This window comes from Planotetraspora silvatica (assembly GCF_016863315.1).
Taxonomy (GTDB): Bacteria; Actinomycetota; Actinomycetes; order Streptosporangiales; family Streptosporangiaceae; genus Planotetraspora; species Planotetraspora silvatica.
This window is the reverse complement of sequence record NZ_BOOQ01000010.1, coordinates 57672-114191: the sequence shown is the minus strand read 5'-3', so window position 1 is coordinate 114191 and position 56520 is coordinate 57672. Positions and strand designations below refer to the sequence as shown.

Genomic DNA, 56520 nt, shown 5'->3' with positions numbered 1-56520 from the left:
ACAGCGACTCGGCCAACGACCTGCCCATGTTGTCGCTCGTCGGCCACGCCTACGCGATCAACCCCGACAGCGAGTTGCGCGAGTACGCCAGGGACCAGAATTGGCAGATCCGCGATTTCCGTACCGGGCGGAAGGCCACGATGATCGGCCTGCCGATCGCGGCGACGGCGGGCGCCATCGCCGGCGGCGTCGCCGCGGGCATCGCGCTGCGCCGGCACTACCGCTCGAGCTAGCGAGACCCGGTCAGAAGAACGGCGGGAAGGCGGGGCCACGCCGCAGGCGCAGCGCGTCGAGTTGCTGCTGGATCGCCTCACGGACCTGGTCGGTCAGGTTGAAGACCAGCATGGGGTCGTCGGCGTCCTCAGGGTCGAACTGGTCGGTGCGGATGGGCTCACCGAACTCGATCAGCCACTTGGACGGCAGCGGGATCAGGCCCAGCGGGCCCAGCCAGGGGAAGAACGGCGTGATCGGCAGGTACGGCAGGCCGAGCAATCTGGCCAGCGTGGAGAAGTCGCCGATCTTGGGGTAGATCTCCTCGGCGCCGACGATGGCACAGGGAACGATCGGCGTGCCGGCGCGGACGGCCGAGGTCACGAAGCCGCCGCGGCCGAACCGCTGAAGCTTGTAGCGCTCCGAGAAGGGCTTGCCCACGCCCTTGAAGCCCTCGGGGAAGACCCCGACGAGCTCGCCCTTGCGCAGCAGCCTGTCGGCGTCCTCACGGGAGGCCAGGGTGTGTCCCGTCTTGCGGGACAGGTGGCCGAGGACCGGCAGTTGGTAGACCAGGTCGGCGCCGAGCAGCCGGACCGCCCGGTGCGCCTCATCGTGCAGCGCCACCTGCATCATCAGTGCGTCCATGGGAAGCGTGCCCGAATGGTTGGCCACCACCAGGGCGCCGGTCTCGGCGGGGACGTTGTCCACGCCGAGCGTCTCCACCCGGAACCAGTGCCGGTAGAGCGGCCGGATCAGCTCGAGCAGGACCTTGTCGTTGAGCTCGGGATCGAAGCCGAACTCGTCGACCTCGTAGTCCCCGGCGATCCTGCGCCGGAGGAGGGCGAGCAGTTCGGCGAGCCGTTCGTCCACCGATCCCGCAGGGCCTGTGGCGTCCGACGGGCCGGGTGGGGGCGTCCCACGGACCGCGGAAATGGGGATGATCCGTGCGCCCTCCTCGGAGGACGTCTCGGAAGCAGGAATCTCGCTCACCGCCTCGTCGCCAGGCCGGACAGCCAGTCGACCAGGGCGGCCGTCCTGTCCGCACCCGTGCCGCGCGACTGTAAGAAGTCGTCGAACGCGGCAGCCGTAGTGAACTTGGGCCTCCAGGCGAGCGTGGCGGCCAGCCGGGTGGTGTCGACGACCCGGCCGTGGCTCATCAGCGCGAGTTGCTCCGGAGAGAAGTCGACCAGGCCGGTGGTCCGCGCCAGCATCCCGAGGACGCCGAAGGCGGGGGACGGGACCGGCAGTCCCGTCCGGCCGGACCGCCGGACGCACTGGGACAGCAGCAGAACCCCGTCGCCGGACACATTGAAGACGCCGGGACGGTCCTCGACCGCCATCCGGCACATCACCTCGACCACGTCGTCCTCGTGCACGAACTGCAGCCGGGGATCGAAGCCGAAGACGGTCGGCAACACCGGCTGCGAGAAGTACCTGGTGAGGGGCGAGTCGACGCGCGGTCCCATGAGGTTGGCGAACCTCAGAGTCGAGGTCACCACGTCGGACCGCCGTCGGGCGAACCCGCGGACGTAGCCTTCGATCTCTATGGCGTCCTTGGCGTAGCCGCTGTGCGGCACGTCGACGGGCTCGGTGTCCTCGGTGAACACGGCCGGGGCATGCGGCGAGGAGCCGTACACCGCCGTGGTCGAACGGACCACCACCCGGCGCACCATCGCGGATCGCTGGCAGGCGGCCAGCAACTGCATGGTGCCGATGACGTTGTGCTCCATCATGGCCGAGCGGCTCTTGGCGGGCTCGCTGACCAGGCTCATGTGCACGACGGTGTCGACGTCCTCCGCCGAGATGACCTGGGCGATGTCGGGGGTCCGCAGGTCGATCCGGACGAATTCGGTACGGCCGAGCAATGCTCCGCCGTCACGTGTGAGAGAGGACGGCGGCACCGTGTCCACACCGATGACCCGCCCGATCCCCGGATCCGCCGCGAGAGCACTGGCCACTCGGGCGCCGATATGACGAGAGACCCCGGTGACGAGCACGGTGTGGGTCAACGTCGCCTCGCAGTATGGGGCATTTCAACGGTGGCCCGGTCCCTCGGGACCGGTGCGCGCTCCGTCTCGACTACTTCTTGTTACGCCGCTGAATGCGAGTCTTCTTGAGCAGCTTGCGGTGCTTCTTCTTGGCCATGCGCTTACGGCGCTTCTTGATCACAGAGCCCACGGGACCCCCAGGTGAAGGTGGTGTCAGACCGGCGCGCGAACGCACACCGGCTCAACAGCCTACCGGCGATCCATGGTAGATCGCCCCTCAAGGGGGTCCCGCGTGGCCTGCGTCGAACCGTGCGCTCCTCGGAGCGACGGTCTCGGCCGCCGGGCGCCTCATCCAGCCTCGATGAACGCGTCCCTCAAGTAGTCGTGGACGGCCTGCTCAGGCACTCGGAAAGATCGGCCGACCCTGATGGCCGGCAACTCGCCCGAGTGCACGAGCCGATACACCGTCATCTTGGACACCCGCATGACGGTGGCAACTTCTGCGACCGTCAGAAACTTCACCTCGCTGAGAGGTCTTTCGCCTGCACCCATCGGACGCCTCTTCCGCACGTGTTTCCGGGTTATCCCCACTGGTGCCTTCGCTCACGCACGTGTACTGCTGTCAGCGTAAGTCCGGACTCCATGTAGGCAAACCCCCCATTTCATCAGCCACCGGAGTCTTATGCCGTCAAAACCGAGAAATCGCTGGCAGCAGCCGGGTCGTGCCCTTCGCCTCAACCTTGGAACGGACCAACTTCCCTCACATTAGAGTCGCCCAGGATCACAAAAAAGTTGGCAAACGGTGGACACTCTGGTGGAAAAGCGGGCGCGAAATGCCCGAATGGGATGTCCGGATTGGGGTCACAACCCCTGAGTGATCCGTTCCAGAAGGTAGGCCGTGAGCGGACTGTAATAGCGCGGCAACACGTTGTCGTCGAGCGGCACGGCCACCGCGATCTTGTCCTCGGCCTCTCCGACGAAGAGGGCGGGGTCGTTGCAGTCGGCGAATCCGACCGTCTCGATGCCGGCCTCTCCCGCCGCGCCCGCCCAGCCGTGGTCGGCGATCACGAAGTCGGGGCGCTCCTCCGCCAGCATCGCGCGCATGGGGTGCGGATCGTGCGTGTGGACCAGGTTGCCCCGGTCGTCGAGCATGGCCACGCCGTCGAGATAACGGATCCTCCTGCGCCTGCCGAGCCCGCCGTACGTGTAGCTCCACCCCTCGGCGGGAACCAGCAGCGTCGCTCCGTGGGCGACGACGAACCGGGCCAGGGCCAGATGGACGGTCAGCAGGCCGGTCGGGTGCCCGGTGGCGACGATGACCCGGGCTCCGCCGCGGCGGAGCACCGCCGCGATGCGATCGCCCATCTCCTCCACGGCGTCGATCGTCCGTTCCGGATCGATGGTGTCCTGACCCTCGCGATGACGGGGGTCGGCGACCACGCCCGTCTTCTTGGCCATGAGCTCGAGGATGTCGGCGAACGTCCATTCACCGGACAGCGTGAGCCCGAACATGTAGTGCGGGTCACGCAGCGCCAGCGAGCGGTAATGATCGAGGTTGTTCTCGCGGCTGGTCGCGACCTCGCCCGCGATGCGCGTCCGGACCAGATGATCGCTGAGCTCGGCGCGGGTGGGAGGAGGAGGGGAGGCGGGCTGACGGGTCACAATCGGTACAGCACTCCTGGTGTCGTCATGATTCCGGCGGGGTCTCGGATCCGGCCGTCGAGCTACGGCATCGGATCGAGTCCGTGGAGGGGGAACACGGCGTTCCTGCACGCGAGGATCGCCCTGTCGATGGCATCAGCTGGATCGTATCCCCGCGCGATGTCCTGGTATTCGGGGTGGCGGCCGTCCGTCATGGTCAGCGGCGCCGTCTCCCCGGTCCGCTCCTTCACCATGTCCCGCCAGCCCTGCGGTGTGGGGGTCCCGGGATCGACGGGTGAACCCGCCGCCTCGGCGATGAGGTGGGTCCAGGCCCGCGGCACCACCTGCACCAGCTCGTAGCCTCCGCCCCCGGTGGCGATCCAGCGCCCTCCGGCGGTCTCGTGCGCCAGCCGGTGCAGCTCCGCGTAGGCCGTGCGCTGCCCGTCGAGGCTCAGCATGAGATGGGCGAGAGGGTCGAGCGCGTGACTGTCGCAGCCCTGCTGGGTCACCAGGACCTCAGGAGCGAATTCGCGCAGAAGCGGAGGGACGACGGCGTGGAAGGCGCGCAACCAGCCCGCGTCGCCGCACCCGGCGGGCAGGGCGACGTTGACGGAGGTGCCGTCCGCGCCCGTCTCCCGGGGGAAGCCCGTCCCCGGGAAGAGCGTGGTGGGACTCTCGTGGAGGCTGATCGTCAACACGCGCGGATCGTCGTAGAAGACCGCCTGGACGCCGTCGCCGTGATGGACGTCCACGTCGACGTACGCGACCCTCGTGGCGCCCTGGGAGAGCAGCCACGCGATGGCGATCGCCGGGTCGTTGTAGACGCAGAAGCCGCTCGCGGTGAAGGGCATCGCATGGTGGAGCCCTCCTGCCACGTTGAGGGCGTGCTCGGCCCCGCCGGTCCAGACGGCTCTGGCGGCCTCCAGGGTGGCTCCGGCGACCAGGGCCGAGGCCTCGTGCACCCCGGCGAACGCCGGGTTGTCCGGGGTCCCGAGACCCCAGCGGAGGTTCGGGCGACCGGTGCCGGAGACCCCCTTGACCCCGTCGATGTAGTCGCGATGGTGAACGAGCGCGAGCTCGTCGTCGGTCGCGGGGGCGCAGCCGGTGATCTCGACGCCGTCGAGCACTCCGAGGCTGCGGGCGAGCGCCATCGTCAGCTCGACCCGTACGGGCGCAAGAGGATGACCTGGCCCGAAGTCATAGGAAATCAGAGCGTCGTCCCAGACGACCCGCACCGCCTGACTCATGCCCGCGACGCTACCGCACGAAGGTCCGCCGGACCTCATGCGGATCACTCGGAGCGGAGGGCGACCACGGGGTCCAGCCGGCCTGCCCGCCGGGCGGGGGCGACCCCGAAGAACACCCCGACACCGACGGAGACGCCGAAAGCGAGGGCGATCGACCACCAGGTGATCGCGGCGGGAACCGGTGAGAGCGCCTGGATCAGCAGGGCGCCGCCGACGCCGAGAAGGATGCCGATCAACCCGCCGATCGTCGTGAGCAGCACGGCCTCGATCAGGAACTGCCACAGAACGTCACGCTGGCGGGCGCCCAGAGCCTTGCGCAGGCCGATCTCCTTGGTCCGCTCCCGCACGCTGACGAGCATGATGTTGGAGACTCCCACTCCTCCGACCAGCAGCGAGATCCCGGCGATGGCGGCCAGGACCCCGGTCAGCATGCTGAGGACCGTGCCGATGGTCCCCAGAAGCTGCGTCTGGGTCACGGCGGAGAACTTCTCGTCCGGATAACGGGCGTCCAGGGCCGCCACGACCTTGTGCTGGAGCGACTCGATCTCGTCGGGACCGGACGCGCCGACCGCGATGCCGTTGATCCGCGGCAGTCCGATGAGCCGCTGGGCGGTGGTGACCGGGACGTGCACCTCCTGGTCCCGCGCGACGCCGAAGGTGGAGCCGACGGACTCGTAGACCCCGATCACCCGGAACCGGACGCCCGCGATCGTCGCCTGACGCCCGATGGGGTCGACGTCACCGAACAGCTTCCCCGCGACCTCCGAACCCAGAACGGTCACCCGGCGGCGGGTGTCGACGTCGGTCGCGGTCATGTAGCGGCCACGGCGCAAGGGCCGGTCGAAGATGTTCTGCATGTTCTCGTCGGTCCCGGTGAGCGTGGCGAACACCTCGTTACGCCCCACCCGTACCGACTCGCCCGAGTTGACGGCCACCGTGACCTTCGACGGGTCTCCGACGACGCGCCGGACGTAGGCCACGTCCGTCAGGTCGAGACGGCTCTGCGTCGGGGCGGCTCCCAGGCCGACCTGTCCGGGGACGACGAGAATGATGTTGCTGCCGAGCCCGGCGATCTCCTTCTCGACCGCGTTCTTGGCTCCGGTTCCGATGGCGACGAGGATCACGACCGCCAGGACGCCGATGATCACACCGAGCATGGTCAGCGTGCTGCGCAGCCGGTTGACCCGCAGGGCCTCCAGCGCCATCCGCAGCGCCTCCGCCGTCCTCATCCCGCCCCCCCCTCGGTCGTCTCGCCGGCCGGTGCCGTACGGGATCGCGAGTCCAGTTCGATGAGACCGTCGCGGACATGGATCTGCCGGCGGGCGCGGGCCGCGACGTCCGGCTCGTGCGTGACCAGGACGACGGCCACTCCGCTGTCGGCGTTGAGGCGTTCGAGGAGGTTCATCACCTCTTCGCCGTTGCGCGTGTCGAGGTTGCCGGTCGGCTCGTCGGCCAGGACGACCTGAGGATCGCCCACCAGGGCACGGGCGATGGCGACCCTCTGCTGCTCGCCGCCGGACATCTGGGAGGGCCGGTGGCCCATCCGGTGCCCGAGCCCCACGGCCTTCAGCGCCGCCTCGGCCCGGGCGCGCCGCTCCGATCTCGTGACGCCCCGGTAGACGAGAGGCAGTGCCACGTTGTCGAGCGCAGGAGTCCGGGCGAGCAGATGGAAGGACTGGAAGACGAAGCCGATGGTCTGGTTGCGCAACTCGGCCAGGCGGGTGTCGTCGAGGGTCGCGACGTCGACCCCGCCTACCCGCAGGATGCCCGACGTCGGCCGGTCGAGGCAGCCCAGCAGGTGCATGAGCGTGGACTTGCCTGAGCCGGACGGCCCGAGGAGAGCCACGAACTCGCCCTGCTCGATGCGCAGGTCCACGCCGCGCAAGGCGTCCACGGACACGCCTTCGAGATCGTAGGACCTGGTCAGCCCGATCGCCTCGAACGCCGTGGGCGACGTCATGGGGGGTTGCGTCGTCATGGGAGGGTCTGCGCCTGCCTGACGGTGTCCGCGCCTTTGACGACCACCTGTTCGCCGGGCGCCACCCCGCTGACGACCTGAACGGTGGCGTCGCCCTGGGCCCCCAGCTTGACGACCCGGCGCTCGGCCTTGCCGCCGCGCACCGCCCAGACGATCGACTCCCTGCCGCTCGTCACGATCGCCGAGGCCGGTACGGCTATCGCGTCGGGAGCCTGCCGTACGGTCAGACGCACCACCGCGCTCATCCCGGGCTTGGGCGCCGGAGCGGGGCTCTGGTCGTCGTAGACGCCGTCGCCGAGTCGCAGGCGCACGGGGTAGCTGACCCCGCCTGTGGTCCCCTCCTTCGGAGTGACCCCGACACCCGTCACCGTGGCGGTGTAGGTGCCGCCGGTCACCGCGTCGAATTCGGCCTCCGCGGGCGTCCCCTTCTGGACCAGCAGGACGTCGGTCTCATCCACGTCGGCGGACAGGACGAGCGCCGAGACGTCGGTGACCGTCACGATCGTGTCCCCCGCCGCCACCGGGACGCCGGTCGCGACGACCCCGCCTGAGCGTCCGCTCGAGGCGGGGGCGGCCGCGCCCGCCTGGCCGGCCAGACCGGCGGGAAGTTGCCCGAGGAGGCCGCTCAGGTCCCCCGCGCCGCCTCCCGAGGAGGCGCCGCCCAGCGTGATCACTCCGCCGAAGGGCGCCTTGATGACCAGCCCGTCGACGGTTCGCCTGGCCGCCTTCACCGCCGCCTTGGTCTGCGACCGCGAGGCCGCCTGAAGGGACGACATGGACGCCGTGAGGCCGCTGAGCCCCGCGCCGAGCTGGCCGCTCACCTGCGCGACCGCCTGGCCGACCGACCGGTTGAGGCCGCTGACCACCTGGTCGAGCGCCTGCCGCTGGGCCTTGTGCTGGGTCTGCGCCGCGTCGATGGCGGCCAGGAGTTGCGCTCTGATCGCCCGGTCCTCGACCTTCGCCGCCGCCTTCCTGGCTCTGGCGAAGTCGCGCGCGACCCGGGCGTCGAGGCTTCCCGGCACCTTCAGCGGCGGGAGCCGTACCGACGTGGACACGCCTCGCGCCGAGACGGGCCGGGAGGCCTGCTTGTCGGCCTTTCGTGCCTGGTCGAGCTGGTCCTTCGCCTGCGGCGAGCTGATCCTCGCGAGGATCTGACCCTTCTTGACGGTGTCGCCGTCCTGCACGTAGAGCTTGGAGATCGTGCCGGACGCGGGGGTGGTCAGCGCCGCCGTCGCGCGCGCGCCGACCGTCGCGGGGGCCTCGACGACCTCGCTGACCGGCGCGCGGGTGACCTGTGCGACCTGAACCGCGGGGGTGTCCGGGGACGAGCACCCGGAGATCAGGAGAACGGCGAGAAGCGGAGGAATTCCGCGACGTGGCGTCACTCGATCAATCGTAAACGGATGGTCAACAACCCCCCCTTTTTACCACCCGCGTGATCATGCACACCTTCGTGATCAGGCCGTCCGACCAGCGCAAACCCCGCCCGTGATCATGCACACTTTCGGAATCTTGCCGTCCCGCCAGGGAAAACACCGGTCGTGATCATGCGCAAATTCTGTTTCACCCAGCGCGACCAGCGCGAACGCTTGACGTGATCGTGCGCAAATTCTGCTTCACGCACTACGAACAGCGTGAACACCTCGCGTGATCACGCAATCGGTTCGCCACGCGAACGGCCGCCGCGTGATCACCACTCAGGGAAAACCCTTTGATTAGGAAACTTTCCAATCTGGCATGATGTCCGCGGCGGATCGGACATCAGGGGGCGAAGTGGCGCAGGCCGTACAGGCTGTCGAGAAAGAACAGCGGCCCCCCTTGTGGACGAGGGACTTCGCGCTCTACTTCGTCGGCCGGGCCATCTCCATCCTCGGCGACGCGATGTTGCCCGTGGCCGTCTCGCTGGGCGTGCTGGGAGCCGGATACGGGCCCACCGGTGTCGGATTCGTCCTCGCCGCGTGGATGGCGCCCATGGGCACCCTCATCCTGTTCGGCGGAGTCTTCGCCGACCGGTTCACCGCCCGGCGCATGATGATCGGCGCCGACCTGGTGCGAGTCGTCACGCAGTCCGTCATCGCGATCAGCTTCCTGACCGGCAGGCCCTCACTCGTCCTGCTCATCGTGCTCTCGGCGCTGAGCGGCGCCGCCGCCGCGATGTTCCAGCCGGGCGTGGCCAGCATGGTGCCGCAGATCTCCCGAGATGTGCAGCGGGCGAACGCCACCCTGCGGGTCGCCGACGCCATCGCCCAACTGTTCGGACCCGCGCTTTCCGGAATTCTGGTGGTCTTCGGCGGCGCCGGCGTCGTCTACGGCGTCAACGCCGGCACCTTCGCGGTGAGCGCCGTCTGCATCCTGTCGCTGAACGTCCGCCCGGTGGCGTCGATCGCCGCGGGCTCGTCGATGCTCAGGAACCTGCGTGAGGGCTGGGACGAGTTCCGCTCCCGGACATGGATGTGGGCGGTCATCCTCGTCTGGGCCGTCTACGGCGTGGTGGTCTTCGGCCCGCTCGTGCCCCTCGGAGCGGCGCTGGTCACCGAAGATCTGGGCAGGTCGGCCTACGGCTGGATGATGTCGGCCGTCGGCGCGGGGACCATCCTCGGCGGCATGGTCGCGATGTACGTCAGACCGGCCCGGCCGCTTGCCACCGGAGCGGTCGTGATGATCGCGTTCTTCCTGGAGCCACTGGTCATCGCCACCCGGATGCCCGCCGGTGTGATGGCGGCCGGGTTCGCCCTCAGCGGGGCGGCATGGGCCTTCTGGTCGGTGATGTGGGCCACCAGCATCCAGACCAAGGTCGCCCCGGACGTCCTCAACCGGGTGACGGCCTACGAGGTCGGGGGCTCGGTCCTCAGCATGCCGATCGGCCAGGCGCTCTCCGGCCCCGTCTCCGAACGGGTCGGAGCCGATCACGTGCTCCTGTTCGGTTTCGGCGTGGGACTCGCCGGCGTCGTCGTCCTGCTGAGCGTGCCCGCGATCCGGAACCTTCGCAGGGCATGAGCGTCGGTAGGCTGCCAACCGGGTTCTAGCGGTGAGGACGATGCCATGATCGCGATTCTCGGAACAGGCAAGATGGGCGAGGCCCTCCTGTCCGGACTGGTGCGGGCCGGCCTCCGGCCGCACGAGATCACGGCGACCGCCCGGCGCCCGGAACGCGCCGAGGCCCTGCGCGAGCGGTACGGCGTGCGGGTGACCGACAACGCCGAGGCGGCCAAGAGCGCCGAAACCATCATCCTCGCGGTCAAACCGCAGGACATGGCGAGCCTGCTCGCAGAGATCGCTCCCCACCTCGCTGCAGGCAGCCTGATCATCTCGGTGGCGGCGGGCGTCACGACCGGCTTCGTCGAGGCGAGGCTCGGCGGCGAGGTGCCCGTCGTCAGGGTCATGTCCAACACGCCCGTTCTGGTCGACGAGGCCATGAGCGTCATCTCCGCCGGTGAACACGCGTCGGAGGCCCACCTCAAGCGAGCCGAGGACCTGCTCTCCCCGGTCGGCAAGGTGCTGCGGATTCCCGAGTCGCAGCAGGACGCCGCGACCGCGCTTTCCGGCAGCGGCCCCGCGTACTTCTTCTACCTGGTGGAGGCCATGGTCGACGCCGGCATCCTGCTGGGCATGCCCCGCGCGGCCGCGCTCGACATGGTCACCCAGTCGATCGTCGGCGCCGCGATCATGCTCCGCGACTCCGGCGAGCACCCGGTGATCCTCCGCGAGGCGGTGACCTCTCCCGGAGGCACGACGATCGCCGCCATCGCCGAGCTTGAGCGTCACAAGGTGCGCGCCGCGTTCCTCGACGCCATCGAGGCGGCTCGCGACCGCAGTCGCCAGCTCGCCTCCGGCTGAAATCTCGTACGGCTCTCGCGACCGACTGGGCCTCATGACCCCTCGTGCATGATCACGACCCGAGAATGCCCTTGTCGTACGGCATGGGCGCGAATCTGTGCATGATCACGCCGGGCGTTCGCGCAGGTCATGCGGTACGGCCACGAACCTGCGCATGATCACGGCCCAATTGGGGGGTCAGGGGGTTCGGCGGCGGAGAGTGGCGGCGCCGAGGACGAGGGCGAGCAGGGCCGAGCCCGCCACGACCGCCACGTCACGCCAGAACTCGCCACCCAGCTCACCGCCGATGACGACGTCCTTCATCCCCTCGATGGCGTACGACATCGGCAGGACGTTGGAGATCCACTCCAGGACGGTGGCCATTTGGTCGCGCGGGACCAGGATCCCGCCGAGCAGGAGCTGGGGGATCATGACCACCGGCATGAACTGCACGGCCTGGAACTCACTGCGGGCGAAGGCGCTGCAGAACAGCCCGAGCGCCGTGCCCAGCAGGGCGTTGAGCAGCGCGATCACGACCAGCGACCACAACGGCCCGGCCAGGTCGAACCCGAGCCACGTCAGCGAGACGGCCAGCGCGATGGCCACCTGGGCGCAGGCCATCAGGCCGAACGCGATGCCGTACCCGAGGAGCAGGTCGAGCTTGCCCAGCGGCGTGGCCATCAGCCGCTCCAGCGTGCCGGACGTCCGTTCCCTCAGGGTGGCGATGGAGGTGACCAGGAACATCACGAGGAAGGGGAAGACGCACAGCAGGATCGGCGCCCACGCGCCGAAGGAGCGCTGATCGTCGATCACGTAGTAGAGCAGGATGATCACGAGTGTGGGCACCAGCGCCATCAGCGCGACCGTGCGGTGATCGTGGCGCAGCTGGGTCAGGATCCGCCGCGCCGTGGCAAGGGTGATCGCGAGGTTCATGCCGCCGTCCTCTCCTCGATGAGCCGCAGGAACGCCTCTTCCAGATCCGTCGTGCGCGTGTGCTCGCGCAGCTCGTGTGGGGTGTCGTCGGCGAGGATCTCCCCCTCGCGCATCACGATGAGCCGCTGGCACCGGGCGGCCTCGTCCATCACGTGGCTGGAGACGATGAGTGTCACGCCGCGGTCCGCCAGGCTCTGGAACAGCCGCCACAACTCCTGGCGCAGGACGGGGTCGAGCCCGACGGTCGGCTCGTCGAGCACGACGAGTTCGGGGCAGCCGAGCAGCGCCACGGCGAGGCTGGCCCGGTTGAGCTGGCCGCCGGAGAGTGTTCCGCCGAGCTGGCCGGCGACGCTGGACAGGCCGACCTCCTCGATAACCCGGTCCACGTCCGATTTCGGCGCGTTCAGCACGGCCGCGAAGTAGCGGAGGTTCTCCACCACCGACAGGTCCCGGTAGACGGCCGGGTTCTGGGTCGAGTAGCCGATCATGCGCCTGAGGGAGGGGTCACCGGCGGGCCTGCCGAGCACGGCGACCTCTCCCCCGGTCACGATCTGCACGCCCACGATCGCGCGCATCAACGTGGTCTTCCCGCAACCGCTGGGGCCGAGCAGCCCTGTCACCTGGCCGCGCGGCACCTCGAAGGTGAGCCCGTGCAGGACCTCGACGCCGCCGCGCTCGACCCTCAGGTCCCGTACGGCGATCGCGGGCTCCGATAAATTCATCATGCGTTGAAATTAAGGCTTCACCCGCCGACCGTCAACAGCCGGGCAGGTCGGTCCTCCGGGTGAACGCGGGCGGCCGCTCATCCGTTGTCGGGGTATGGGAAAGCTCTGGCTCGTGGCACTCGTGTTCATGGCGGTGGCCTGCGGAGAGACGCCGTCGTCGTCGGCCTCGCCGGGACAGCCGGTCGGCGTTCCCGCGAACTCCGGCGGTGCGACGCCCTCGCCGTCCACGGTCACGCCCGTGGGCAACACGATCAATCCGCGCAAGGTCCCCTGGATCAGCGCGAAGCCCACGGACGACGGCACCGCGCTGAACGTCGTCTGGTGGTCGGGCGTCGAACCGTGCAACGTGCTCGACCGGGTCGAGGTGGCGGAGACCGCCGACACGGTCACGGTCACGCTCTGGGAAGGCCACGACCGGCGCCAGCCTGACGCGATGTGCATCGAGATCGCGATCCAGAAGCAGACGCGGGTCCGGCTCCCCGCCCCTCTCGGAGACCGCAAGGTGGTCGACGGCGCCCGCTGACGCCGTTCCCGAAACCTCCTCCGACCTGCCTGTACGGCCCCGCCGTACAGGCAGTGGGGGTCTTGATGAATCCTTGCCTGGATCGGGAAGAATTCCGCGCGTGGCCGGGTTGAGCCTCCTAGACTCAAGACGTTTGACAAAGCCTCGACGGCTGACTCACTATTGAGTCCAACAAACTCAACTTTGACTACAAGGACGTACTCATGGCACGTGCGGTAGGTATCGACCTGGGGACGACCAACTCCGTCGTCTCGATCCTCGAGGGCGGTGAGCCCACCGTCATCGCCAATGCACAGGGCTCGCGGACCACGCCGTCCGTGGTCGCCTTCGCCAAGAACGGTGAGGTCCTCGTCGGCGAGGTCGCCAAGCGGCAGGCCGTGACCAACGTCGACCGGACCATCCGCTCGGTCAAGCGCGAGATGGGCACCGACTGGACCGTCGAGATCGACGGCAAGAAGTTCACCCCGCAGCAGATCAGCGCCTTCATCCTCCAGAAGCTCAAGCAGGACGCCGAGGCCTACCTCGGCGAGAAGATCGCGGACGCGGTCATCACCGTCCCGGCGTACTTCAACGACGCCCAGCGGCAGGCCACCAAGGAGGCCGGCCAGATCGCGGGCCTCAACGTGCTCCGCATCATCAACGAGCCCACCTCCGCTGCCCTGGCCTACGGCCTCGACAAGGAGAAGGACCAGACGATCCTGGTCTTCGACCTCGGCGGCGGCACGTTCGACGTGTCCCTGCTCGACGTCGGCCAGGAGGACGGCCACGGCTTCGTCGAGGTCAAGGCGACCAGCGGTGACAACCACCTGGGCGGCGACGACTGGGACCAGCGCGTCGTCGACGAGCTGGCGACGCGGTTCAAGAACGCGCACGGCGTCGACCTGTCCAAGGACAAGATGGCCCTCCAGCGCCTGCGTGAGGCGGCGGAGAAGGCCAAGATCGAGCTCTCCAGCCAGACCGAGACCTCGATCAACCTGCCCTACATCACGGCGTCCGCCGAGGGTCCGCTCCACCTCGAGGAGAAGCTGACCCGCTCGGAGTTCCAGCGGATCACCTCTGACCTGCTCGAGCGCTGCAAGGGCCCGTTCCACCAGGTCATCAAGGACGCCGGAGTCAAGGTCGCGGACATCGCCCACGTGGTGCTCGTCGGCGGCTCGACCCGTATGCCGGCCGTGTCCGACCTGGTCAAGGAGCTGACCGGCGGCAAGGAGCCGAACAAGGGCGTCAACCCGGACGAGGTCGTGGCGATCGGCGCCGCGCTCCAGGCCGGCGTGCTCAAGGGCGAGGTCAAGGACGTCCTGCTGCTCGACGTGACCCCGCTCAGCCTCGGCATCGAGACCAAGGGCGGCATCTTCACCAAGATCATCGAGCGCAACACCACGATCCCGACCAAGCGGTCGGAGGTCTTCACCACGGCCGAGGACAACCAGCCGTCGGTGCAGATCCAGGTCTACCAGGGTGAGCGTGAGATCGCGGCCTACAACAAGCGGCTGGCCACGTTCGAGCTGACCGGCATCGCTCCGGCGCCGCGCGGCGTCCCGCAGATCGAGGTCACCTTCGACATCGACGCGAACGGCATCGTCAACGTCGGCGCCAAGGACCTCGGCACCGGTAAGGAGCAGTCGATGACCATCACCGGCGGCTCCGCGCTGGCGAAGGACGACATCGAGCGCATGATGCGCGAGGCGGACTCCTACGCCGAGGAGGACAAGCAGCGCCGCGAGGAGGCCGAGGTCCGCAACAACGCCGACTCGCTGGCCTACCAGACCGAGAAGTTCCTCAGGGAGAACGAGGACAAGGTCCCGGCCGAGGTCAAGACCGAGGTCGAAGAGGCGCTCACCGAGCTGAAGAAGGCCCTCGAGGGCACCGACACGGCGGTCATCCGCGACTCCGCGGAGAAGCTGGCCACGGTCAGCCAGAAGATGGGCTCGGCGATCTACGCCCAGTCGCAGGGTGACGCCGCCGGTGCGGCGGCCCCTGGAGCCGAGCAGCAGGCCAAGGCCGATGACGACGTCGTCGAGGCCGAGATCGTCGACGACGAGCCGAAGCAGGAGGGCGGCAACAAGTGACCCCGCGCGAGAACGGTTCCGAGGAGGAGCCGGTGATCCGCGACAATCGCAAGATCGACCCTGACACCGGGACGGTCCGTCAGAACGCCGGCGGCGAGCCGGCGGACGGCACCGCTCCCGGCGGCACGGGGACGTCACAGGCCCCGGCCGAGGGCTCCGCGGCTGACCTGCTCGCGGAGCGCACGGCCGACCTGCAGCGTCTCCAGGCCGAGTACAGCAACTACCGCAAGCGGGTCGAGCGCGACCGGATCGCCGTCAAGGAGCACGCCGTGGCCAGCGTGCTGTCAGAGTTCCTGCCCGTGCTCGACGACATCGGCCGGGCGCGTGACCACGGTGAGCTGACCGGCGGTTTCGCCAAGGTGAGCGAGTCGCTCGAGGCGGCCGTCGGCAAGCTGGGCCTGAGCACCTACGGCGCGAAGGGCGACGCGTTCGACCCGACCGTGCACGAGGCCCTCCTGCACAGCTATTCACCCGATGTGACCGAGCCCACCTGCATCGAGATCCTCCAGCCCGGCTACCGGATCGGCGAGCGCATCCTGCGCCCCGCCCGGGTGGCGGTCGCCGAGCCCGCGGAGGACGAGGAGCGGGTGGAGTTCACCGGCGGGGACGATCGGATCGACGCCGACGGCGGATCCGACGAATCCGGCGACAACTGAACAACCGGAAGCCTCTCCCGATCGGGCAAGATCGGGAGAGGCGACCAGTGATTTCCCTTTTCGTACGAAGGAAGCGATAGATGAGCACCAAGGACTACTTGGAGAAGGACTACTACGCCGTCCTTGGTGTGCCCAAGAGCGCGACCGGCGAGGACATCAAGAAGGCCTACCGGAAGCTCGCCCGCAAATACCACCCCGACGCCAACCAGGGCGACACCCAGACCGAGGAGAAGTTCAAGGAGGTCTCCGAGGCCTACGACGTCCTGTCCGACACCAAGCGGCGCAAGGAGTACGACGAGGCCCGCACCCTGTTCGGCTCGGGCGTCGGCGGTTACACGGGCGCGGGCGGCCAGCGGGGCGGCTTCAACTTCGACTTCGGCGACCTGTTCTCCGGCAGCGGCTCCGGTCAGGGCCAGCAGCCGGGCGCCGGCGACCGGCTGGGCGACCTGTTCGGCGGCCTGTTCAACCGTGGCGGCGGCGCCACGCGTACGGCCACGCAGCGCCCCCGCCGCGGCCAGGACATCGAGTCGGAGGTCACCCTCTCCTTCAGCGAGGCGGTCGACGGCACGACGGTGTCCCTCAGGCTGACCAGTTCGTCGGCCTGCACGGCGTGCGGCGGAACCGGAGCCAAGGCGGGCACCACCCCCCGGGTGTGCCCCACGTGTGAGGGCACCGGGGCGGCCAGCCGCAACCTCGGCAACTTCGCCTTCTCCGAGCCCTGCCGCGACTGCCGCGGCCGGGGGCTTCTGGTCGACGACCCCTGCCCGGTCTGCGAGGGAAGCGGGCGCGGCAAGAGCACCCGCACCATCCAGGCCCGCATCCCCGCGGGCGTCGGGGACGCCCAGCGGATCCGGCTCAAGGGAAAGGGCGCGCCGGGCGAGAACGGCGGCCCCGCGGGCGACCTCTACGTGCAGGTCCACGTGAAGCCGCACGCCGTCTTCGGGCGCAGCGGAGAGAACCTCACGATCAATGTGCCCGTCACCTTCCCGGAGGCCGCGCTCGGAGCCGAGATCAAGGTTCCGACCCTTCGCGGCATGCCGGTCACTCTCCGTATCCCGGAGGGCACGCCCAACGGCCGCACGTTCCGCGTCCGCGGCCGTGGAGCGGCCCGCAAGGACGGCACCAAGGGCGACCTGCTGGTCACCGTCCAGGTGGCGGTGCCGCAGGACCTCGACGACAAGGCCCGCGCGGCGCTCGAGGAGTTCCGGAACGCGACGGAGGGCGCCGACCTCCGTGAAGAGTTGATCAAGCAGTCCAGAAGCGAGTGAGCCGATGGATGCGAACTTCTTCAATCTGTCCGACGACACTCCGGTCTATGTGATCTCAGTGGCCGCCCAGCTGTCGGGGTTGCATCCGCAGACCCTGCGCCAGTACGACCGGCTCGGGCTCGTGAGCCCGGGCCGCTCGGCGGGGCGCGGACGGCTCTACTCCACGAGGGACATCGTGCTGCTGCGCGAGGTCCAGAGGCTCTCCCAGGAAGACGGCATCAACCTGGCCGGCATCAAGCGCATCCTCGAACTCGAAACCGAGACCATGCGCCTGCGCGACGAGGTGTCCCGGCTCCGGGGAGAGCTGGCCATGATGCGGGCTCTGATCCGCTACGAACTGCCTCCTGCCTGATCTTCCGAAGCGAGGGCATCGAACACATATGGACTACAAGCTGACTCAGAAGAGCCAGGAAGCCCTGTCCGGGGCGGTCCGGCGGGCGGCCACCGAGGGGAACCCCGAGGTCTCTCCCGCCCACCTCTTCACCACTTTGCTGGCCCAGACGGGGGGCACCGCCGTACCGCTCCTGGAGGCGGTCGGCGCGGACTGGAAGCGGCTCCGGACGCAGGCCGAGGAGCTGCTCGACCGGCTTCCCAAGGCACAGGGCTCCACGGTGAGCGCGCCTTCCACCTCCCGGCAGCTGCTCACCGTGCTGAACACCGCCGCGCAGCGGGCCAAGCGGCTCGAGGACGACTACGTCTCGACCGAGCACCTGCTCGTCGGTCTCGCGGCGGACGGCGGCCAGGTGGCCGACCTGCTCAAGGCGGAGGGCGCCACCCCCAACGCACTTCTCGACGTCTTCGAGAAGGTCCGCGGGCACGCCCGGGTGACGAGCGAGACGCCTGAGGACACCTTTCAGGCGCTCGAGAAGTACGGCGTCGACCTCACGGAGCGGGCGCGCGCCGGCAAGCTCGATCCCGTCATCGGGAGGGACACCGAGATCCGGCGAGTGGTCCAGGTGCTCTCCCGCCGCACCAAGAACAACCCCGTGCTGATCGGCGAGCCCGGCGTCGGCAAGACCGCCGTCGTCGAGGGGCTGGCCCAGCGGATCATCGCCGGCGACGTGCCGGAGAGCCTCAAGAACAAGCGCCTGGTCGCCCTCGACCTCGGCGCGATGGTCGCGGGCGCGAAATACCGCGGCGAGTTCGAGGAACGCCTCAAGGCCGTGCTCAACGAGATCAAGGAGAGCAACGGCCAGATCGTCACGTTCATCGACGAACTGCACACCATGGTCGGCGCCGGGGCCGCCGAGGGTGCGATGGACGCGGGTAACATGCTCAAGCCCATGCTCGCCCGCGGCGAGCTGCGGATGATCGGCGCCACCACCCTCGACGAGTATCGCGAGCGCATCGAGAAGGACCCCGCGCTGGAGCGCCGCTTCCAGCAGGTCTACGTCGGCGAGCCGACGGTCGAGGACACGATCGCGATCCTGCGCGGGCTGAAGGGCCGCTACGAGGCCCACCACAAGGTGCAGATCTCCGACAGTGCGCTCGTCGCCGCCGCGACCCTGTCCGACCGGTACATCACGGCCCGTTTCCTCCCCGACAAGGCCATCGACCTGGTCGACGAGTCGATGTCCCGCCTCCGCATGGAGATCGACTCCAGGCCCGTGGAGATCGACGAGCTCCAGCGCATCGTCGACCGCCTGAAGATGGAGGAGCTCGCGCTCGCCAAGGAGACCGATGAGGCGAGCCGCCAGCGCCTGGACAAGCTCCGCGAGGAGCTCGCCAACCGCCAGGAGGAGCTGAGCGCCCTGGTCGGGCGCTGGGAGCGCGAGAAGGCCGGGCTCAACAGGGTCGGCGAGCTGAAGAAGCAGCTCGACGAGGCGCGCGGCGCCGCGGAGCGGGCTCAGCGTGACGGAGACTTCGAGGCCGCCTCCCGCGTGATGTACGGCGACGTGCCCCGGCTGGAGAAGGACCTCGCCGAGGCCACCCGGGCCGCGGAGGAGGCCGAGGTCGAGCCGATGGTCAAGGAAGAGGTCGGCCCCGACGACATCGCCGAGGTCATCTCCTCCTGGACCGGCATCCCCGCCGGGCGGCTGCTGGAGGGCGAGACGGCCAAGCTCCTCCGGATGGAGGACGAGCTGGGCAGGCGCCTCATCGGCCAGCGTCAGGCCGTCCAGGCCGTCTCCGACGCGGTACGGCGGGCCCGAGCCGGCATCGCCGACCCCGACCGGCCCACCGGCTCGTTCCTGTTCCTCGGCCCGACGGGCGTCGGCAAGACCGAGCTGGCCAAGGCCCTCGCGGAGTTCCTGTTCGACGACGAGCGCGCCATGACCCGCATCGACATGAGCGAGTACAGCGAGAAGCACAGCGTGGCCCGGCTGGTGGGAGCGCCTCCCGGTTACGTCGGCTACGAGGAGGGCGGCCAGCTCACCGAGGCCGTGCGCCGCCGGCCGTACACCGTGGTGCTCCTCGACGAGGTGGAGAAGGCGCATCCCGAGGTCTTCGACATCCTGCTGCAGGTGCTCGACGACGGCCGGCTCACCGACGGCCAGGGCCGTACGGTCGACTTCCGCAACACGATCCTCATCCTCACCTCCAACATCGGCTCGCAGTTCCTGGTCGACCCGAAGCTGGAGAGTGACGCCAAGCGGGAGGCCGTGCTGAACGCGGTGAGGGGGGCGTTCAAGCCGGAGTTCCTCAACCGGCTCGACGACGTCATCGTCTTCGACGCCCTCGGCACGGAGGAGCTCTCGCAGATCGTCGACCTGCAGGTCTCCCGGCTCGCCAGAAGGCTGGCCGACCGCCGCCTGACGCTCACGGTGTCTCCCGCTGCACGCGACTGGCTGGCGCTCACCGGCTACGACCCGCTGTACGGCGCCCGTCCGCTCCGGCGGCTGGTGCAGTCGGCGATCGGTGACAAGCTCGCCAAGGAGCTGCTGTCCGGCGAGATCCGCGACGGGGAAGAGGTAATCGTCGACCTTGACGAAGCCGGTGACACGCTAAGCATTCGGCCTGCTCGGTAAGGTCTTCGCCACCATTGAGGCAAGCCGACCCCCGTGTTTTCCCTCGCTGCTACGTTCGGCGTTCGTCGGAATACCGTAAGCAACCAGGGGGACGTGGATGTCCAGGACATCACGAAGTATGCGGGGGCGGTGCGTCGTTCTGGCGGCGGTCACCGCTGGGGTGAGCTGGCTCGCGACCGGTCACGCGATGGCGGACGGCACGACCATGACCGACGCCTGCAAGCCGCATAACCAGAACTCGCCGGCGAACCTGAACACTCTCACTCCGCCGAGCGGAGTGCTCAGCATCGCCGACACCGCCGGGGCCGCAGCCGCGCACGGGTTGCCCTCCATGCCCGGACGGCCGGCCACCACGACCACGGGCGGCACGGCGCAGGGCGGCATACCCAAGGGCGACACACCCAAGGGCGGTGCACCCAAGGGCGGCGCGGCCAAGGGCGGCGCGGCGCAGGGTGCTCAGGGCGCCCCGGGCAAGTCCGCCGCAGGCCGCCCGAGGACGCTTCCGGCCCCCGCGCCCGACGCGTCGACGGTGCTGCCCGCGCTGCCGAACGCCAAGAAGGCGGCTCCGGCGGGAGCGCAGATGGCGCCTCAGGCCGTGTCCAAGGCAGTGCCCGCCGAGATGCCGAACCCGGCTCCGGCGGTGGACGCGGCACAGTCCGTGGCCAAGCAGGCCGCGACGGGGGCCTCCTCCGCGGCTGAGGCGGCCCAGCCGTCGACGACGGTTCCCATGGTTCCCCTCATGGCCATCGCTCCGGCACGGCCGGGCGTGATGCGCCAGGCGTGCACTCCGGCGGCGGCGAAGGCCGGGAACGAGCACAACCCCAAGGGCCGGAACTCGGCCGCGGCGGGACGTGGAAAGAACGACAAGTCGTCATCCCGTTCGGGCGCCGAGTTCCTTCCGGCTCATCCCCACGGCCGTCCCCACCACAAGGTGCCGTCGGCCGTCGTCCAGCCGGGGGACAAGCAGCACGGCGGACAGAACGCGGTGACGCCCGCCGGCCCAGGCCGTCCGGCTCACCCGAACTCCGGCACCCAGGAGGCCGCTGGAACCAAGGCCAAGCAGGCTGATCAGGGACGTGGTGCACAGGGCCACCGGAGCCACAACGCGGACGCCAAGACCCGGTCCGCGGAAGGCGCCAACACACGGACCGGCGTGGTGCACCCGAAGGCGCCGGCACACCCGAACGGCGCCGTACCGAACGACCTCACCGCTCCCGCTCTGGCCAAGGCCGCGGACACGCACTCGGTGACCAGGCTCGCGAACAACGCGACCGACAGCACGATCCTGCCCTGAGCAGAAGGACTGAGGACGATCCCGGCCGTACGACTTCGTACCGGCCGGGACGGAAGGGGCCGTATGCCGCGCGGCCCCTTTTTCATCGCCGTCCTTCAGCCCGCACCGGCTCAGCGGGTGACGTCGAGCAACGCGTCGAGATCGTCCTCAGGCAGTCCCAGGTCGACCCGGATGCGGTAGCGGGTGCGCAGCAGCACCTCCCGCATGGTGGAGCCCGACGCGCAGGCGCCGACCCCTTCGGTCGCCCACTCGTGGGCGCCCTGCAGATCTCCGTACGCGACCAGCGTCTCGGCGACGGTGAGCGCCGTGGCGGGATTCCACGGCCCGGCCTTGATGTCCGCGATGACGTCCCGCGCCTCGTCGGACCGTTCTAGCTCGAAGAGCGTGTCGGCGATGCCCGACCGGGGATCGATCAGCACCTCGCCGCCGTCGTCGACCGCGCTCTGGAACCGCTCGAGAGCGGTCACGGGCTGACCCGCCTGCCGCCACTCCTCCGCGGCCAGCACGAGAATCGCCGCCCTCGACACCTCGCCGGACTCGTAGCCCTGGGCCAGCGCATCGAGTTGAGATGCGAGGGCACCGTGGTCATCGAGCAGGAGCGCCTGTTCGAGCAGTCGATCCAGCTGCTCATGCGTCACATGTGCCACAGAGCCGAGGCTACCGATCTCGGCCCGTCTTTGCAGGGACAACGGCAGGCATTCACGAAGCAACGATTAGTACACGTTCGCACACGAATCGTGTCTCAGTACAGCTGACCGGGCATATTGCCCGCGCTGTGCTAATCGGAGCTGGCGGAGGGCTGACAGGTCATGTCCAAGCGGGTGATGGTGACTCTTGCTTCCGCCGCAGTGCTGTCCGCAGTCGTTCCCGGTATCGCCGGCTATGTGACCGCGCAGTTCGAGGCGCTCGACCAGGCGCGCAAGGAACTCGCGCGGCTCCAGTCCCAGCTCCGCATGGTCGAGTTGAACGTCGAGCCCGCCGCGGCCGTGCCATGCGGTCCCGGGACGTCCTCGGACGACAACATGCGGGAACTGCAGGTCCCCCGGCACACGCATGTCAGACCCTGGCACAACTCGGCCTACATGGAAGCGGTGCCGCCCTCGATATGGAGTTCGCTGGAGGTGCCGAACATCGCACGCCCGGCGGTCTCCCCCTGGCCTCGCGAGCTGGCCCACCAGCCGTTCCGCTTCGAGCGGAGCGTCAGGGCGCCCCGCGAGTGGCCCCACGATCATTCCGGCTGGGACGATCGCAACTGGCGCGAGAGGTAACCGCGGACGAGGTGTCTCGCCTCGGTGACGATCTCCGGCGCCCCCGAGGGGTCGTGCCGGAAGGCGAGCTTGAGCACGGCGTCACCCGCCTCGGCGGCCACGAGGATGGCACGGTCCACATCTTCGCTGTCCAGCAGCCCGAACTCCTCCAGCAGCAGCGCACGCAGGCGCCCGGCTATCACAGTGTTGTTGTCCGCCACCGAGTCGGGCACGTCGAGCCCCTCGACGTCGCCGAAGTGAAGCGAGCGGAACCCGGGGACCGTTCGGTGGAGATCGACGTACTCGTCAATGATCGCGTCCACCGCCTCCCACCAACCGCTGTAGTCGTCGGTGATGAAGCGGCGGCCGACCCTGGTCACGAACAACTCGAGGTTCCTCCGGGTCAGCGCCTGGCTCAGGGCCCGCTTGTCCGGGAAGAACTGGTAGACGGATCCGATCGCGACACCGGCGCGCTCGGCGACCCGGGTGGTCGAGAGCGCCTCGTATCCGCCCTCGTCCAGCAACTCGGCACAGGCGTCGAGCATCCGTTCGACCCTGCGGGCGCTCCTGCGTTGCGACGGACGCCGGCGCAGGGGTCCGGCGGGGACCGACGGCTCCTGCCCACCGACAGAAGAACGTTCCACATCCTGTACGCGCTGGCTGGACACATACCCATCTTGCACGCGGATGCCGCCGAGGTCAGGTCTTACTCATGAGTCGCATGGAAATGCCGTGACGTTCCCTCATGGTCTGGCGTCGAGACCCGCACAGCCGCGCAGGTTCCGGTAGTTCGCGATGCCCCGTTGCTTGGCCGCTCCGGTCTCCGGGATGGGGATGCCGCCGCTGATCCGCGCGGGGGTCCACTGGTCCTTGAGGACCTTCCTGCCGTTGATCGTCAACGTCAGCACGCCCGTCTTGCCGGTCTCGGGACCGGAGTTGTAGAACGCGAAATTGCCCAGGCCGTAATGCACGTAGGCGCCGTCGTGATAGCCGCCGCCGAGCAGGACGTGCGCATGGCTGCCGACGATGACGTCGGCGCCCGCCGCCTGGAGCTCGTCCGCCAGGGACCGCTGGACGGAGGTGGGGCAGGCGGCGAGTTCCGTGCCCCAGTGCAGGAAAACGATCACGGTGTCGGAGTTCTTCCGGGCCTGCCGTACGGCCTGGACCAGACGCGGCTCGTTCTTCGCCGACGCGAGGCCTCCCTTGCCCGCGGTGGCCGTCCATGCCTGGACGAACTCGTCGTCGAGGACCTGCGTCGCACCGATCAGGGACACCCGGTTCCCCTTGACGGTGACCCGGTACGGACGGTAGGCCGCCGCCTCGTCCTTGCCGATGCCGACCACGGGGAACTTGCTCTGCTTGATCGCGCCGAGCGTGTCCCGCAGGCCGCTCTCCATGTAGTCCATGCCGTGGTTGTTGGCCATCGTGACCACGTCGACCCCGGCCGCCTTCAGGGCCGTGAAGGCCGAGGCAGGCGCCCGGAAGGTGTATTGCTTGCCCGGGGCGGGCGTCCCACCGGTGGTGATGGCCGTCTCCAGGTTGAGCGCGGTGAGGTCGGCCTTGCTCAGCACGCTCGCGATCGGGCCGAGGGCCGTACGCGGATTGCTGTCGAGGCGGCCGCGGAGCACGCCCTCGAAATGCACGTCCCCGGCGAAGGAGATCGTGTACGGCCGGCGCACCGGCTTGGCAGGCGGCGGCTTAGAAGGGCTGGCGCTCGCCTCCTGTTCCACCGGGCTGGGCACCGGCTGGCCTTCCGCTGCCGAGCATGCGGCGACGAAAAGAAGGAGGAGGACGGGGAGGAGGGCTCGTCGTCTCACGACTCCAGAGCATGCCACCTCTGCCCGACAGAGTCGCTGTGCAAAGGTTTCGCCAGGAAGACTGGGAGAGTTCCTTTACTTGAATAATTCAGCTTTAGTGAGCTAGCGTGATGGGTGTGGGGGACGCCATCCGACTTCGCCAGGCGGGACTGCGGGTAACCGCAGCCCGGCTTGCCATCTTGCAGACCGTGAGGAACGGCGACCATCTCGACGTGGAGACCATCCACCGGGGTGTCTGCGATCGCGTCGGCCAGGTCTCCCTGCAAGCCGTCTACGACTCACTGAACGCGCTCCAGCGCGGCGGACTGCTCCGCCGCATCGAGCCCGCGGGAAGCCCCACTCGCTACGAGGCCAGGGTGGGCGACAACCACCACCACCTCGTCTGCCGCGAGTGCGGAAGGGTCACAGACGTCGACTGTGCCGTCGGGCACGCCCCCTGCCTGGAACCCGTGTCCAACGCCGGCTTCCTGGTCGACGAGGCGGACGTCATCTACTGGGGGATCTGTCCCGGCTGCCGCAGCGTCACCGCCGAAGTCGCGGGCCCCGTTTAAGGCCGGCTCGCGTCTGGATCCACATCTTTTGAAGAGCAAATCTCGGAGGGAACCCCATGACCGACAGGCCGATGACCACCACAGACGCAGGGATCCCCGCTCCCAGCGACGAGTTCTCGCTGTCCGTCGGCCCCAACGGGCCCCTGCTGATGCAGGACCACTACGTCATTCAGAAGATGGCCCAGTTCAACCGTGAACGCGTGCCCGAGCGGGTCGTGCACGCCAAGGGCGGCGGCGCCCACGGCATCCTGCAGATCACCGAGGACGTCAGCCAGTTCACCAAGGCCGACCTCTTCCAGAAGGGCAAGGAGACCGACCTCTTCCTGCGCTTCTCCACGGTGGCGGGCGAGCTCGGCAGTGCGGACACCGCCCGTGACCCGCGCGGATTCGCGATCAAGTTCTACACCGAAGAGGGCAACTACGACATCGTCGGCAACAACACGCCGATCTTCTTCATCCGCGACCCCTCGAAGTTCTCCGACTTCATCCACAGCCAGAAGCGCCGCGCGGACACCCACCTGCGTGACAACAACATGCAGTGGGACTTCTGGACGCTTTCGCCGGAGTCGGCGCACCAGGTCACCTTCCTGATGACCGACCGCGGCACGCCGAAGAGCTGGCGGCACATGCACGGTTTCGGCTCGCACACGTTCCTCTGGTACAACGCCGCCGGCGAGAAGTTCTGGGTGAAGTACCACTTCAAGACCGATCAGGGCATCGAGAACTTCACCGCCGCCGAGGCGGGCGCGCTGGTCGCGCAGGACGCCGACCACCACATCCGCGACCTGCACACCGCGATCAAGAACGGCGACCACCCGTCCTGGACGGTGAACGTGCAGATCATGCCGTTCGAGGCCGCGGCGGACTACCGCTTCAACCCGTTCGACCTGACCAAGGTGTGGCCGCACAGCGACTATCCCGAGATCACGATCGGCAAGTTCACGCTCAACCGGAACCCGGAGAACTACTTCGCCGAGGTCGAGCAGGCAGGCTTCGAGCCGGCCAACCTCGTCCCCGGCATCGGCCCCTCCCCGGACAAGATGCTCCAGGGCCGGCTGTTCTCCTACCCGGACGCCCACCGCTACCGCATCGGGACCAACTACCTGCAGTTGCCCGTCAACGCGCCGAAGTCGCCCGTCCACAGCTACAACAAGGACGGCTCGATGCGTTTCAGCAACTCGAGCGACCCGGTGTACGCGCCGAACTCCGTCGGTGGCCCGGCCGCCGACCCGTCGATCTTCGCGGGCGAAAGCTACCAGGTCGCCGGCGAGATCATCCGCAGCGCGTACGTGAAGCATGCGGAGGACGACGACTTCGTTCAGCCGCGCGCCCTGTGGGAGAACGTCCTGTCGGACACCGACCGGGCCCACCTGGTGAGCAACATCGTCGGCCATGCCTCGGCTCCCGAGGTCACGGGCGACATGCGGAAGCGCGTGGTCGACTACTGGACCAACGTGCACAAGGACCTCGGCCAGGGCGTCGCCCAGGGTCTGGGTCTCGCCTGACCCCCGTCCCCTCACAGCGTGCGGCTTGTGCCTGTCTCCTTGGGCGCAAGCCGCACGCGCGTGTCGCACGCGTGGTGATCCGCCGCATTCTCAGGACGTCGAGCGGCGGCTCACCTAGATGCCGAACCTAGATGCCGAACCTAGATGTCGAACTCGCCGTCCTTGACTCCACCGATGAAGGCGTCCCATTCCACCGGGGTGAAAACGAGGACGGGACCCTCCTGGTTCTTACTGTCACGAACGCCGACCTGGCCGTCCGACAAAACGGCTATTTCAACGCAGGCGCAGTTGTTGGCACTGCGAGTGCTCTTCCACCAGGCAGCGCCCGGCAGATCCGTAGAGTTCATTTATTGGTCTCTCCCCCCGGGGTGATCCCTCGTCGGGGCTTCCGAGGCGGCTCAGGATGGCTCATCGCCAGTGGCTAAGACGTTTTTCTACGCATTTCCGAGAAGCCTCGACGTCCAATGCCTTGCTTTCCAGGTAATCGAAAGCGACCTCGTAGCGGTACACGACGGCCTCGTCCTCGACCAGGCGTCCGCCGAGGAGCGCCTCCAGATACACCACGTCATGGAATTCGGGCACCTTGAGATGACTGAAGGCTCCCGTGTTGATCGGATGCTCGGCATCCAGAGGGAGGATCCTCAACTGGACGTTGGGGAGTTCCGAGACTTCGATCAGCCGTCCGAGTTGCTCGCTCATCACTTCGTCGTCCCCGAAACGACGCAGCAGCACGGACTCCTCGATCACGACGGAGAGGTTCACCGGACTCTGGGTGCGAAGGACGGACTCTTGCCTGGCCATCCGGACCTCGATCCGGCTCCGGACCCCACCTGGCGCTTCGAGAGTGCTCCGCTGTCCGCTTTCCATCATGGCTCGGACGTATGTCTCCGTCTGGAACAGGCCCGGCACCACCTGGGGTTCCCAGTCTCGTGCCGCCGTGGCTTCGGCCTCCAGCCCCAGGAAAGTGGTGTATTCCTTCGGCAGAGAGTCCCGATACTCCTCCCACCAGCCCTTTCGGGTCGCATCCCGGTGCAGGGCAAGCAGCTCATGGCGCTGGCGCGAATCTACCACGTAGATCGATAGCAGGGCCTCGATGTCGCCCTCGCGCGGCGAGGTTCTGGCCGTCTCGATCCGGCTCACCTTCGCCGCCGACCAGCCCAGCTGCGCGGCGACCTGGTCGCCGGTGAACTCGGCGCGCTCTCTCAGCCGGCGAAGCTCCTGACCGAGCCTTCGCCGGCGAACGGTGGGACTGCCATGATCCGGCACCCGCCGACCTCCTTGGTCACGCCAAGCGGGCGCGCGCCTTCGTCGGGCCGCTTCGCGGAGCATAGTGCAAATTGCACCGACACATGCACCGCACGCCTAAAAGATCCTTGCAAGTTTCCTTTCGCCAAGTATTGCAGCGATATCCCTCCTGGGTCACGATCGATGCGGGAGGGGTTCCCGGAATTTCGGGGAGGCGCCGATGAAAATGCGGCGAACGGCTCGGCGGACCGCTTCCTTCACATGGGCAACACCCGTATCCGACGACGGTGTCGCCCTTCGCGGATATCGCGACGACGGGGAGGCGTCCGGCCACCGGGAATCATCACGTGCCTAGCGACGGCGACCAGGTCGCTCGCATCGCGACATGCCCGTTCGCGGGCTTTGTTAAAGCCGGGCCGAAAGGCTGCCACCTGCCGACCCGGCGAGCAGAAACGAGAACTCCATCTCGAAGCCACCCGAAAAGGAGTCTCCATGCATCCCCACGGTACCAATTGGTTATTACTAATCAAGACCCACATGAACATGGCGGATCGAGCGCTCTGCGCCGACCAGGACGACTGGGCGTACGAACTTCGCTGGACGGTCAACCGGACCGGCTTCGGCGCCCGGCACTACCGCGATCCGCGGTTCGATCTCGTGCGCGAACTCGAGGAAGTCGGCCGCGCCTTCACCGCGTGACGGGGGCGTGCCCGCGCCCGCGGGCCCCACGGACGCGCCCAGACGCACCGCGGGGGCGTCAGGGCGCGGGGAAGCCCTAGAATTTCATTCGGTTCTAGGGCTTCCCTCCAGCCCGTCACGGCCGGGAACGCCGGGGTCGGCGCCGACACCCTCATGGACGAGACGGTCGTGGATCCCCTTTCCGGAAACGCCGTCCGGTCGTGATCGTCGCTCCCTGAGCCGTCCCCGATACGAGCAATCGCCGGAGAAGCGGGCGAGCGGTGATCACAGGGCGTTAGGCTTTCGAGAGTGACGATCGCTCTCCAGGAACGGCTGGACGCCCAGATCACCTTCGCCATGGAGATCGACAAGCTCAAGCGCATCATCCGCCGGAACACGCTGATCGACGGCTCACGGCGGGAGAACGACGCCGAGCATTCCTGGCATCTCGGCATGATGGCCATGGTCATGGCCGAGCACGCCCCGCCGGGAACCGATCTCGACAAGGTCGTCGCCATGTTGCTGGTGCACGACATCGTGGAGATCGACGCGGGGGACACCTACATTTACGACACCGTGGCGGTCGAAGGCCAGGCCGCACTGGAGCAGGCGGCGGCCGACCGGATCTTCGGAATGCTCCCCGAGGACCAGTGCAGGCGGATGCGGGCCCTCTGGGACGAGTTCGAGGAGCGCCGCACAAGTGAGGCGCGCTTCGCCAAGGCGCTCGACCGGCTCGCGCCCATCCTGGCCAATCACCACAACGAGGGCGGGTCCTGGGCTCTGAACAAGGTGACCGCCCGCCAGGTGCTGGAGAAGGTGCAGATCATCACGGAGGGTTCGCCGGCTCTGGGTGAGTTCGCGGCCCGGCTGATCGAGTCGTCGGTGGCCAACGGCCACCTCGCCCCCTGAGACTCCGCCACCCTCACGAATACCCCACGAACGACCCCGTCGCGGCCCCACTGAGGCCCTGCTGAGGGTCCGTTCCGGCGTGCCGCCCCATGTTCATGGCCGTGGCGGGCGGGTACGTGCTCCGTGTTAAGGGGGCGAATGATGGAGAAGACGACAAGGCCGCGACGGACGGGCCGGCTGCCACGAATTGTCCCATCGCCGAACCTCCTCGACGGGCTGGAACGGACGACCGCCATGGATCGGCCGGTCAACGCGCTGTCCAAGGCCATACGCCGCAGACTGGGCCCGAGCAGGCTCAGGGACGTCCTGCACGGGGTTCCCCTGGGACACCCGCTGCATCCCGCGATGGCGATGGTGAGCGCGGGATGCTGGATCGCGTCGGCGGTTCTCGACGTCACCAGGTCGGACCCGCGGGCGTCGCGGACCCTGATCGCGACCGGCGTCGGCATGGCCCTGCCCACGGCGACCGCCGGCCTGGCCGACTGGTCGACGTTGCACCGGGAACAGCAACGGGTGGGCTTCGTTCACGCGATCATGAATGTCACCGCCACCGGTCTGTACACCGGCTCGCTGCTGATGCGGATGGCGGGCCGCGAGCGGACCGGCCGGGCGCTGGCGTTCACCGGCCTCGGCGCCGTCTCCGTGGGCGCCTATCTCGGCGGTCACATGGCCTACCGCCAGGCCGCAGGGGCGAACCACGCCGAGTCGGTCAGCCACCTGGTGCCGCTCGGCTGGCACGATCTCTGTTCGCTCAAGGACCTGCCCAACGGGCGTCCGGTCAGAAGGCGCCTCGGCTACATCGAGTTGTTCGTGCTCCGCCTGGGCGACGGCGTGAGCGTGCTCGCGGACGGCTGCTCCCACCTCGCGGGGCCGCTCCACCAGGGGCGCGTCACCGTCGAGGACGGCGACCCCTGCATCGTGTGCCCCTGGCACAGCAGCGTCTTCCGCATCTCGGACGGCTCGGTCGTGCACGGCCCGGCGACCGCGAAGCAGCCCGCGTTCAGGACGCGGTTACGGCAGGACGGCGTCGTTCAGGTCCGTCCCGCCGACTGAACGCACCCGCGCCGCGACCCGGTGCTCAGAGTTCGTCGGGTTTCGGACCGTCCGCGGGGTGCTCGACCAGGGCGAGGATCCTCGAGGACATGAACCGGGCCGTGCGTACCTGCGTGCCCGTCCTGGTCACCTCGCTGACCTCGACGATGCCCCGGCCCGTGCTGATCTCGACGCGACGGCCCGCCCTCGTCGCGATCACCTCGTAGGTACGCGGAGTTCCCCCCGCATCAATGACGATCTCCACCCAGTCGCCCTTCATAAGGGCGTACATACCCTTTTACGACACCAGCTTCACTATCGCCGCGACTCCGACACAGACGATGAAACCGCGGAGAAGGGCCGGGGGAAGCCTGCGGCCCACGCGGGCGCCGAAGAACCCGCCCACGGCCGAGCCGACCGCCACCAGCAGTACGACGATCCAGTCCACGTCCGCCACCAGAATGAACAGCACCGCGGCCGTGCTGTTGACCAGCAGGGACAACAGATTCTTGGCGGCGTTGATCCGTTGCAGGTGCTCGTCGAGGAACACCCCGAGCAGGCCGATCAGCACAATCCCCTGGGCCGCCCCGAAATAGCCCCCGTAGACGCCCGCCAGCAGGACGCCCAGCCACAACCAGGGCCCGCCGTGGGGATGCGCCCGCCGGCCGGTCAGCCACCGGCTCAGCTTCGGCTGGAGGAGCACCAGCACGCAGGCCACCGCGATGAGTACGGTCACGATCACCGGGAAGGCGCCCTCCGGCAACGTGAGGAGCAGGATTCCGCCGGCCAGCGAGCCCAGCACGGAGGCGATCGCGAGCCGGAGCAGCCGGCCCCGCTGGCCGCTCAACTCGGCGCGGTAGCCCAGCACGCCGGTGATGCCGCCGGGGACCAGCCCGATGTTGTTGGACACGTTGGCCACGATGGGCGGGATCCCCACGGCCAGCAGTGTCGGAAAGGTGATGAGTGACCCCGACCCCACCACTGCGTTGATCGCACCGGCTCCAATGCCGGCCGCGAACACGGCGGCGGCGTCCAACGGCGTCAAAAGTGCTACTCCCTCGTACGGCTAACGCCTGATCGTAGGCGGCGGGCCGTACGGGACCGCGAGCGCCCCCTGATCACCGTTCAGGGGGTGGGGGTCGAACCGTTCTGGTCGGTGTGCGACTGCTCCTTCGGCGCGGAGAACAGGCCGCCGAGGTTCTCGAGGACCTTGTTCATCTCCGAGGGGACGATCCAGACCTTGTTGGCGTCGCCCTTGGCGATCTCGGGAAGCGTCTGAAGGTACTGGTAGGCCAGCAACCGCTGATCGGGCTTGCCCTCGTGGATGGCGCGGAAGACCATCGAGATGGCGTCGGCCTGGCCCTTGGCCCGCATGGCCTGGGCCTCCGCGTCGGCCTGGGCGCGGAGCACGACGGCCTCCGCCTCGCCCTTGGCCTTGAGCACGGCCGACTCCCGCTGACCCTGCGCGGTGAGGATGGCGGACTGTTTCTGCCCCTCGGCGGCGAGGATCGCGGCCCGCTTGTCGCGGTCGGCCCGCATCTGCTTCTCCATCGAGTCCTGGATCGAGGCGGGCGGGTCGATGGCCTTGAGCTCCACGCGGTTGACCCGGATGCCCCATTTGCCGGTGGCGTCGTCCAGCACTCCCCGCAACTCGGTGTTGATCTCCTCGCGTGAGGTCAGCGTGCGCTCCAGGTCCATGCCGCCGACCACGTTGCGCAGGGTCGTCACGGTCAGCTGCTCGACGGCGACGATGAAGCTGGCGATCTCGTAGGTCGCCGCCTTCGGGTCGGTGACCTGGAAGTAGATGACCGTGTCGATCGAGACGACCAGGTTGTCCGAGGTGATCACCGGCTGGGGCGGGAACGTGACGACCTGCTCGCGCAGATCGACCTCGACCTTGATCCGGTCGATGAACGGCACCACGATGTTGAGACCGGCGTGGAGAGTGCGGTGGTAACGACCGAAACGTTCCACGATGCAGGCGGTGGCCTGGGGAACGATCCGGATCGTCCGGGCCAGGGCGAATCCCACGACGGCCACCACGACTACGGCGGCGATGAGCTGACCCATCCGACACTCCAGTCTGTGAACCCTGACTGGAGGATATGCCGTTTCGGCTTTACGCGCGGATTAAGCGTTGATGTCGGAGAGTTGGGGATCTCAGTACGGCCGGGCGTACCAGCGCCCAGTCGCGCTCCGGTCGAGCGCCAGGGGCACGCCGAACGTGTGGGAGAGGTTGTCGGAGGTCATCACCGACTCGATCGGGCCCTGGGCGACCGCGGAGCCGTGGCGGAGCAACATCGCGTGGGTGAACCCGGCGGGGATCTCCTCGACATGGTGGGTGACCAGGACCATCGTGGGGGCCTTGGAGTCCTGGGCCAGCGTGCCGAGGCGGCGTACGAGGTCCTCCCTGCCGGCCACGTCGAGCCCGGCGGCGGGCTCGTCCAGGAGCAGTAACTCGGGGTCGGGCATCAGGGCCCTGGCGATCTGGACACGCTTGCGTTCCCCCTCGGAGAGGGTCGAGAAGCGCCGGCGGATCAGGTGGGCGCAACCGAGCTGGTCGATGAGCTCGACCGCGCGGGTCACGTCGTGGGAGTCGTACTCCTCCGTCCACCGCCCGAGGATGGCGTAGGAGGCCGTGAGCACGAGGTCGATGACCTTCTCGTCCGGCGGCACCCGCTCGGCGAGCGCGGAGCTGGCCAGGCCGATCCTCGTCCGCAGTTCGAAGACGTCCACCTGGCCGAGCCGTTCGCCGAGAACGTCCACCGCGCCCTCGGTGGGATACATCAGCGCGCCCGCCACCTGGAGCAGCGTGGTCTTGCCCGCGCCGTTGGGGCCGATGATCACCCAGCGCTCGTCCTCGCGCACGGTCCAGTCGATGCCGCGCAGCAGCGCCGCGCCGTCCCTGCGGACGGCCACGTCTTGAAACCGAAGCACCTGACCGCCCATGTGGTCCCCCTCCCGTGAATGCTCCACCAACTATGACAGGCCCGAACACTTATCGTGGATCGGGTGCGCATCGATTCACCGATCTCCGCCACCCTCGTCTCGTGGGGCAACGCCTGGCTGGCCGGGCACGTCGGCCTCGACGAGGCCGTCGACCGCGTCGAGCGGGCGGCGGGCCCCCAAGTGGTGGCAACCGAAGCGGGCGAGACAACGCTCCGCGCCTTTCTCGTGGACCAGCGGATCGAAGGGCTCAGCTCGTTCCGGCTGGCCCTCCCGATCCCCGGCGATCCCCTCGGGCTGACAGGACCCCCCGCGTTCAACGGCGCCGCCATCGACGCCGGCCAGGCCGCGGTGGCCGTCCTGCCGGGGCGCTGCCTCGGTCTCGTGCCCGCCGACGACAGAAGGGGATCGTCCTATCAGGGCATCCTCTGGACCGCGTGCGAGGCCTCGACCGCCGTGCCGAGCCTCCCCTCACTCGCCGAGGCCGAGCAGGTGTTGTCGGCGGCGATGCGGGCGGCCACCGAGGCGCTGCTCGGCGTCGAGGGGCCGGCCCAGGGATTCCCCGCGCTCGACACGGTCGACGACGCCCTCGCCCCCGGGTATCCCGGCCGGGCGCACCGCGTCGGCGCCCTCGCCGCACGGCTCGCCCTCGCCCTGCGCCTGGCCGACGAGCGCGGCCTCACGTCGGGGCAGCTCGCGACGCGCGGCGAGGCCCTCCGCGACCTCGACAGAGCCGTACGGCGGGCCCGTGTGGCCGCCCATCACGCCATCGTCGAGTCCGGCCAGCCGCAGATCTAGCCGGTCACGCGAGGCCGTGCCTGACGGCGTAGAGGGCGGCCTGGGTCCTGTCCTGGACACCGAGCTTCATCAGGACGTTGGACACGTGGGTCTTCACGGTCTTCTCGGCCACGAGGAGCTCACGGGCGATCTCCCGGTTGGAACAGCCGGTCGCGATCAGCCGCAGCACCTCGAGTTCCCGCTCCGTCAGGACGGCCGTGGCGTCCGGCGCGGGGCCCGGCCCGGTCAGCATGGCGACGGCGGCGTCCGGGGCCAGCAGGACCTGGCCGCCGTGGACGGCCCTGATGGCCTGGACCAGCGCGGCCGGGTCGACGTCCTTGTAGAGGAAGCCCGCGGCGCCCGCCCGCATCGCCGGGGCCACGTCGACGGGGTCGCTCACCGACGTCAGGACGATCACCCGCACACCGAGGCCCTCCAACCGGCCGAGCGCCCCGAGCCCGTCGAGGACGGGCATCCTGAGGTCGAGCAGCAGCACGTCGGGCGTGAGGGACTCGGCCAGCGCCACCGCCTCCTCGCCGTCGGCGGCCTCGCCGATCACGGTCAGATCGTCCTGGACGTCCAGGAACGTGCGCAGGCCCTGCCGTACGACGGGATGGTCGTCGGCGATCAGCACCCGGATCATGCGGGAACCTCCAAACGGATCATCGTGCCGTGGCCCGGCCGTGAGACCACCGTGAGCGACCCGCCCGCGGCCTCGGCCCGGTCGTTCATCGAGGCGAGGCCCAGCCCGCGCCCGCCGGCCTCGTCGAACCCCATCCCGTCGTCGCTCACCTCGAGCACCAGCCTCGGCGGGTCGTGCGAGACCCGTACGGCGACATTGGGGGCGCAGGCGTGCCGCAGAGCGTTGTGCAACGCCTCCTGCGCGACCCGGAAGACGGCGATCTCGGCCAGCGCCGGCAGGTCGCCGGGCGGGTCACCGTCGAAGGTGAACGTGACCGAGGAGGGATGCAGGCGATCGAGCAGGTCGGCGTGCTTGCGGAGGGTCTCGACGAGCCCGTGCCGAGCCAGCTCGGCCGGGCGGAGTTCGACGATCACCGCGCGCAACTCGGCCAGCGCCTCCCCGGCCATCCGCTCCACCTGATCGATCTCCCTCGCGGCGCGCTCGGGGTCGGACCGCATCAGCGACGCGGCCGCCCTCGCCGTGAGACGGAGCGAGAACAGCTTCTGGCTGACGGAGTCGTGGAGGTCGCGGGCCATCCGCGTCCGCTCCTCGACGACCGTCAGCTCCCTGCCGCGTTCGTACAGGCGGGCGTTCGTGAGAGCGATCGCGGCGTGGGCGGCGAACATCGTGAGCAGGTCCTCGTCCGCCTCGGTGAACCCTCCGGGCGTCTTCTTGTTGGACAGGAAGATGATCCCCAGCACCTCTTCGCCGTCCTGGATCGGCACGCCGAGGAAGTCCTTGAGAACGGGGTGGGCCCGCGGCCACCACTCGAACCGGGGGTCCCTGCGGATGTCGGCGAGCCGGACGGGCGTGCCCTCGCGGAGCATCGCCCCGAGCATGCCGTGTTGCCGCGGCGTCGGGCCGATGGCCTCCCACTGCTCGTCCGTGATGCCTTCGGCGACGAACTCGGCGAACGCGCCCTGATCGTCCGGCACTCCCAGCGCCGCATAGCGGGCGTCGAGAAGTCGCGCCGCCGACCGCACGATGACCTGGAGCACCTCACGGACGGACAGATGCCGGGTGACGGCCAGCACGGCCGAGCTGACGGCGTGCAGCACGGCGTCACGACCGGGCTCGCTCGTTTCCTCCGACACGGACTTCACCCTAGGCGGTGGAACGGCGGCGGGCCTCAGCCGTCGGCCCTAGGCCGAACTGCCGACCCGGGGCCCGGTCCACGGCCCGATGTACGGCCCGCGCTCTCTTCTTAGCGTGAGCCCATGAAGAAGGCACTCATCACCGGGGCCTCCCGAGGGCTGGGACTGGCCCTCGCCAAGGCTCTCGCCGACGACGGCTGGTCCCTGCTCCTCACCGCGAGAGGCGAGGAGGACCTGTTCTCCGCGGCCTTCGACCTCAACGCCGAGGCGATCGCCGGGGACGTCACCGACCCCGCGCACGTCGCCAGGCTCGCGGAAGCCGCGCCGGAGCTGGACCTGCTGGTCAACAATGCCAGTGACCTCGGACCGGTCCCCCTGCCCCCGCTCGCGGGCCTCCCGCTCGCCGCGCTCCGCCGGCTCCTGGAGACCAACGTGATCGCCCCTCTAGCTCTGGTGCAGGCGACGCTGCCCGCCCTGCGAAAGCGGAAGGGGGCGGTGCTCGGCATCTCCTCGGACGCCGCCGTCGAGGCCTACGAGGGCTGGGGCGGCTACGGCGCCACGAAGGCGGCCCTCGACCAGTTGTCCCACGTGCTCGCCGCCGAGGAGCGGGATCTCGCGGTCTGGTGGGTCGATCCGGGCGAGATGAACACCCGCATGCTCGCCGACGCCGTCGGCCCCGGGGAGGCCGCCTCGGCTCCCTCCCCCGACGCGGTCGCCTCCGCGCTGACCCGGCTCGTCACGATCCGTCCCCAGAGCGGCCGCTTCACGCGCGAGGCGCTCGCCATCGCGACAGGAGCACGCGAATGAATCCAGGAGGCGTCGATTTCGCCCTTCCGCCCGTCCGGGAGGCACACGAGCCACCGGAGGCGCGGGGCCTGCGGCGGGACGAGGTGCGGCTGCTCGTCTCCCGCCGCGACACCGGGGAGATCACCCATCACACCTTCGCGGACCTGCCGGCGATCCTCTCCCCCGGTGATCTGCTCGTGGTCAACAACTCCGCGACCCTGGCCGCGGCCGTGCGGCTCGACCGGCTCGCCGTCCACTTCTCCGGCACGTCGCCGTCCGGTGACTGGCTGGTCGAACTCCGGCGCCTGACGGCCGCTTCCACCGAGCCCTACTCCGGCGGGGCTCCCGGGGAATGGCTGCCGCTTCCCGGCGGCGCCACCCTGCGGCTGGTCGCACGGCAGACGCCGCGACTGTGGCGGGCCACTCTCGATCGCGACGTCCCGGCGTACCTGCGCGAGCACGGCGTGCCCATCCGCTACTCCTACGTCAGGCGGGACTGGCCGCTCTCGGACTACCAGACGGTGTTCGCCGTGGAGCCGGGCAGCGCGGAGATGCCGAGCGCGGGCCGGCCGTTCACGGCCGAACTGGTGGCGGGCCTCGTCTCCCGGGGGATCGCCGTCGCGCCCATCACCCTCCATACGGGCGTGGCCTCGCCGGAGAAGGACGAACCGCCCTACCCCGAGTGGTTCTCCGTCCCGCGACGGACGGCGGACCTGGTGCGTCTCACGCGGGAGACCGGCGGTCGGGTCGTCGCCGTCGGGACCACCGTCGTCAGAGCGCTGGAATCCGCCGCGCTGGACGGCCCCGTCCGGGCGGCCGACGGCTGGACGTCACACATCGTGACCCCGGCCGGGGGCGTCCGGGCGGTCGACGGCCTGATCACCGGCCTGCACGAGCCGCGGTCGAGCCATCTGATGATGTTGTCGGCGATCGCGGGCGAACCGCTGCTCTCGCGCTCGTACGCGGCGGCCCTGGAAGAGGGCTACCTGTGGCACGAGTTCGGGGACACCCACCTGATCCTCTGATCCCCCCGAGACGCTACGCGGCCACCGGCTGCCGGTGCGTCTCCACGACGCCCGCGCGGACCTGGGCCTCGGCGATCCTCGCGAGAGTCTTCCGAGCACGGCGCGGATCTCCGCCGCGGGGCACCTGCACGCCGGGGAAGAAGGTGACCTCGGCAACCAGATCCCTGATGGCGACGACCCGCATGATGGACGCCACGAGCGAGTCGTCGCCCACGTACGACGGCCCGGTCGACAACTCCTCACCCTGCCGGAACCGCAGCGCCATCGGCCGGACGGGCACGCCCGCGTCGATGGCGGCCTGGAACACGGCCGGCCGGAACGGGCCCATCTCGCGACCACACCAGGTGGTCCCCTCGGGGAAGGCGACCACTGTGTCCCCGTCCCGCAGGGCGGCGGCGACGTCGTCGATCGCCTTGGGCAGGGCGGACAGGCGGTTCCTGTCGATGAACAGCGCACCGCCGCCCGTCGCGAGGGTCCGGATCACCGGCCACTCGGCGATCTCGCTCTTCGCGAGCAGCCGGCAGGGGGTGATGGCGGCGACCACGATCGGGTCGAGCCAGGAGATGTGGTTGCCGACGAGGAGCGTCCCGCCCTCCCCCTCGGGTACGGCACGGGCCTCCAGGGAGCCGCCGACGAAGGCGAATCCCCGCCGGGCCTCGATCTTGATCCCCAGCGCCCTGATCAACATCCGCGACCACATCATGGTGAACCGCTTGCGCTGCGCCGTACTGCTCAGGCGGGCCACGAAGGCGAGCGGGATGCCCGAGACGACGACGGCCAGAGCGCCCAGGACCCGGGCGGCACGCCGAAGGGGCCCCGCCATCGCGAGAGGCTCCTCCATGCACTCGGCCGGCATGCACGGGGAGACGGGGAACCACGGTGACGTGGTCACCGGCAGATGGATGATCGTGCTCACAACATGTCTCCCAGGAAGTGCCGCAGGTAGCGCATGTCGACGTTGGCCATCGACAGCAGGACGAGGAAGTCCGCGCTGCGGAAGTCGGGGTCGTGAGCGGGAGCCCCGCAGACCCAGGAGCCGAGGCGCATGTAGCCGCGCAGCAGGGACGGCAGCACGAACCGGTCCGGCAGGGGCGCCCCGGTGCTCGTCCACGGCTTACGGGGCGTGACGCGGTACTCCTCCGGGCCGAGCGGCACCCGGTCGACGACGCCGCCGGCGACCGCGCCGCCGTCGTCGAGCGGAACCGAGCAACATCCGGTCAGGTAGCCGTACCCGCCGTTCACCATGTAGTTGGCGATCCCCGCCCACATGAGGCCGACGACCGCACCCGCGCGGTGGTCCGGATGCACGCACGTGCGGCCCACCTCGACGAGGTTGTTCCGGATGCCCGCGAGCCGGCTGAGATCGAACTCGGCGTCCGAGTACAGCCGGTCCGAACGTCCCGGCGGCAGAAGCCGGTAGGTCCCCACGACGGTGTCACCCTCGCGGACCAGCAGGTGGTCGCAGTACGCGTCGAATCCGTCGACGTCGAGCCCGCTCACCGGGGAGTCGAGGACGGCGCCCATCTCCTGGGCGAACACCTCATACCGCAGTCGCTGGGCGGCTCTGACATCGGCGGCGCTCTCTGCGAGCCCGACGGTGTAACGACCGGTGTCAAGGGAGATCGTCATGGGCGCGTCCTTCCTCAAGGTCTCCGTGACCATGACGTCATGCGGAAATGACTGTGATCTCTCACACGTGCGGCAGTGAGGCGTCCGCATGGTGAACCTCGTGCACAGTAAGGAGGCTTCGCCCAGTAACCTCAAACAACGTGAACCAGCGCACGCTCCTGATCACGCTTACCGGTCCGGATCGCCCAGGCGTCACCTCTCGCCTTTTCACCGTCCTGGCCGGGTTTCCCGTGACCGTCGCCGACGTCGAACAGGTCGTCATCCGCGGACGTCTGACGCTCGGCGTCCTGGTCGCCTACGCCGGCGGCCCGCCCACGGGCACCGGCGGCACGATCGGCGGGCTCTGGACCGCCGTCGAGCAGGTGGCCGCCGATCTCGACATGGACCTGGAGATCGCGACCGGCACGGCGTCGCAGGAGAAACGGCGGCGCGGCCGGCTGCACGTCACCGTTCTCGGCGCGCCCCTGCTACCCGCCGCCATGGCCGGCATCGCCGGGAGGGTCGCGGCCAGCGGGGCCAACATCGACCGCATCGAACGGTTGTCCACCTACCCCGTCACATGCATCGAGATGGCGGTCTCCGGCGCCGATCCGCAGGCCATGCGGGCGGAACTCGCCGCCGAGGCGGCGCTGCAGAAGGTCGACGTGGCCGTCCAGCGCAGCGGCCTCAGCCGCCGGGCCAAGCGGCTCATCGTCATGGACGTCGACTCCACCCTGATCCAGGGCGAGGTCATCGAGTTGCTCGCCCGGCACGCGGGCTGCCTCGACGAGGTCGCGCGCGTCACCGAGCAGGCCATGCAGGGCGAGCTCGACTTCGCCGAGTCGCTGGTCAGGCGCGTGGCGTTGCTCGAAGGGCTGTCCGAGCAGATCTTCGAGAAGGTCGTCAAGGAGGTCGTCCTCACGCCCGGGGCGCGCACACTGGTCCGGACGCTCAAGCGCCTCGACTACCGCTTCGCCATCGTCAGCGGCGGCTTCACCCAGATCACCGACGCCCTGGTCGCCGATCTGGGCATCGACTACTCGGCCGCGAACACGCTGGAGGTCGTGGACGGCAGGCTCACGGGCAGGGTGATCGGCGAGATCGTCGACCGGCCGGGGAAGGCGCGTGCGCTGGAGCGCTTCGCCGCCCAGGCGGGCGTGCCCCTCAGCCAGACCGTGGCGGTCGGCGACGGCGCCAACGATCTCGACATGCTCGCCGCCGCCGGCCTCGGCATCGCCTTCAACGCCAAGCCGGTCGTACGGCAGGCCGCCGACACCGCGCTCAACGTGCCCTACCTGGACTCGATCCTCTACCTCCTCGGGATCTCCCGCGACGAGGTGGAGGCAGCCGACGCCGAGGACGGCATGGTCTCCCGCTGGGACTGAATTTCAGGCGGCCTCCGCCTCGGGCGTCGCGTAGGCGAAGGCGGACGTGGCGGCGTCGCACAGGCGGACGGTGTCCACGCTCAGGGACCGGAGGGCCTGGTCGACCACGGCCGTGCGGATGAGGGCCCGCCGCACCTCCGTACGCGTGTCGCGCGGGTCGGCGTCCAGCTCCGCGAGACGCCGCCCCGCGAGGCGCCCCACCGAAGCGGCCACCACCGCCAGCTCGCAGTCCACGTCACCCGTGAACTCGAACGGCTCACCGGCCTGTACGGCTTGCGCCGTCGTCTCCAGCCGCCGCGCGACCGTCTCGAGCACCTCGGGCAAATGGCCCGGATCGCCCGGCTCGTCCCGTAGGACCGAGGTGACGGATATCAGATCGTCCCGCACCCGCTGAGCGGCCTCCACGGCCTCTTCGACGGCGTGGGGTACCGTCCCACCGGGCTCGTGCGCGATGTAGTCCAGGGACAGGGCCACCGCGTCCGCGTCCTGCTCGGACTGCTTGATCTTGGCCTCCGCCTTCTCCACGGACGACTTCCCCCGGGCCACCCCCGCAAGTGTGCGGGCGGCTCCGGCATGGGTCGTCAACATCCGGGCGACCCGGTCGGCGAGCCTGACGGTCTCCCCGCGGGGCCACAACAGGCGTGTGCAGGCCACGGCGATGAGCCCGCCGAGGATGGTCAGCAGGATCCGCGACTCCACGACCCCGGTGCCCGCCGGCAGCTGGAAGTCGATGAGCAGCAGCACGCACATGGTCATGAACGTCGACCAGTAGGCCTGATGGACCGACGCCATGCCGAAGGCGAGCGCCGCTGACACACCGATCAGCAGTCCGAGCCACCAGTAGCCGGGGTCGAAATGGAGGATCGCCACTGTGACGAGCCCGCCCACCGTGCTGCCTCCGATACGCGCCCACACCCTGGCACGCGTCTCGCCGTACGTCGGCTGAACCGTCACGAGGACGGCGATCACCAGCCAGTGCGGGTGGGGCGGCTTGAACAGCACGATGATCGTGGAGGCGAACGCCGTACCGAGCAGGACGCGCAACGCGTGCCTGACCCGGGGATTGTCGAAGGCGAACGACAGGCGGAGCTCCGGAGGCGTCTTGGGCCGTGCCGTGAGGGTGGGGAGCACGTTGCGGGTGGCATGGAGCGCCCGCGCGGCGCCCCCCGCCTTCGTCAGGGCCTGCCCGATACGCTCGGCGCAGTGCCCGATCTGCCGCAACAGGACCAGGACCAGCAGTTCCCGTTCCTCGTGCGGGCGGTCCGCGCGCACCTCGTTCACCCGGGCCTCATAGGCGGGAAGCGGGTCCTCGGTCGTGGCGGGGCCTTCTCCGATGAAGGAGCGCAGGGCCTGGGCCAGGGAGTGCGTCAGGTCGCCGGCACCGGCCCTTTCCGCGGCGGCCGGGGCCCGCCCATGGACCGCGACGTACATGCCGTGCAAGGCCACCGCCTCGTAGAACACCCGCCGGAGCGCCACGGCCACCTTCTCGGCGTCCCGTGATCGGCGTTGCCACCGGTGGCGAACATAGGCCATCAGCGCCTCGACGAGCGAGTCGCCTGCCTTGCGGCGGAGAACGTCCCATTCGTGGGAGTCGCGCTGCGGATCGGCGGCGGCCTCCACCAGGTCGGCCACCGCCTCGGCCGTCTGGGACAGCAGCAGGGCCAGCGGGCGGGTCCGCCGCCACGGCCAGGGAAGGGTGAGCAGCGCGCTGGCGAGCAGCCCGCCGAGCAGTTGCAGGCCCGTGTGCGCGAGGGGGTCGATGGGCAGCGGGTTGGCCGCCGTGAGCAGGAAGGTGAGCGCGGGCGTGATGCCGATGGGCCGCACCAGCACGCCGAGCCCGCCGAGCGCCGAGGCGGCGGGCACGATCAGCCAGCTCTCACCCGAGATGACGATGCCGAGGACGGTGCCCACCGCGAGCGACACCACCACGCCGAGCATGAACGTCCTGCTCACCCGCGCCGGATCGAGGAGGGCTCTGCTGGCCACCAGCCACGCGCCCAGCCCGACGGTGGCGCCGCCGATCAGGTGCCCGGTGACGATGCCGGCGAGCAGAGGGATCACCAGGGAGGCGGCCCCGGTCAACCCGAAGCCGAGCGCGAGCCGGGGATCCGCGGGTCTCAGCGCTCGGACGGTGTTGACGAGCAGTAGGCGCAGGTCGTCCTCCCGCCGGGATCAGGGATGGTGCGTGCGGACCAGGCGTCCCGTCCGGGGGACGACCTCCTCCCAGGGCGCCGCGAGCTCGATCACGGCGAAGGCTCCTGGGGGGAAACGATCGTCTTGCGTGCCGGTCAGACTCAGGACGAGCTCGTGGACTCCGGGGTTGTGCCCCACGAGCACGAGGGTGTCCACCTCCGGGTCCGTACGGCGGAGCAGTTCGAGCAGCTCGTCGGGGTAGGCCTCGTAGATCCCGCCGTCGAGCTCGATGGGCGCGTCCAGGCCGAGCAGTTCGGCCGTGCGGCGGGTGCGGACGGCCGGGGAGGACACGATGAGCGCCGGTTCGAGCGGCCGGATCAGATCGCCCGCTTCCCGGGCGTTGCGCTCCCCCCGCGCCGTGAGCCCGCGCTCCCGGTCGGCCAGCCCGGCGACGTGCTCGGCCTTGGCGTGTCTCACCACGATGAGCGTCTTCACGGCGACGCCCTGGGACGTCATCCCGCAGCCCATACGGCGAGGCCGACGATCACAGCGAACATCACCAGCATGGCCAGCAGAACCAGTGCCAGACCCCGGCCTCCGGAGGGTTCGTCCATAACAGCCCAGTGTATGGAGAGAGGGTCCCCCATGGTCATGGGGGACCCTCTCGTCAATCGACCTTCGCCGGCGGAATTCAGCTTCCGACGGTCTCCGGGGCACGCTCCTCATGGTCGTTGTCGTTGTCGTCCGAGGAGGCGATGCTGATCGACCGCCGCTTGGACACGACGACCGCGCCCACGACGACCCCCACGGCGAGGACCGTCACCCCGACGCGGATCGCCACGTTGTCGGCGTAGGTGACGACCGCCGGGGCGATCAGGAGGGCGACCAGGTTCATGACCTTGATCAGCGGGTTGATGGCCGGGCCCGCGGTGTCCTTGAACGGGTCGCCGACGGTGTCGCCGATGATCGTGGCCTCGTGGGCCGGTGAACCCTTGCCGCCGTGGTGGCCGTCCTCGACCAACTTCTTGGCGTTGTCCCAGGCACCACCGGAGTTGGCCAGGAAGACCGCCATCAGGGTGCCCGCCGCGATCGCGCCGGCCAGGTAGGCCCCCAACGGCGCGTAGCCGAAGGCGAAGCCGACCGCGATCGGCGTCAGGACCGCGAGCAGACCGGGCGTGGCCAGCTCCCGCAGCGAGTCACGGGTGCAGATGTCCACCACACGGCCGTAGTCGGGCAGCTCGGTGCCGTCCATGATCCCCGGCTTGGTGCGGAACTGCTCGCGGACCTCGTAGACGACCCGGCCGGCGGCGCGTCCGACCGCGGCGATGGCCAGTCCTGAGAACAGGAACACCACGGCCGCGCCGATGATCAGACCGACGAGGACGTTCGGCGAGTCGATGGACAGGTTGAAGCTGGCGAACGAGCCCAGCGCGTCCTTGACGCCCTGCGTCGCCGTCGCCAGCTGCCCTTCGACCGCCGTCCGGAACGAGCCGAACAGCGCGGTCGCGGCGAGCACGGCCGTCGCGATCGCGATGCCCTTGGTGATGGCCTTCGTGGTGTTGCCCACGGCGTCCAGAGAGGTGAGCACCTGGGCGCCCTCCCCCTCGACGTCGCCGGACATCTCCGCGATCCCCTGGGCGTTGTCCGAGACCGGCCCGAAGGTGTCCATGGAGACGATGACGCCGACCGTGGTCAGCAGCCCCGTGCCCGCCAGGGCGACGGCGAACAGCGCTATGGTCACGTTGCCGAAGCCGAGCAGGAACGCGCCGTACACCGCGCCGCCGATCAGCAGCGCCGAGTAGACGGCGGACTCCAGGCCGACCGAGATGCCGGCCAGGATCACGGTCGCCGGTCCCGTGAGCGAGCTCTTGCCGATGTCCCTCACCGGGCGGCGGTTGGTCTCGGTGAAGTAGCCCGTGAGGACCTGGATGGCGCTGGCGAGGACGAGGCCGATGAGCACCGCGCCGATCGCGATCAGGCGCGGGTCGGAGCTGAGCCCCGCGATCGCCGGGCTGACCCCGCTGAGCCCGGAGAAGCTCGACGGCAGGTACACGAACGCGGCCACCGCGACGAGGACGGCGGAGATCCCGGCCGAGATGAAGAAGCCGCGGTTGATGGCCGACATGCCCGAACGGTCGCCGGAGCGCGGCCGGGTGGTGAAGATGCCGATGATGGCGGTGATGACGCCGATCATCGGGACGATCAGCGGGAAGACCAGACCCTCGGTGCCGAAGGCCGCCTTGCCGAGGATCAGGCTGGCGACCAGCATGACGGCGTACGACTCGAACAGGTCGGCCGCCATGCCGGCGCAGTCGCCGACGTTGTCGCCCACGTTGTCGGCGATGGTCGCCGCGTTGCGCGGGTCGTCCTCGGGAATGCCCTGCTCGACCTTGCCGACCAGGTCGGCGCCGACGTCCGCCGCCTTGGTGAAGATGCCTCCGCCGACACGCATGAACATCGCGAGCAGCGCGGCGCCGAAACCGAAGCCTTCGAGCACGCTCGGAGCGTCGCTCTTGTAGATGATCACGACGACGGCCGCACCGAGCAGACCGAGACCGACGGTGAACATGCCCGCCACGCCGCCGGTGCGGAATGCGATGCGCATCGCGAGCTTCTCACCGGACTCACGGGCCGCCGCCGCAACGCGGACGTTTCCGCGAACCGCCAGCCACATGCCGATGAAGCCCGTGAGCGCGGAGAACACCGCGCCGATCACGAAGAAGACCGAACGGCCGACGGCCACACTGGTCGAATCCGCAGGCAACAGGAACAGTAGGAAAGGAATGAGGACAACGAACACGGCGAGTGTCCGGAACTGCCGTGTGAGATATGCGGCGGCACCTTGCTGTACGGCATGCGCGATGTTCTGCATGCGTTCGGTGCCCTGACCTGCGGCGAGCACCTCTCGCACCAGACCGCCGGCGACGGCGAGGGCCAAAAGGGCCACCGCCGCGACAACGACCACGAGTGTGAGATGGGAACCGCTAAGTGCCACCGCTGTGCCTTCGCCAGCGGCTAGATAGGCAGACATCCGTCCTCCTCGGCCAGACGGGTTGGATTCTGCCCGGAGGGCGCTGCTGACGGTGTACCTGCCGGTCCTAGCGGCGCACTTCCGGGTGATTGGCAAGTGCCGCTTCCGGTTGCATCCGCAATACCTTGGCCGGTGCCGGGAGTCTACGCAGCGACGCCGCGGATATGAAGGCCTCTCGCCTCGGTAATTAGGACCACGTCCAGTAATGGCGCAAGTTTTGCCCCGCCCGGTGGTCCTTTTGACCAGGTAAGTCAGGATGCAAGCCTCGCGCGTCACTCCTGTTACGGCGGGCCTTAAATGCGATATTTCAGATGCCCTTAATGTGCTCAGCAATGGACGTTCGCCACACTGTCACCAGGAATGACGCGGTCCGATTACCGGCAGGCCGTTATCCGGGCAGTCCGGTACGACGCCAGGCGGCGGCCGCCCAGGGGTGTGCGAGCCACGGGATACGAGGCCTCACGGGGGAACGTTCGCTGCACTTCGGGTGGAGGAGGCCTCCACCGGAAAGCAGCCTCCCGGGGGGACGGCCTGTGGGGATGCGCAACCTGGAGGAGACGATCGCCGGGGTGGGACGGCCTTGGGGATGCGTCACCCCGGATGAGGCGGGTCGACCGGATGGCCGAGCCCGCAGGTCGCGGCGGCGGAACGGCCGAGTTCATGGTGCAGGATGCGAAGCGGCCCTCGCAGAGATCGACGGAGGCGCGCGGAAAGCCGCCCCCGCTCCCGGGGGCGGACACCCGCTCCCAGTCAGATCGCGGCGATCCCGTCGGCCGACGCGGGCCAGCTCATCCTGATCCGCATGCCTTTGGGGCTCGGCACCACTTCGACGTCGTCGGCGAGCCCCGCGATGACCGCGACACCCAGCTCCGCCATCTCATCGGGCATGGAAGCGCCGTCGACGTCCAGGACGTACGGCTTGGGCTCCTCGCTCGGGGCGGCGTCGGTGACGGTCACCTCGAACCGGCCCGCGTCATCGCGCAACTCGATGCGGACAGGCTCACCCGGGCAGTGAAGGCGATGCGCCTCCACCGCCCGCGAGCACGCCTCTCCGACCGCGAGGCGGACCTCGTCCAGGATCGCCTCCGCCACCCCGGTGCGCCGGGCGATGGCCGTCGCGACCAGTCGCGCCGTGCGCACGTGGGCCGGCAATGCGCTGAACGTCAACTCGACGGTGGCCATGTTGGCTCCTCGGCCGTCACTTGTCCCGGCCGTGGGCTTCCTTGGCCTCTTCCACCGAGGCGTAGATGCCGAAGACCTTCGTGAGACCGGTGATCCGGAAGATCTTCAGAATGCGCTCCTGCGTGCAGACGAGTTCGAGTGAACCGTCGTGCGCCCGGACCCGCTTGAGCCCGCCGACCAGCACACCAAGGCCGGTCGAGTCGAGGAAGTCCACCTTCTCCATGTTCACGAGAAGGTGGAAGTTGCCCTTGTTGACCAGGTCGATCAGCAGCTCACGCAGTCTGGGCGCGGTGTAGACATCGATCTCACCCTCGACATCGACGATGGTGAGACTGTCCTCGGAATGGTGGTCCAACTTCAGATCCACAGATCCTCCAGCGCCTTACTTGCGTAGGTCTCGATGCGAGTCGTGCATCCTGGTAGCCCCAGAACCATGACCCTGACGCGCGGCATTCAACCACGCTCCGACTCCGTGTCTATACGAAATCACGACTCCGGGCGACTCTCCCCGCAGATGGCAAACTGGAAACCAGTGACTCCGTTTACTTCTCCCTCGGAACGATCAGGCCCCCTTCTCGGCCGCCTGCTCGCTGTTCCAGCACGCCAGCGGCGTGTCACCCATGTGGAGCATGTTCCAGCACGTCAGGCGGGTCAAGTCCGTTGGCCGGATTGGGCTCCTGAACTGCTCGTTACGCGCTTGGTGAACCAGGGCGTCCCCGGCCTCTGGCAGCACCAGTTCGAGGCCGCCGAGCATGTTCACCGTGGCCGAAACGTGATCATCGCCACAGGAACGGCCTCGGGAAAATCCCTGGCCTACCTGGTTCCGGCGGTGACGGAGATCTTCTCCGGCGGCACCGTGCTCTACCTCACCCCGACCAAGGCACTGGCCGCCGACCAGCTCAGGACCGTCAGGGGTTTGCGGCTGGCCCAGGTGCGCGCGGCCACCTTCGACGGCGACACCCCCACCGAAGAGCGTCAGTGGGTCCGCCAGCACGCCAACTATGTCCTGACAAATCCGGATATGTTGCACCGGTCGATCCTGCCCCGGCACGCGTCGTGGTCGTCCTTCTGGCGGCGGCTGCGGTTGGTCGTGGTGGACGAGTGCCACGGCTATCGGGGCGTCTTCGGCTCCCACGTCGCCCAGATCCTGCGCCGGCTGCGCCGGGTCTCCGCCAAATACGGCTCTCAGCCCGTGTTCCTGCTGGCCTCGGCGACCGCGAGCGAGCCCGCTCTCGCGGGAATGCGCCTGACAGGCCTTGAGATGGCCGAGGTGACGACGGACGCCTCCCCTCGGGGTTCGACCACCTTCGCCCTGTGGGAGCCTCCTCTGACCGATCTGCGGGGCGAGGGCGGCGCCCCCGTCCGGCGGACGGCGACCGCCGAAGCGGCCGACCTGCTGTCGGATCTCGTGATCGAGGACGTCCGCACACTGGCGTTCGTCCGATCTCGGCGCGCGGCGGAAACGGTCGCCCTCGCCGCGAGGCGCAACCTGGAGGAGATCGAGACGGGCGAAGGACTCGCCCCGCCGTTCGGCGATCTCGTGGGATCGGCTCCGCCGTACGGCCAGGACCCGGCAGAGCCGACGGTGCGACGGGCCGGGGAGTTCGAAGAGCCGGCACTGGCGCCTGGCGAGGAACTCGAGGAGCCGGCCCTGCCGTACGGACCGGATCTGGGAGGACCACGCCTAGCAGGACCGGGCCTAGCAGGACCGGGCCTGGCGGGACCGGGCCTGGCGGGACCGGGCCTGGGAGGACCGCGCCTGGCGGGACCGGGCCTGGGAGGACCGGCGACCGTGGGCGGCGGCGGGCCGCGTGGGGAGACGCTCACGAGCCGGGCATCCGAATCCGAGGAGGGCCCCGGCGTTCTCGACGGCCCGCGCTCGGGCCGGCTGGCGGACCGGGTGGCGGCCTATCGAGCGGGCTACCTGGCCGAGGACAGGCGTGTACTCGAGAAGGCCCTGCGTTCGGGAGCCCTGGTCGGCCTGGCGACGACCAACGCGCTGGAACTCGGCGTGGACGTGTCCGGCCTCGACGCCGTCCTCATCGCCGGATGGCCGGGCACCCGCGCCTCCCTCTGGCAGCAGGCGGGCCGGGCCGGGCGCGCGGGTCAGGACGCGCTGGCCGTGCTGATCGCGCGCGACGATCCTCTGGACACCTATCTGGTCCACCATCCGGAGGCGCTGTTCGGCCGCCCGGTGGAAGCCATCGTTCTCGATCCGGACAATCCGTACGTGCTGGCGCCCCATCTCTGCGCAGCGGCCTCGGAGATCCCGATCACCGAGGCCGACCTCGAGATCTTCGGCCCGGCCGCCCAGGACGTGCTGGACGATCTGGTCGCCCGCGGACTGCTGCGCCGGCGTACGACGGGATGGTTTTGGACGAGCCGAAACCGGGCCGCCGACCTTGCGGACATCAGAGGGTCAGGCGGGAGCCCCATCCAGGTGGTCGAGTCCGGCACCGGGCGGCTCCTGGGCACGGTCGACGAGTCGTCGGCGCACACCACCGTCCACACCGGGGCGGTCTACCTGCATCAAGGCGAGACGTTCGTGGTCGAGGAGCTGGAACTCGACGCCGGAGTCGCCCTGGTCTCCACAGCCGAGCCCGACTATTCGACCTTCGCCAGGGACGTGACGGACATCCGTGTGATGGAGTCGCTGCGGTCGCAGGATTTCGGTCCCGGGGAGCTGCATTTCGGTTCCGTGGAGGTCACCCATCAGGTGGTCTCCTATCTCAAGCGCCGCCACCAGACCGGCGAGATGCTCGGTGAGGAACCCCTCGACCTACCGGCCCGGACATTGTGCACGCGCGCGGTGTGGTGGACTCTGCCCTCCGCCGCTCTCATCCCGCTGACGTCGGACCCGGACGGCAAACCGGTCGATCTGGGCGGCGCGGCCCACGCGGCCGAGCATGCCTCGATCGGCCTGCTCCCGCTGTTCGCCACATGCGACCGCTGGGACATCGGCGGGGTCTCGACAGAACTCCACCCCGACACGGGATTGCTCACCGTATTCGTGTACGACGGTCATGAGGGTGGTGCGGGGTTCGCCGAGCGTGGGTACGCCAAAGCGGCCGACTGGCTCTCCGCCACCCGTGAGGCGATCTCCTCCTGCGAGTGCGAGAGGGGCTGTCCGTCCTGCATCCAGTCACCCAAGTGCGGTAACGGCAACGAGCCTCTCGACAAGGCGGGCGCGCTCCGCCTCCTCGGCGTGCTGTTGGGCTCCTGATCGGCTCGCCGGCCCCGGCACCCGCTCACGGTTCCCTGCGGCGCCGTCCGGTGTAGGGGTCGTCATCGTCCCCGATCCATTCGCCCTCTGCCGGTCGGTCGAACCTCCCCCGGTCGGCCGAGCCTTCCGCCGGAACCTGCTCGAGGGGGCCGGTTCGATCGACGTCCGCGGGCACGGGGGAGGCCACCAGCGCGGGTTGCGACCTTCGCGCCCCGCTGACGAGCACGATGGAGGGGCGCCTGGCGATCGTGGTGGCGGTGCCCCTGACCAGCCCCCACGTGGTGGTCGCGGAGATTCCCGAAATCGTCGGCGCCAGTCCCGGATGATGCCGCGTGGCCGCCGGTGCCAGGGCGGGAACGCCCGTCCCGCCACCGGCAGAACCCGGAGCGGCGGCACGCACCCCGCCCGTCCAGATGCGGCTGCCCGCCCCTGCAGGCCGGGCCACGCCGGCGGCGGTGCCGATCGGCACCGCCGCCACGGCTCCGGCACCCGCAGGCGCGTAGATGCCCTTGCGGCGCTTCAACCGGCCGCGCACGTGGGCGCCCAGGAGCAGCGCCGCGCCGACCAGAGCGAGCAGGATGCCGTAACCGGGTCCGCTGAGCAGCGAACCGGACGGCTCCAGGGCGGGTTCGCCCGCCATGGAACCTGGAGGAGCGACCTCCGGTGGGGTCGCGTCCGCATCGGGCAGGTCGGGAAGAGTGAGACCGGCCTTCGAGGTGTCCCCGGTCAGTCGCTGGACCGACTGCGATCCGGTCGCGGCCGTCGAGCCCCGAGTCGGGACGGACGACGTCGCGGGTGGTGACGTCGCGGAGGGCGACGTCACCACCGATGCCGTCGCGGTCGGAGTCGGCTGTGCCGCGGCCGGCATGTTCAGATAGGAGACCGCGGATCCGCCCGACGCGATGGTGCCGCCCGAGCCGTCGGAACGCACCGCCTTCACGGAGAACCCGACCCGCTGACCCGCCGCCCCCGCGGGAACCGTGAGACTCGCACGGCAGGACGAGCCCGAGCACGCCGTGGCCAGTGGAAGGGCGCCCGACTTCGCCGCCGTCGTGCTGGAGACCGTGTAGGACCGCAGGTCGGGTTCGGACCCCTTGGCCCACGTGACGACCACGTTCGATGTGCCCGTGAGCACGGCGTTGACGGCAGAGGGCGCGGCCGGAGGCCTGCTGACCGTGAACGTGGACGTCTTGTAGGTCTTCGCCGTGATCTCTCCGCGGAGAGACACCGTGAAGACCCCGTTCGGAACGGCCCCGGGATCGAACGAGCCCTTGATCGTCTGATTGAGACCGCCCTGGGCGACCCTCCGCCGGGGTACGGACGGTCCCTCGACGTAGAGGCCCATGCTCAACTGCAGAAGACCGGTCTTGGCCGAGATCGTCACCGGACCCGAGGTCTTGATGACCTCTCCAGCCGATGGAGAGGTGATGCCGCTGGGTGCCGCGCTCGCGGGAGCGACGCCGACCATCAGAACGGATACCGTCGCGAGCGGCACGACTCCCGCCGCCACGGCCAGGCTGCGAAGCGCGGTCACGACCCATCCTTCCGCCAAGAACCGGCCTGGGACCCGATCCCGAAGAATCTTCAGGATGACCGGGAGTATCCGAAACCTTAGCCAGTCGTCCACTCTTAGACACCGCGTCCAAGAAGTCGTGATTCTTTTGCGACGAACATCCACGGTCACATATCCCGGTAAACCTCCCCGTAGCAGGATCATCGGGCCGCTCACGGCTTCACGTCGACTGGTCCGGCCCTCGCCACGGCGGCAGCCGTACGACTGCCGAAGACCGGGAGCGCGAAACGCACGGAGACCGCGACGGTGGCGATCCCGTCCGAAATCGAGCACTGGTGCACTCGCGCCCCGTTGGCGTTCGCCACCGTCCGCGCCCGCGCGCAGCCGTCCTCCAAGGCGGACGCCGCCCGGGCCGCCGCGGCGAGCGCGCTGAGATCCGCCGCGCTCTGCGCGCGGTGTCGTGCCACGCGAGCGACCGCCACGTCCACGACGGCCATCGTCGTGATCCAGACCACCGCCATGATCGCGATCATCCACACCGTCGCGGAGCCCTTGTCCGGGCGCCCCGACCGCCTCATGGCCGTACGCCCGGCTCGAGCATGGAGACGGCCGACGTCTTGACTTCGACGGCGGGCGACATCGGACCCCATGGAGGCTCGACCCGGACGGAGACCTCGACACGGGCGACCTCCGCACTGGAGGAGACGTCGATCCTCGCGTTCGCCGGGGCCGACCGGGCGACGGCCTCGCGGACGGCCTCGGCCTGCTCGCCTCGCGCGGCGGCCCGGGCGCCCGCCCGGGCCGCGTCCACGCATTGGAGATGCACGCCGACGACGGTGACCGCCCACAGCGAAGCGGCCAGCACGATCACCAGAGCCGGAAGGGCGACGGCCGTCTCAGCCGTCACCGAGCCCCGCTCTCGCCTCGGCCTGCCGGTGCTCACCGGTCCCGGCTGTGCCGAGACCGCATCGGCCGAGGTGCCGGGCCCCGGAGTGCCCACGTTCCGAGGTGCCGCCACGATCCTGTGCACGCCCTGTTCCTCCCATCGGGACTCTCTTCCGGAATCTGCGGCGCGCCCCATTCAGCCGGCCAGCTTGAGCGCCTTCTGAATGAGCGCGGAGAGCATCGACCTCACCTCGGCGCTGGTCACGATCTTGAACAGCAGCGCGGCGAATCCGCAGGCGGCGATCGTCCCGACGGCGTACTCCGCCGTCGACATGCCGGCCTCGGCCCGCGCACGGGCTCTCGCGAATGTTCCTTCCTCGACTTGTGTTCCTTCCGCGACTCGCGAAGGGGCGTCAGCGGGCGCTCCGGCCGGAGCCTCCGCCTGAGCCCCCTCCCGGCCCCCGGTCTGGACTCCCGCCCGGCCTCGGGCGCGGGTCTCGGCGCAGACGAAAAGCGTCCACTGCACCCCCGCCCGGTGGGCCGCGGTCCGGACGGCGCCGACCACACGCCGAATGAACTGAGCCGGCGCCTGCTCGACGCCGAGGGATGTGGGCTCCGCTCTCCAACTGACCATCGGTCCTCCTGACACCCTGGGGCGGACCATCCGCCCGCGACCGGAGCCACGTTGCTGGATTTCGCGTCGCCTTCTTCGCGGCGAATCGGCATCTGTGGATGAGCCGCTTCCTGAGCCGCACCTGTGGATTCCACAAAGCCCCAGATGAAGCGGCATCGACCAGCCGCTGGCCACATCGACTGTCCACAGCTGTGGAAGACGCTGTCCACAACGCCTGGACGGCTTTACGCGCGACGCGATGGACCGACGCGTATCAACGCGATGGACCGACGCGCTTCACACCGGGACCGCATCAATGGTCACGGCAGAAGGATCTGCGTCGCCAAACCCGCGACCACAGGCACGATCCCCAGGAACACGAACGCGGGAAGGAAGCAAAGACCCAGAGGAGCCACGGCCTGGACTCCGACCTTGCGAGCGGCGGCCGCGGAAGCGGCCCGAGAGGCGTGGCGCGCGTCATCGGCGAGCCGGGTGAGCGCGTCGGCGACGGGAGCCCCGTTCCGCGCGGCCCTGATCATCGTCCGGGCCAGCGTGCCCAGTGGCGGTTCGCTCCCGACGGCTGCCCAGACGTCCTCCGGGTTCGCTCCGAGCCGCACCTGGGCCGCCACCCAGGAGAGCCTCTCGCCGAGAGGGCCGCCAAGGGCGTCCGCCGTGGTCTCGATCGCCCCGCTCAACGGCTGACCGGCCCGGAGGCAGGCCGCCATGAGATCGGCCGCGAACGGAAGATCGGCGGTCATCCGCTCGCGGCGACGGCGCACCTCGGCCGGCTCCCGTCTGCCGACCATCACGAACACGCCGCCCGCGGCCAGCACGCCCGTCACCACCCCCGGGAGACCGCCCACGAGCAGGAAGGCGACGAACCCCACCGGCGCCGCGACCGCGAGCGACGGCACAGGGACATCACGGCCAGAGCCGTCCGTCGGGTCGGGCCCACTCGGCGCGCGGATTCTGCGGAGCCGCTCCACCGGGGACATCGGAGCCGGCCAGGCCAGCACCGCGAGCGCGGTGAGGACCATCGCGGTAATCACGATCATGTCGCCCGCCTTCCCAGCACCCGCGTACGCGGCTCCCGATCGACCTGCCCCAGATCGACCGATCTCCGCATGCTCGTCATCCGACCACCCGGGTCACGCCTGCCCGGCTCTCGTTCCCTCGAGGACCGTCCCTGCGCTCCGGCGACGAGACGACCGGTCCACCAGACACCCGTCGCGTCGAGCGCGAGGCCGATGGTCAGGCAGCCGAGCCCGGCCGGGCTGCCCAGCAGGAACGACACGGGACTCATTCCGAGACCCGCCGCCATGAGGAAGCCCAGCAGGGGAAGGCCGGCCAGCATGCGGGCCGTCGCCCGCGGACCCGCGAGCTGTGCGGCCACGTCCTGCCGATGAGACTCCTCGGCGCGGAGAGACGCCGCCAAACGCTCGACGAGCGTGAGGAGGTCGCCGCCCACGGTCACGCTCACCTGCCAGCAGGCGGCGAGCCGTACAAGACCTTCCCCACCTTGAAGGGGTGCGGCGCGAGCGAGAGCGACCGGAACGTCGCCGCCGTCGCGGGCCGCGGCGACCACCGGCAGCAGGGCGGCCGTGTCAGGCACGGTCATGGCGGAGACCGCCCTCGCCAGCGCTTCGCCCGCTTGCTTTCCCGCGGCCAGCTCGGCGGCCACGCCCTCGCACAGCTCGATGCACGCCGCGCGCCAGGCCGCCGCCTCGGCCAGCGGACGCCGGCGGTCCACCAGCGCCTTCCACACGGCGCGGCCGGGTCTCGGAGCACGCACACCGAGAACCGCGGCCAATCTCTCGGCCTGCACACTCGGGCCCGCGCCGACCCAGGCCGCGACCATGGCGGTCAGGACGGCTACGGCGACCATGAGATCTCCGGGCACCGCCGGCTCAGCGCGTCCAGTGCTGGGCCCGGACTGACACGTCCGCCGGCCGCGAACGTCAGCGCGGGCACGGCGACCACCAGCCCGGAGGCTTCGCGTTCGAGCAGGCAGACCTCCGCCACGCGGCGACGGCCGCCGCCGGGCTCCCGGACGAGATGGACCACGAGATCGAGGGCGGCCGCGATCTGACTGTGCACGGCCTCACGGGAAAGACCGGCCGCGCACGCGAGCGCCTCCAGCCGGGCGGGCACATCCGTCGCCTTGTTGGCGTGCAGAGTGCCACAACCACCCTCGTGACCCGTGTTGAGCGCGGCCAGCAGATCGACGACCTCACGGCCGCGCACTTCGCCCACTACCAGACGGTCGGGCCGCATGCGGAGGGCCTGCCGTACCAGGTCTTGAAGACCGACGCCTCCGGCGCCTTCGAGGTTGGGCGGCCGGGCCTCGAGCCGCACCACGTGAGGGTGGTGGGGGCGCAGCTCCGCGGAGTCCTCGACGAGGATCAGGCGCTCTCCCGGATCGGCGAGGGAGAGCAGGCTCGACAGAAGGGTCGTCTTCCCCGTGCCGGTTCCGCCCGTGACGAGGAACGCCTGGCGCGCGGCCACGATGGCCCGCAGGACCGCCGCCCCGGATCCCGTGACGAGCTCCTCGATCGTGAAGACGCGACGTGACGGCAGTCGGAGCGACAGGCAGGTGCCGTCGGGCGCGATGGGCGGCAGCACCGCGTGCAGGCGCACGCCGCCTGCCAGGCGCGCGTCCACGTAGGGGCACGCGTCGTCGAGCCGCCGCCCGGCGGTTGCCGCGAGACGCTGGGCCAGCCGGCGGACCTCTCCGTCGCCGGGGAAGGTGACCGACGTGCGCCGCAACCCGTTGCCGTCGTCGATCCACACCTCGCGCGGCCCGTTGACCAGGACGTCTGTCACGCCAGGCTCGGCCAACAGTCCTTCGAGAGGACCGGCGCCGATGAGCTCCGCCTTCAGGACACGGGCGATCGCGAGGACCTCGGCGTCTCCGAGCACCGCACGCTCGGCTCGCAGTGCGGCGGCCACCTGCGCCGCGGTGGGCGGTGCTCCGGCCCGCGACAGCCGTACCCTGACCGCTTCGGTCAGCTCCGCCGAGACGGCGTTCACCGAGGTCACGGCGCGAGCTCCGACAGCAGCTCGGAGCAGAACCGGCCGAGCGGGGTGCGGCCGAGCGGGGGCGGATCGCCCCGATCCAGCGTCTCGACGAGACCGCGCAGCTCGGGAACGAGCCCCGCGCAGGGAAGGTCCAGTGCTGTGGCGACGACATCCGGTTCGAGCGTCCCCGCGCGGATGACCGCCCGCAGGTCGCCGGTGTGGCGGCGGAGCAGCGCGAGCGTCTGGGCCGCCGCGAGAGTCCCCCGGACATCGGCCTGGACCACCACCAGCGTCGCCGTCGCCCTGGACAGGGCCTCCGCC

The 56520-nt window shown here is 69.5% G+C and carries 57 protein-coding genes and 1 pseudogene (2 of these 58 running past the window's edge); 21 read left to right on the top strand and 37 right to left on the bottom strand.

The features are described from left to right. Positions 1–233, top strand: partial view of an HAD family hydrolase gene (locus Psi02_RS09810; protein WP_203973140.1) — the 3' portion only. Its footprint begins 634 nt before the window's first position; the window shows 233 of its 867 coding nt (coding positions 635–867); its start codon lies beyond the left edge, outside the window; its stop codon occupies positions 231–233. A 10-nt stretch (positions 234–243) separates the two neighbouring features. Here Psi02_RS09810 and Psi02_RS09805 read toward each other — a convergent pair whose 3' ends face one another. From Psi02_RS09805 to Psi02_RS09765, 9 genes are all read right to left on the bottom strand, one after another. Further along, a complete protein-coding gene (locus tag Psi02_RS09805) occupies positions 244–1200 on the bottom strand; it encodes a lysophospholipid acyltransferase family protein (protein ID WP_373317615.1) in 957 nt (318 codons plus the stop codon). Further along, positions 1197–2168, bottom strand: coding sequence for an NAD-dependent epimerase/dehydratase family protein (locus Psi02_RS09800; RefSeq protein WP_373317614.1), 972 nt, complete (start codon positions 2166–2168; stop codon positions 1197–1199). The genes Psi02_RS09805 and Psi02_RS09800 overlap by 4 nt, the downstream gene beginning before the upstream one ends. Positions 2169–2289: 121 nt before the next feature. Then, positions 2290–2388: a 30S ribosomal protein bS22 gene (locus Psi02_RS09795; RefSeq protein WP_018654693.1), complete on the bottom strand. Its 99-nt coding sequence runs from the start codon at positions 2386–2388 to the stop codon at positions 2290–2292. A gap of 158 nt (positions 2389–2546) precedes the next feature. Continuing rightward, positions 2547–2750 carry a helix-turn-helix domain-containing protein gene (locus tag Psi02_RS09790; protein ID WP_030456159.1) on the bottom strand — a complete coding sequence of 68 codons (204 nt, stop codon included), beginning with the start codon at positions 2748–2750 and terminating at the stop codon, positions 2547–2549. A gap of 309 nt (positions 2751–3059) precedes the next feature. After that, positions 3060–3860, bottom strand: coding sequence for a phosphatase (locus Psi02_RS09785; RefSeq protein ID WP_203973138.1), 801 nt, complete (start codon positions 3858–3860; stop codon positions 3060–3062). A 62-nt stretch (positions 3861–3922) separates the two neighbouring features. After that, a complete protein-coding gene (locus tag Psi02_RS09780; RefSeq protein WP_203973137.1) occupies positions 3923–5086 on the bottom strand; it encodes an acetoin utilization protein AcuC in 1164 nt (387 codons plus the stop codon). A gap of 44 nt (positions 5087–5130) precedes the next feature. Continuing rightward, complete coding sequence (locus Psi02_RS09775) at positions 5131–6315, bottom strand: ABC transporter permease (protein ID WP_203973136.1); 1185 nt, start codon at positions 6313–6315, stop codon at positions 5131–5133. Continuing rightward, complete coding sequence (locus Psi02_RS09770; RefSeq protein WP_203973135.1) at positions 6312–7046, bottom strand: ABC transporter ATP-binding protein; 735 nt, start codon at positions 7044–7046, stop codon at positions 6312–6314. The genes Psi02_RS09775 and Psi02_RS09770 overlap by 4 nt, the downstream gene beginning before the upstream one ends. 14 nt (positions 7047–7060) lie before the next feature. Next, on the bottom strand, positions 7061–8449 hold the full coding sequence (locus Psi02_RS09765; protein ID WP_203973134.1) for an efflux RND transporter periplasmic adaptor subunit: 1389 nt from the start codon (positions 8447–8449) through the stop codon (positions 7061–7063). Positions 8450–8837: 388 nt separating this feature from the next. Between Psi02_RS09765 and Psi02_RS09760 the strand changes: the two genes are divergently transcribed. Then, positions 8838–10061, top strand: coding sequence for an MFS transporter (locus Psi02_RS09760; protein WP_203973133.1), 1224 nt, complete (start codon positions 8838–8840; stop codon positions 10059–10061). A gap of 45 nt (positions 10062–10106) precedes the next feature. Next, the gene (gene proC / locus Psi02_RS09755; RefSeq protein ID WP_203973132.1) at positions 10107–10901 is read left to right on the top strand and encodes a pyrroline-5-carboxylate reductase; all 795 of its coding nucleotides are present in this window, start codon (positions 10107–10109) and stop codon (positions 10899–10901) included. A 177-nt stretch (positions 10902–11078) separates the two neighbouring features. On the opposite strand, the gene Psi02_RS09750 is transcribed toward proC, so the two are convergent. Beyond that, entirely contained in the window at positions 11079–11813 is a 735-nt protein-coding gene (locus Psi02_RS09750; protein WP_203973131.1) for an ABC transporter permease, read from the bottom strand. Next, positions 11810–12538, bottom strand: coding sequence for an ABC transporter ATP-binding protein (locus Psi02_RS09745; RefSeq protein ID WP_239094760.1), 729 nt, complete (start codon positions 12536–12538; stop codon positions 11810–11812). Before Psi02_RS09745 ends, Psi02_RS09750 begins: the two co-directional genes overlap by 4 nt. Positions 12539–12632: 94 nt before the next feature. Between Psi02_RS09745 and Psi02_RS09740 the strand changes: the two genes are divergently transcribed. The 7 genes and pseudogenes from Psi02_RS09740 to Psi02_RS09710 all read left to right on the top strand — a co-directional run bounded on the left by Psi02_RS09740 (position 12633) and on the right by Psi02_RS09710 (position 21314). Then, a complete protein-coding gene (locus Psi02_RS09740) occupies positions 12633–13061 on the top strand; it encodes a hypothetical protein (protein WP_203973130.1) in 429 nt (142 codons plus the stop codon). A gap of 203 nt (positions 13062–13264) precedes the next feature. Further along, positions 13265–15130, top strand: a complete 1866-nt coding sequence (dnaK, locus tag Psi02_RS09735; RefSeq protein ID WP_203973129.1) for a molecular chaperone DnaK — start codon at positions 13265–13267, stop codon at positions 15128–15130. Then, a complete protein-coding gene (grpE, locus tag Psi02_RS09730) occupies positions 15127–15786 on the top strand; it encodes a nucleotide exchange factor GrpE (protein WP_203973128.1) in 660 nt (219 codons plus the stop codon). The genes dnaK and grpE overlap by 4 nt, the downstream gene beginning before the upstream one ends. An 80-nt stretch (positions 15787–15866) precedes the next feature. Next, the gene (gene dnaJ / locus Psi02_RS09725) at positions 15867–17054 is read left to right on the top strand and encodes a molecular chaperone DnaJ (RefSeq protein ID WP_203973127.1); all 1188 of its coding nucleotides are present in this window, start codon (positions 15867–15869) and stop codon (positions 17052–17054) included. A 4-nt stretch (positions 17055–17058) separates the two neighbouring features. Continuing rightward, positions 17059–17346, top strand: a pseudogene (locus Psi02_RS09720) (heat shock protein transcriptional repressor HspR); the annotation flags it as partial. Positions 17347–17434: 88 nt separating this feature from the next. After that, positions 17435–20020 (top strand): ATP-dependent chaperone ClpB, encoded by a 2586-nt coding sequence (clpB, locus tag Psi02_RS09715; protein WP_203973126.1) that lies wholly within the window; start codon positions 17435–17437, stop codon positions 20018–20020. Positions 20021–20117: 97 nt separating this feature from the next. Continuing rightward, complete coding sequence (locus Psi02_RS09710) at positions 20118–21314, top strand: hypothetical protein (RefSeq protein WP_203973125.1); 1197 nt, start codon at positions 20118–20120, stop codon at positions 21312–21314. Positions 21315–21424: 110 nt separating this feature from the next. Here the strand turns inward: Psi02_RS09710 and Psi02_RS09705 are convergent, their stop codons facing one another. After that, positions 21425–21961, bottom strand: coding sequence for a YfgM family protein (locus Psi02_RS09705; RefSeq protein WP_203973124.1), 537 nt, complete (start codon positions 21959–21961; stop codon positions 21425–21427). A 162-nt stretch (positions 21962–22123) separates the two neighbouring features. On the opposite strand from Psi02_RS09705, the gene Psi02_RS09700 reads away from it, so the two are divergent. After that, positions 22124–22582, top strand: a complete 459-nt coding sequence (locus Psi02_RS09700; protein WP_203973123.1) for a hypothetical protein — start codon at positions 22124–22126, stop codon at positions 22580–22582. Here the strand turns inward: Psi02_RS09700 and Psi02_RS09695 are convergent. Both Psi02_RS09695 and Psi02_RS09690 read right to left on the bottom strand, forming a co-directional pair. Further along, positions 22543–23106: a TetR/AcrR family transcriptional regulator gene (locus Psi02_RS09695; protein ID WP_203973122.1), complete on the bottom strand. Its 564-nt coding sequence runs from the start codon at positions 23104–23106 to the stop codon at positions 22543–22545. The two genes, Psi02_RS09700 and Psi02_RS09695, sit on opposite strands and share 40 nt — an antisense overlap. Positions 23107–23304: 198 nt before the next feature. After that, positions 23305–24378: a CapA family protein gene (locus Psi02_RS09690; protein WP_203973121.1), complete on the bottom strand. Its 1074-nt coding sequence runs from the start codon at positions 24376–24378 to the stop codon at positions 23305–23307. Between the two features lie 110 nt (positions 24379–24488). Here Psi02_RS09690 and Psi02_RS09685 point away from each other — a divergent pair, with 110 nt between their 5' ends. Both Psi02_RS09685 and Psi02_RS09680 read left to right on the top strand, forming a co-directional pair. Next, positions 24489–24929: a Fur family transcriptional regulator gene (locus tag Psi02_RS09685; RefSeq protein WP_203973120.1), complete on the top strand. Its 441-nt coding sequence runs from the start codon at positions 24489–24491 to the stop codon at positions 24927–24929. A gap of 56 nt (positions 24930–24985) precedes the next feature. Further along, positions 24986–26434: a catalase gene (locus tag Psi02_RS09680; protein ID WP_203973119.1), complete on the top strand. Its 1449-nt coding sequence runs from the start codon at positions 24986–24988 to the stop codon at positions 26432–26434. Positions 26435–26574: 140 nt separating this feature from the next. Here Psi02_RS09680 and Psi02_RS09675 read toward each other — a convergent pair whose 3' ends face one another. Together Psi02_RS09675 and Psi02_RS09670 are read right to left on the bottom strand one after the other, a co-directional pair. Further along, positions 26575–26781: a DUF397 domain-containing protein gene (locus Psi02_RS09675; RefSeq protein ID WP_203973118.1), complete on the bottom strand. Its 207-nt coding sequence runs from the start codon at positions 26779–26781 to the stop codon at positions 26575–26577. A gap of 61 nt (positions 26782–26842) precedes the next feature. Beyond that, complete coding sequence (locus Psi02_RS09670) at positions 26843–27700, bottom strand: helix-turn-helix domain-containing protein (RefSeq protein WP_239094759.1); 858 nt, start codon at positions 27698–27700, stop codon at positions 26843–26845. Positions 27701–28222: 522 nt separating this feature from the next. Here Psi02_RS09670 and Psi02_RS09665 point away from each other — a divergent pair. The 3 genes from Psi02_RS09665 (at position 28223) to Psi02_RS09655 (ending at position 30319) form a co-directional block, all read left to right on the top strand. Continuing rightward, complete coding sequence (locus tag Psi02_RS09665; RefSeq protein ID WP_203973116.1) at positions 28223–28378, top strand: hypothetical protein; 156 nt, start codon at positions 28223–28225, stop codon at positions 28376–28378. Positions 28379–28714: 336 nt separating this feature from the next. Then, the gene (locus Psi02_RS09660; RefSeq protein WP_203973260.1) at positions 28715–29266 is read left to right on the top strand and encodes an HD domain-containing protein; all 552 of its coding nucleotides are present in this window, start codon (positions 28715–28717) and stop codon (positions 29264–29266) included. A gap of 234 nt (positions 29267–29500) precedes the next feature. Next, entirely contained in the window at positions 29501–30319 is an 819-nt protein-coding gene (locus Psi02_RS09655) for a Rieske (2Fe-2S) protein (RefSeq protein WP_239094758.1), read from the top strand. Positions 30320–30344: 25 nt separating this feature from the next. On the opposite strand, the gene Psi02_RS09650 is transcribed toward Psi02_RS09655, so the two are convergent. From Psi02_RS09650 to Psi02_RS09635, 4 genes are all read right to left on the bottom strand, one after another. Continuing rightward, a complete protein-coding gene (locus Psi02_RS09650; RefSeq protein WP_239094757.1) occupies positions 30345–30590 on the bottom strand; it encodes a DUF8836 family protein in 246 nt (81 codons plus the stop codon). A gap of 6 nt (positions 30591–30596) precedes the next feature. Next, positions 30597–31343 (bottom strand): sulfite exporter TauE/SafE family protein, encoded by a 747-nt coding sequence (locus tag Psi02_RS09645; protein WP_203973114.1) that lies wholly within the window; start codon positions 31341–31343, stop codon positions 30597–30599. An 80-nt stretch (positions 31344–31423) separates the two neighbouring features. Further along, positions 31424–32368: an SPFH domain-containing protein gene (locus tag Psi02_RS09640; protein ID WP_203973113.1), complete on the bottom strand. Its 945-nt coding sequence runs from the start codon at positions 32366–32368 to the stop codon at positions 31424–31426. Positions 32369–32458: 90 nt separating this feature from the next. Then, positions 32459–33247, bottom strand: a complete 789-nt coding sequence (locus Psi02_RS09635) for an ABC transporter ATP-binding protein (protein ID WP_203973112.1) — start codon at positions 33245–33247, stop codon at positions 32459–32461. 63 nt (positions 33248–33310) lie between these two features. Between Psi02_RS09635 and Psi02_RS09630 the strand changes: the two genes are divergently transcribed. After that, the gene (locus Psi02_RS09630) at positions 33311–34042 is read left to right on the top strand and encodes an Rv1486c family protein (protein WP_203973111.1); all 732 of its coding nucleotides are present in this window, start codon (positions 33311–33313) and stop codon (positions 34040–34042) included. Positions 34043–34046: 4 nt separating this feature from the next. Here Psi02_RS09630 and Psi02_RS09625 read toward each other — a convergent pair whose 3' ends face one another. Together Psi02_RS09625 and Psi02_RS09620 are read right to left on the bottom strand one after the other, a co-directional pair. Next, positions 34047–34664 carry a response regulator gene (locus tag Psi02_RS09625; RefSeq protein ID WP_203973110.1) on the bottom strand — a complete coding sequence of 206 codons (618 nt, stop codon included), beginning with the start codon at positions 34662–34664 and terminating at the stop codon, positions 34047–34049. Next, on the bottom strand, positions 34661–35797 hold the full coding sequence (locus tag Psi02_RS09620) for a GAF domain-containing sensor histidine kinase (RefSeq protein ID WP_203973109.1): 1137 nt from the start codon (positions 35795–35797) through the stop codon (positions 34661–34663). The genes Psi02_RS09625 and Psi02_RS09620 overlap by 4 nt, the downstream gene beginning before the upstream one ends. A gap of 123 nt (positions 35798–35920) precedes the next feature. On the opposite strand from Psi02_RS09620, the gene Psi02_RS09615 reads away from it, so the two are divergent. Continuing rightward, on the top strand, positions 35921–36604 hold the full coding sequence (locus Psi02_RS09615) for an SDR family NAD(P)-dependent oxidoreductase (RefSeq protein ID WP_203973108.1): 684 nt from the start codon (positions 35921–35923) through the stop codon (positions 36602–36604). Beyond that, on the top strand, positions 36601–37608 hold the full coding sequence (locus tag Psi02_RS09610) for an S-adenosylmethionine:tRNA ribosyltransferase-isomerase (RefSeq protein ID WP_203973107.1): 1008 nt from the start codon (positions 36601–36603) through the stop codon (positions 37606–37608). Before Psi02_RS09615 ends, Psi02_RS09610 begins: the two co-directional genes overlap by 4 nt. A gap of 13 nt (positions 37609–37621) precedes the next feature. Here Psi02_RS09610 and Psi02_RS09605 read toward each other — a convergent pair whose 3' ends face one another. Together Psi02_RS09605 and Psi02_RS09600 are read right to left on the bottom strand one after the other, a co-directional pair. Continuing rightward, positions 37622–38524 carry a lysophospholipid acyltransferase family protein gene (locus Psi02_RS09605; RefSeq protein WP_203973106.1) on the bottom strand — a complete coding sequence of 301 codons (903 nt, stop codon included), beginning with the start codon at positions 38522–38524 and terminating at the stop codon, positions 37622–37624. Continuing rightward, positions 38521–39237, bottom strand: coding sequence for a GNAT family N-acetyltransferase (locus Psi02_RS09600; RefSeq protein WP_239094756.1), 717 nt, complete (start codon positions 39235–39237; stop codon positions 38521–38523). Before Psi02_RS09600 ends, Psi02_RS09605 begins: the two co-directional genes overlap by 4 nt. A gap of 140 nt (positions 39238–39377) precedes the next feature. Here Psi02_RS09600 and serB point away from each other — a divergent pair, with 140 nt between their 5' ends. Further along, on the top strand, positions 39378–40601 hold the full coding sequence (serB, locus tag Psi02_RS09595) for a phosphoserine phosphatase SerB (protein WP_203973104.1): 1224 nt from the start codon (positions 39378–39380) through the stop codon (positions 40599–40601). A 3-nt stretch (positions 40602–40604) separates the two neighbouring features. Here serB and Psi02_RS09590 read toward each other — a convergent pair whose 3' ends face one another. The 5 genes from Psi02_RS09590 to Psi02_RS09570 all read right to left on the bottom strand — a co-directional run bounded on the left by Psi02_RS09590 (position 40605) and on the right by Psi02_RS09570 (position 47314). Further along, the gene (locus tag Psi02_RS09590) at positions 40605–42662 is read right to left on the bottom strand and encodes an FUSC family protein (protein WP_203973103.1); all 2058 of its coding nucleotides are present in this window, start codon (positions 42660–42662) and stop codon (positions 40605–40607) included. 111 nt (positions 42663–42773) lie between these two features. Continuing rightward, positions 42774–43250: a SixA phosphatase family protein gene (locus Psi02_RS09585; protein WP_203973102.1), complete on the bottom strand. Its 477-nt coding sequence runs from the start codon at positions 43248–43250 to the stop codon at positions 42774–42776. A gap of 175 nt (positions 43251–43425) precedes the next feature. Then, on the bottom strand, positions 43426–45765 hold the full coding sequence (locus Psi02_RS09580) for a sodium-translocating pyrophosphatase (RefSeq protein ID WP_203973101.1): 2340 nt from the start codon (positions 45763–45765) through the stop codon (positions 43426–43428). A gap of 750 nt (positions 45766–46515) precedes the next feature. Then, positions 46516–46947, bottom strand: a complete 432-nt coding sequence (locus Psi02_RS09575; RefSeq protein ID WP_203973100.1) for an ATP-binding protein — start codon at positions 46945–46947, stop codon at positions 46516–46518. A 16-nt stretch (positions 46948–46963) separates the two neighbouring features. Continuing rightward, positions 46964–47314, bottom strand: coding sequence for an STAS domain-containing protein (locus Psi02_RS09570; RefSeq protein ID WP_203881757.1), 351 nt, complete (start codon positions 47312–47314; stop codon positions 46964–46966). 255 nt (positions 47315–47569) lie between these two features. Here Psi02_RS09570 and Psi02_RS09565 point away from each other — a divergent pair, with 255 nt between their 5' ends. After that, positions 47570–50170: a DEAD/DEAH box helicase gene (locus Psi02_RS09565; RefSeq protein WP_505858704.1), complete on the top strand. Its 2601-nt coding sequence runs from the start codon at positions 47570–47572 to the stop codon at positions 50168–50170. 25 nt (positions 50171–50195) lie between these two features. Here the strand turns inward: Psi02_RS09565 and Psi02_RS09560 are convergent, their stop codons facing one another. The 8 genes from Psi02_RS09560 to ssd all read right to left on the bottom strand — a co-directional run. Then, complete coding sequence (locus Psi02_RS09560; protein ID WP_203973098.1) at positions 50196–51704, bottom strand: fibronectin type III domain-containing protein; 1509 nt, start codon at positions 51702–51704, stop codon at positions 50196–50198. A gap of 191 nt (positions 51705–51895) precedes the next feature. After that, entirely contained in the window at positions 51896–52261 is a 366-nt protein-coding gene (locus Psi02_RS09555) for an Rv3654c family TadE-like protein (protein ID WP_203973097.1), read from the bottom strand. Further along, entirely contained in the window at positions 52258–52713 is a 456-nt protein-coding gene (locus Psi02_RS09550; RefSeq protein ID WP_239094754.1) for a TadE family type IV pilus minor pilin, read from the bottom strand. The genes Psi02_RS09555 and Psi02_RS09550 overlap by 4 nt, the downstream gene beginning before the upstream one ends. A 51-nt stretch (positions 52714–52764) precedes the next feature. Then, positions 52765–53202 carry a DUF4244 domain-containing protein gene (locus tag Psi02_RS09545; RefSeq protein ID WP_203973096.1) on the bottom strand — a complete coding sequence of 146 codons (438 nt, stop codon included), beginning with the start codon at positions 53200–53202 and terminating at the stop codon, positions 52765–52767. A 299-nt stretch (positions 53203–53501) separates the two neighbouring features. Further along, the gene (locus tag Psi02_RS09540) at positions 53502–54236 is read right to left on the bottom strand and encodes a type II secretion system F family protein (protein ID WP_239094753.1); all 735 of its coding nucleotides are present in this window, start codon (positions 54234–54236) and stop codon (positions 53502–53504) included. Then, positions 54233–55066: a type II secretion system F family protein gene (locus Psi02_RS09535; RefSeq protein ID WP_203973095.1), complete on the bottom strand. Its 834-nt coding sequence runs from the start codon at positions 55064–55066 to the stop codon at positions 54233–54235. Before Psi02_RS09535 ends, Psi02_RS09540 begins: the two co-directional genes overlap by 4 nt. Next, positions 55054–56220: a TadA family conjugal transfer-associated ATPase gene (locus tag Psi02_RS09530; RefSeq protein WP_203973094.1), complete on the bottom strand. Its 1167-nt coding sequence runs from the start codon at positions 56218–56220 to the stop codon at positions 55054–55056. The genes Psi02_RS09535 and Psi02_RS09530 overlap by 13 nt, the downstream gene beginning before the upstream one ends. Beyond that, positions 56217–56520: the end of a septum site-determining protein Ssd gene (ssd, locus tag Psi02_RS09525; RefSeq protein ID WP_203973093.1), read on the bottom strand. The gene runs 731 nt beyond the window's last position; only the last 304 of its 1035 coding nucleotides appear in the window; the start codon falls outside the window, past its right edge; it ends in the stop codon at positions 56217–56219. The genes Psi02_RS09530 and ssd overlap by 4 nt, the downstream gene beginning before the upstream one ends.

Excerpts from the sequence above, each read along its gene's own strand:
- Psi02_RS09790 (WP_030456159.1), bottom strand. The coding sequence starts at position 2,750 with ATGGGTGCAGGCGAAAGACCTCTCAGCGAGGTGAAGTTTCTGACGGTC.
- Psi02_RS09780 (WP_203973137.1), bottom strand. The coding sequence starts at position 5,086 with ATGAGTCAGGCGGTGCGGGTCGTCTGGGACGACGCTCTGATTTCCTAT.
- Psi02_RS09775 (WP_203973136.1), bottom strand. The coding sequence starts at position 6,315 with ATGAGGACGGCGGAGGCGCTGCGGATGGCGCTGGAGGCCCTGCGGGTC.
- Psi02_RS09770 (WP_203973135.1), bottom strand. The coding sequence starts at position 7,046 with ATGACGTCGCCCACGGCGTTCGAGGCGATCGGGCTGACCAGGTCCTAC.
- proC (WP_203973132.1), top strand. The coding sequence starts at position 10,107 with ATGATCGCGATTCTCGGAACAGGCAAGATGGGCGAGGCCCTCCTGTCC.
- Psi02_RS09750 (WP_203973131.1), bottom strand. The coding sequence starts at position 11,813 with ATGAACCTCGCGATCACCCTTGCCACGGCGCGGCGGATCCTGACCCAG.
- Psi02_RS09745 (WP_239094760.1), bottom strand. The coding sequence starts at position 12,538 with ATGATGAATTTATCGGAGCCCGCGATCGCCGTACGGGACCTGAGGGTC.
- Psi02_RS09740 (WP_203973130.1), top strand. The coding sequence starts at position 12,633 with ATGGGAAAGCTCTGGCTCGTGGCACTCGTGTTCATGGCGGTGGCCTGC.
- dnaK (WP_203973129.1), top strand. The coding sequence starts at position 13,265 with ATGGCACGTGCGGTAGGTATCGACCTGGGGACGACCAACTCCGTCGTC.
- dnaJ (WP_203973127.1), top strand. The coding sequence starts at position 15,867 with ATGAGCACCAAGGACTACTTGGAGAAGGACTACTACGCCGTCCTTGGT.
- clpB (WP_203973126.1), top strand. The coding sequence starts at position 17,435 with ATGGACTACAAGCTGACTCAGAAGAGCCAGGAAGCCCTGTCCGGGGCG.
- Psi02_RS09710 (WP_203973125.1), top strand. The coding sequence starts at position 20,118 with ATGTCCAGGACATCACGAAGTATGCGGGGGCGGTGCGTCGTTCTGGCG.
- Psi02_RS09700 (WP_203973123.1), top strand. The coding sequence starts at position 22,124 with ATGTCCAAGCGGGTGATGGTGACTCTTGCTTCCGCCGCAGTGCTGTCC.
- Psi02_RS09695 (WP_203973122.1), bottom strand. The coding sequence starts at position 23,106 with ATGCTCGACGCCTGTGCCGAGTTGCTGGACGAGGGCGGATACGAGGCG.
- Psi02_RS09685 (WP_203973120.1), top strand. The coding sequence starts at position 24,489 with ATGGGTGTGGGGGACGCCATCCGACTTCGCCAGGCGGGACTGCGGGTA.
- Psi02_RS09680 (WP_203973119.1), top strand. The coding sequence starts at position 24,986 with ATGACCGACAGGCCGATGACCACCACAGACGCAGGGATCCCCGCTCCC.
- Psi02_RS09675 (WP_203973118.1), bottom strand. The coding sequence starts at position 26,781 with ATGAACTCTACGGATCTGCCGGGCGCTGCCTGGTGGAAGAGCACTCGC.
- Psi02_RS09665 (WP_203973116.1), top strand. The coding sequence starts at position 28,223 with ATGGCGGATCGAGCGCTCTGCGCCGACCAGGACGACTGGGCGTACGAA.
- Psi02_RS09660 (WP_203973260.1), top strand. The coding sequence starts at position 28,715 with ATGGAGATCGACAAGCTCAAGCGCATCATCCGCCGGAACACGCTGATC.
- Psi02_RS09655 (WP_239094758.1), top strand. The coding sequence starts at position 29,501 with ATGGATCGGCCGGTCAACGCGCTGTCCAAGGCCATACGCCGCAGACTG.
- Psi02_RS09650 (WP_239094757.1), bottom strand. The coding sequence starts at position 30,590 with ATGTACGCCCTTATGAAGGGCGACTGGGTGGAGATCGTCATTGATGCG.
- Psi02_RS09640 (WP_203973113.1), bottom strand. The coding sequence starts at position 32,368 with ATGGGTCAGCTCATCGCCGCCGTAGTCGTGGTGGCCGTCGTGGGATTC.
- Psi02_RS09635 (WP_203973112.1), bottom strand. The coding sequence starts at position 33,247 with ATGGGCGGTCAGGTGCTTCGGTTTCAAGACGTGGCCGTCCGCAGGGAC.
- Psi02_RS09625 (WP_203973110.1), bottom strand. The coding sequence starts at position 34,664 with ATGATCCGGGTGCTGATCGCCGACGACCATCCCGTCGTACGGCAGGGC.
- Psi02_RS09615 (WP_203973108.1), top strand. The coding sequence starts at position 35,921 with ATGAAGAAGGCACTCATCACCGGGGCCTCCCGAGGGCTGGGACTGGCC.
- Psi02_RS09610 (WP_203973107.1), top strand. The coding sequence starts at position 36,601 with ATGAATCCAGGAGGCGTCGATTTCGCCCTTCCGCCCGTCCGGGAGGCA.
- Psi02_RS09600 (WP_239094756.1), bottom strand. The coding sequence starts at position 39,237 with ATGACGATCTCCCTTGACACCGGTCGTTACACCGTCGGGCTCGCAGAG.
- Psi02_RS09585 (WP_203973102.1), bottom strand. The coding sequence starts at position 43,250 with ATGACGTCCCAGGGCGTCGCCGTGAAGACGCTCATCGTGGTGAGACAC.
- Psi02_RS09580 (WP_203973101.1), bottom strand. The coding sequence starts at position 45,765 with ATGTCTGCCTATCTAGCCGCTGGCGAAGGCACAGCGGTGGCACTTAGC.
- Psi02_RS09575 (WP_203973100.1), bottom strand. The coding sequence starts at position 46,947 with ATGGCCACCGTCGAGTTGACGTTCAGCGCATTGCCGGCCCACGTGCGC.
- Psi02_RS09555 (WP_203973097.1), bottom strand. The coding sequence starts at position 52,261 with ATGAGGCGGTCGGGGCGCCCGGACAAGGGCTCCGCGACGGTGTGGATG.
- Psi02_RS09545 (WP_203973096.1), bottom strand. The coding sequence starts at position 53,202 with ATGGTCAGTTGGAGAGCGGAGCCCACATCCCTCGGCGTCGAGCAGGCG.
- Psi02_RS09540 (WP_239094753.1), bottom strand. The coding sequence starts at position 54,236 with ATGATCGTGATTACCGCGATGGTCCTCACCGCGCTCGCGGTGCTGGCC.
- Psi02_RS09535 (WP_203973095.1), bottom strand. The coding sequence starts at position 55,066 with ATGGTCGCCGTAGCCGTCCTGACCGCCATGGTCGCGGCCTGGGTCGGC.